The sequence below is a fragment of the Rubrivivax gelatinosus genome (assembly GCF_016583785.1).
GTDB lineage: Bacteria > Pseudomonadota > Gammaproteobacteria > Burkholderiales > Burkholderiaceae_C > Rubrivivax > Rubrivivax gelatinosus_B.
The window spans coordinates 1-55,673 of the sequence record NZ_NRRU01000017.1 but is presented as its reverse complement, the minus strand read 5'-3'; the positions used below and the strand labels follow the sequence as shown (position 1 = coordinate 55,673).

The following is a 55,673-nucleotide window of genomic DNA, read 5'->3' as shown; positions in this document are numbered from 1 at the left end:
CCTGCTGACCAGCGACGAAGAAGGCCCGTCGGTCGACGGCACCGTGCGCCTGGTGGAACTGCTGCAGCAGCGCGGCCAGCGCCTGGACGCCTGCATCGTCGGCGAGCCGACCTCCGTCTCGCGCCTGGGCGACACGATCAAGAACGGGCGTCGCGGCTCCTTGTCGGCGCGCCTGGTCGTGCACGGCGTGCAGGGCCACATCGCCTACCCGCAACTGGCGAAAAACCCGATCCACGCCTTCGCGCCGGCGCTGGCCGAACTGGCGGCGATCCGCTGGGACGAAGGCAACAGCTTCTTCCCGCCGACCAGCTGGCAGGTCAGCAACATCCACGCCGGCACCGGCGCCGGCAACGTGATCCCGGGCGAACTGGTCGTCGACTTCAACTTCCGCTTCAGCACCGAATCGACGCCCGAGTCGCTGCAGGCGCGTGTCGCCGACCTGCTGCAGCGCCACGGCGTCGACCACAGCGTCAGCTGGACGCTGTCGGGCCGCCCCTTTCTGACGACGCCGGGGCCGCTGATCGGCGCGCTCTCGGCGGCCATCGCCGCCGAATGCGGCGTCGAGCCCGAACTCAGCACCACCGGCGGCACCTCCGACGGCCGCTTCATCGCCGCGATCTGCCCGCAGGTCGTCGAGTTCGGCCCGGTCAACGCCACCATTCACCAGATCGACGAACACATCGAAGCGGCCTCGGTCCAGACGCTGAAGAACGTCTACCGCGCCACGCTCGAAACCTATTTCCGATGACCCTGATCGAACTGATCGAATCCTCCAGCGCCCGCCTCGCCGAGGCGGGCGTTTCATTTGGGCACGGCACCCGCAACGCCTTCGACGAAGCCGCCTGGCTGGTGCTGTGGAAGCTGGGGCTGCCGCTGGACGCGCTGGACGAAAACGCCGGGCGTGACCTGGCCGATGCCGAGATCGCCGCCTGCGAAACCCTCGTCGCCGAACGCATCGCGACGCGCAAACCCGCTGCCTACCTGACCGGCGAGGCCTGGCTGCAGGGCGTGCCGTTCACGGTCGACGAACGGGTCATCGTGCCGCGTTCGCTGATCGCCGAGGTGCTGGCCGAAGGCAGCGTCGACGCCTGGCTGAGCGAAGACACCCGGCGTGTGCTCGACCTGTGCACCGGCAACGGCAGCCTGGCGGTGCTGGCGGCGCTGGCCTGGCCCGAGGTCGAAGTCGACGCCGCCGACATCGACACCGACGCGCTGGCGGTGGCGGCGCTCAACGTGCAGCGCCACGGCCTGGGCGCGCGCATCCGCCTGCTGCAGGGCGACGGCCTGGCGGCAGCCGACGGCCGCTACGACCTCGTGCTCTGCAACCCGCCCTACGTCAACCGCGAGTCGATGGCGGCGCTGCCGCCCGAGTACCGCGCCGAGCCGGCGCTGGCGCTGGACGGCGGCGACGACGGCATGGACTTCGTCCGCCGCCTGCTGGCCGCACTGCCCGACAAGCTGTCGCCGCACGGCGTGCTGGTGCTGGAGATCGGCCACGAACGTGCGCATTTCGAAGCCGCCTTCCCGCGCCTGGAAGCCGTCTGGCTGGAGACCAGCGCCGGCGAGGACCAGGTGCTGCTGCTGAGCGCCGACGCGCTGGGGGTGCGGGCATGATCACGCTGCGCAACATCACGCTGCGCCGCGGCGTCAAGGTCGTGCTGCAGAACGCCAGCGTCGTGCTGCAGCCGGGCGAGAAGGTCGGCCTGATCGGGCGCAACGGCGCCGGCAAGTCCAGCCTGTTCGCGCTGCTGACCAACCGGCTGCAGGCCGACAACGGCGACGTCGAGATCCCGCCGCGCTGGCGCGTCGGCGAGGTCGCGCAGAACATGCCCGAGACCGAGGACGGCGCGACCGACTTCGTGCTCCAGGGCGACACGCCGCTGATGGCGGCGCATGCGGCGCTGGCCGCGGCCGAAGCCAGCGGCGACGGCCATGCGATCGCCGACGCCCACCTGATGCTCGACGAAGCCGGCGGCTTCGACGCCCGTTCGCGCGCCCAGGCGCTGCTGCTGGGGCTGGGCTTTCGCAACGAACAGCTGGACGCCCCGGTCAACAGCTTCTCCGGCGGCTGGCGCATGCGGCTGCAGCTGGCGCGGGCGCTGATGTGCCCGGCCGAGCTGCTGCTGCTCGACGAGCCGACCAACCACCTGGACCTGGACGCGCTCGTCTGGCTGGAGTCCTGGCTCAAACGTTTCGACGGCCTGATGGTCGTCATCAGCCACGACCGCGAGTTCCTGGACGCGATCACGCGTGTCACCGTGCACCTGGACGAGTGCACGCTGACGCGTTACGGCGGCAACTACAGCGCCTTCGAGGAGATGCGCGCCGAACGCATGTCGCTGCAGCAGGCGGCCTACTCCAAGCAGCAGGACCGCATCGCCCACCTGCAGCGTTTCATCGACCGCTTCAAGGCCAAGGCGAGCAAGGCGCGCCAGGCGCAGAGCCGCGTCAAGGCGCTGGCGCGCATGGAAAAGCTCGCGCCGGTGCTGACCGCCAGCGACTTCGAGTTCGAGTTCCGCGAACCCGCCAGCCTGCCGAACCCGATGCTGACGCTGGACGGCCTGGTCTGCGGCTACGGCAGCACGGCCATCGTGCAGGGTGTCAGCCGCTCGGTGCTGGCCGGCCAGCGCATCGGCATCCTGGGCGCCAACGGCCAGGGCAAGTCGACGCTGGTGAAGACGATCGCACATTCGCTGGCGCCGCTGTCGGGCCAGATGACCGAGGGCAAGGGCCTGGTCATCGGCTACTTCGCGCAGCAGGAACTCGACGTGCTGCAGCTCGACGACGGCCCGCTGATGCACATGGTGCGGCTGGCGCGCGACGTCGGCCCGGCGGCACGCGAGCAGGAGCTGCGCGACTTCCTCGGCCGCTTCCGCTTCACCGGCGACATGGTGACGCAGGCGGTCGGCTCGCTGTCGGGCGGCGAGAAGGCGCGCCTGGTGCTGGCGATGCTGGTCTGGCAGCGCCCCAACCTGCTGCTGCTGGACGAACCGACCAACCACCTGGACCTGACGACACGCGAGGCGCTGTCGATCGCGCTCAACGAGTTCGAAGGCACGGTGATGCTGGTCAGCCACGACCGCGCGCTGCTGCGCGAGACCTGCGACGAGTTCTGGCTCGTCAGCCGTGGCGGCGTCGAGCCTTTCGACGGCGACCTCGACGACTACCAGCGCTGGCTGCTCGACGTCTCGCGCGCCGCCGCCCGCGGCACCGAGCCGCCGCCCGTGCCCAAGGCCGTGGTCGCGGCACCGGCCACGGTGGCCGTCGCCGCGACACCGAAACCCGCGGCCAAGGCCGCCTCGGGTGACCGGCGCGACGACCGCAAGCAGTCCGCCCAGGCACGCCAGGCGGTCGCCAACCGCACCCGGCCGCTGCGCAACGAACTGGCGCAGATCGACGCCCGGCTCGAGAAGCTGGGCGCCGAACGCGCCGCACTCGAGGCGCGGCTGGCGGCCGGCACGATGTCGGGCGCCGACATCGCCGAAGCCGGCCGGCAACTGAACCACGCCGCCGCCGAAGTCGCGATGCTCGAGGAACGCTGGCTCGATCTGCAGACCCGGATCGAGGCGATCCAGACCGAAGGCTGAGCGCGGCGCCGCGGGCGCCGCCGGAGACCCTGCCGGGCTCCGGCGTATTAAGTTGTACGCAATCGACTTGCGTGCAACTCGCATACAGTGCGCCCATGCCTGCCGCCACCGCCCCCGCCCTGCTGCCGCTGGAACGCCAGCTGTGCTTCGCGCTGTACGCGGGTTCGCTGGCGATGACGCGGCTGTACCGGCCGCTGCTCGAGCCGCTGAAGCTGACCTATCCGCAGTACCTGGTGATGCTGGTGCTGTGGCACGAAGGCCGCCAGACCGTCTCCGGTGTCGGCGAGCGCCTGGGCCTGGACTCGGGCACGCTGACGCCGCTGCTGCGCCGGCTCGAACGTGCCGGCCTCGTCGTGCGCGAACGCGACGAGCAGGACCAGCGCCGCGTGCACGTCGAAACCACCGCCGACGGCCGGGCGCTGCAGGCCCGCGCCGCCGAATTGCAGCGTTCGCTGCTGGCCGGCATCGACTGCGACGCCGCCGAACTCGAAGCCCTGACCGCACGCGTGCAGGCGCTGCGCCGACAGATCAACGACAGCGTTTCCCGAGCGGGTTGACCCGCCACCTTCCCAGCCACCCGACGAAAGGACCCCCCATGGCCATCGAAAAAGCCCTCTACACCGCCCGCGCCACCGCCACCGGCGGCCGCACCGGCAGCGCCAAGGCCGACGACGGCCGGCTCGACATCCAGCTGTCCACGCCCAAGGCGCTGGGTGGCGACGACGGCGCCGGCACCAACCCCGAGCAGCTTTTCGCCGCCGGTTATGCCGCGTGTTTCATCGGCGCGCTGAAGGCCGTCGGCGCGCGCGAGAAGAAGGCGATTCCCGCCGACGTCTCCATCCACGCCGAAGTCTCGATCGGCCCGCACGCCGGCAAGCCGGGTGCGTTCGGCATCGCGGTCGCGCTGACCGTGAAGCTGCCGGGTTTCGAGCGCAGCGAAGCCGAGGCGCTGATCGCCGCGGCGCACGAGGTCTGCCCGTATTCGAACGCGACGCGCGGCAACGTCGACGTCGCGCTGGCGCTGGCCTGACAGCGGCTCAGCGGCGACGAGCCATCAGGTCCAGCATCAGCTCGATGCGGGCCTGGGCCGGCGTCGCCGTGCCGTGCTGCGGCAGGCTGCCTTCGGCACGGCCGACCACGCCGCCGGCCAGGCAGCGCGACGCGCGCACGACGGCAACCCCTGCCGCCTGCGCCCGCGCTGCCGCATCACGCAGCGTGTGATGCAGCGTGCCATTGCCGGTGCCGGCGATGACGAGGCCGTGCACACCGTCGGCGACGAGCGCGTCGACGATGCGCCCGCTGGCGCCGGCATGGCTGGTGACGATCTCGACCCGCGGCCAGGCCGCGGGTGCGACATCGCCCACCGGCGCCGCATGCAGCGCCAGCGCCGGCCAGTCGCGAAAACGCCGCAGCCCACCGTCCTCGAACACCGCCACCGGCCCGGCATCCCCGGCCGAGAAGGCGTCGACACGCCAGCCGTGCAGCTTGCGCAGGTCGGCGCCGGCGAAGACCTGGCCGCCGAACGCGACCAGCACACCGCGCGCGCCGGGTTCACGCGCCAGACGCACGGCGTCGAGCAGGTTCTGCGGACCGTCGGGCGAAGGCGCGCTCGCCGGGCGCATCGCCGCGGTCAGCACCACCGGTTTGGCGGCGTCCAGCGTGCGCTGCAGGAACCAGGAGGTCTCCTCGAGCGTGTCGGTGCCGTGGGTGACGACGACGCCAGCGACATCAGGCCGCGCCAGCCGCGCCTGCAGCTCGCGCCGCAGCAGCGCCCAGGTCGCGTGGTCCATGTCGCAGCTGTCCAGGCGCGCCAGCGTCCAGGTCTCCAGCGCCTGCCCGGCCAGCGCCGGCAGCGCCGCGATCAGCTGTTCGGCCGAGAGCGCGCCGGCGTCGTAGCCGACCAGGTCATCCGCCCGCGCGGCGGTGCCGGCGATGGTGCCGCCGGTGGCGATCAGCGCGACGACGCGCGATTCGCTTTGCATTCCATGGTCCTCTGGATGAAAATACAGTGATCTGGATGAATCTCCAGGTCTTACCGGACACGCGATGGACGACAGCCCCAAGCTCACGCCGCGACAGCAGCAGATCCTCGACCTCGTGCAAAGCGCGATCGAGCGCACCGGCGCCCCGCCCACCCGGGCCGAGATCGCCGCCGAACTGGGTTTTCGTTCCGCCAACGCGGCCGAGGAGCACCTGCAGGCGCTCGCGCGCAAAGGTGTCATCGAGCTCGTCGGCAACACCTCGCGCGGCATCCGGCTGAAGTCTGACACATTGCGTGCGCTGGCCGAGGCGCGGCTGTCGCAGCATGGCAAGCAGTTCAGCCTGCCCTTGCCCAGCCTGGCGCAGCTGACGCTGCCGCTGGTCGGGCGTGTCGCGGCCGGCAGCCCGATCCTGGCGCAAGAGCACATCGACCAGAGCTACGTCGTCGAGTCCTCGCTGTTCCAGCGCCGGCCCGACTACCTGCTGAAGGTGCGCGGCATGAGCATGCGCGACGCCGGCATCATGGACGGCGACCTGCTCGCGGTGCAGAAGGCCCACGACGCCAAGAACGGCCAGATCGTCGTCGCACGCCTGGGCGACGACGTCACCGTCAAGCGCCTGCGGCGCACCAAGACCACGATCGAGCTGATCCCCGAGAACCCCGAGTTCCAGACCATCGTCGTGCCGCTGGAAGGCAGCGACATGGGTTTCGAGCTCGAAGGCATCGCCGTCGGGCTGATCCGCAACACGATGCTGATGTGACGGCGATGGACGCCCCGTACGCACGCCGCACGCTGCCGTCCACACCGCCGGCACGCACGACGACCAGCCCGCCGCCGCTGCCGCCGAAGGCGCCGCGGCCGCTGAAGGCACGCCGCGCCGACGAATGCGAGCAGCTCGAGCAGTTGCCCAACATCGGCCCGTCGATCGCCGGCGACCTGCGCCAGCTCGGCATCGTGCACCCGCGCGAACTGGCCGAGCGCGACGCCTTCGTGCTCTACCGCCAGCTCTGCGAAGCCACCGGCAAGCGCCAGGACCCTTGCGTGCTCGACACCTTCCTGGCGGCCATCGCCTTCATGCGCGGCGCCGAGGCGCGCCCCTGGTGGACCTATACCGCCGAGCGCAAGGCGGTCTACGGCGTCGTCTGACGCCGGGGGCCGAGCGCCCCTCCCCGCACTTCCAACACACCGCATCAGGTGTGACAGCCGACGAACTGGCGGGTTTTGCCGCCGCTTCTCGGCCCCTATCGCGTCGCCGGGCTGACCACAATGGACTTAAGCATCGCCAATCGTGGCCGATATCACGTTCATGAGCAGCTCGCGCATGTTGCAACAGAATGTCTCCCGCCCCGCCGACAGCATCGGTCTCGGCCGCACGCCGGTGCCGCCGCCCTCGCTGCGCACCGCGCCGGCAGCACGCTGGGACCGCTTCGTCTTCTGGCTCACCGCGCCCGCATCGCTGGACGCGGCGCCGCCGCTCAGCCGCCTGCCGGCGGCGCGCGACGACTTCCGCGAGACGCTGCTCGACCTGCAGGGCCACGAGGTGAACGCGCTGTCCGAGCGCATCGGCCAGGCGCGCACGCTGCGTGAACTCTGGCATCTGCGCGCCGAGGTCTACCGCGTCGTCGCGCTGCATCACAGCCAGTCCGAAGCCGAGCGCCGCGTCGCGCAGCTGAGCCGCCACTTCCCCACCCGTGGCGCACGTTCGCGCTTCGCGCCGCTATGAGTTCCGGGCTGCACGTCGTCGGGCGCCAACCGCTCACCTTGCGCGCCGTCGTCGGCGCGGTCGGACTGGCCGGCCCGCGCCTGGCGCGGCTGACCGCACGCCGCGCCTTCGTGCGCACCAAACACGATTTCCTGGTCGCCGTCGACGACCTGCCCGGTGCCCGCGGCGATTGGGTGCTGCGTCAGGTGCGCGCGGCCGAACAGCCGTCAGACCTGTGGCTGCTGCGGGGTGCCGTCTTCGATGCGCTCGCCGAGGCCGGCAAGCCCGAACTGGAGCCGCTGCTGCGATCCAGCCTCGACACGCTCTTCCCTTACGGCATGCCGGCGACCGACTTCCTGTGCACCTCGGCGCTGGCGCGCTGAGCCCGGCTCAGGCGCGCACCCGGGCGCGGAAGGTGCGCCTGAACTTCTCCACCTTGGGCGCGACGACGGCAGCGCAGTAACCCTGGCCCGGGTGATTCGCGAAGTAGTGCTGGTGATAGGCCTCGGCCGGCCAATAGTTGTCTTCACGCCCGACCTGGGTCACGACACGGCCGCCGTGTTCGCGGTTGGCCTCGGCCAGCACTTCGCGCACCACCGCCTCCTGCTCCGGCTGCTGCCAGTAGATCGCCGAGCGGTACTGCGGCCCGACGTCGTTGCCCTGGCGGTCAGGCGTGGTCGGGTCGTGCACGACGAAGAAGATCTCCAGGATCTCGCGCAGCGTGATGCGTTCGTCGTCGAAGCTGACGCGCACCACTTCCGCGTGGCCGGTATTGCCCTCGCAGACCTGGGCGTAGCTCGGCTGGCGGACATGGCCGTTGCTGTAGCCCGACTCGACCGCGAGCACGCCGTCGACCAGTTCGTACACCGCCTCGACGCACCAGAAGCAGCCGCCGCCCAGCGTGATGGTTTCGCGCGCCATGTCCGTCCTCTTGTTGTCGCCGTGGAGACCGGCCGCGGCGGCCGGATCCTTACACTCGGGGGCGATTATCCGAACGACGAGGATCCATGCAGCGCTTCCAGTGGGATGACCCTTTTCTGCTCGAACAGCAACTCGGCGAGGACGAACGTGCAGTGCGCGACGCCGCCCAGGCCTACTGCCAGGAGAAGCTGCAGCCGCGCGTGCTGATGGCCGCGCGCCACGAGCACTTCGACCGCGAGATCCTGTCCGAGATGGGCGCGCTCGGCCTGCTCGGCTGCACCATCGAGGGCTACGGCTGCGCCGGCCTCAACCACGTCAGCTACGGCCTGGTGGCGCGTGAAGTCGAGCGTGTCGACTCCGGCTACCGCAGCGCGATGAGCGTGCAGAGCTCTCTCGTCATGCACCCGATCCACGCCTACGGCAGCGAGCAGCAGCGCCAGAAGTACCTGCCCAAACTCGCGACCGGCGAATGGGTCGGCTGCTTCGGCCTGACCGAGCCCGACCACGGCAGCGACCCGGCGAGCATGGCCACGCGTGCGCGCCCGGTCGACGGCGGCTACGTGCTCACCGGCGCGAAGATGTGGATCACGAACAGCCCGATCGCCGACGTCTTCGTCGTCTGGGCCAAGGAGACCGACGCCGACGGTCACGCCGGCGGCCAGGAGGCGATCCGCGGCTACATCCTCGACAAGGGCATGAAGGGCCTGTCGGCGCCCAAGATCGAAGGCAAGATGAGCCTGCGCGCCTCGATCACCGGCGAGATCGTGATGGACGAGGTCTTCGTGCCGGCCGAGAACAAGCTGCCCGGCGTCGCGGGTCTCAAGGGCCCGTTCGGCTGCCTGAACAAGGCGCGCTACGGCATCGCCTGGGGCGCGCTGGGCGCGGCCGAGTTCTGCTGGCACGCCGCGCGCCGCTACACGCTGGAGCGCAAGCAGTTCGGCCGGCCGCTGGCGCAGAACCAGCTGATCCAGAAGAAGCTGGCCGACATGCAGACCGAGATCACGCTGGGCCTGCAGGGCTGCCTGCGTGTTGGCCGATTGATCGACGAGGGCCAGGCGGCGCCGGAGATGATCAGCCTGATCAAGCGCAACAGCTGCGGCAAGGCGCTGGACGTCGCCCGCATGGCGCGCGACATGCATGGCGGCAACGGCATCCACGACGAGTTCCACGTCATCCGCCACATGATCAACCTCGAGACGGTGAACACCTACGAGGGCACGCACGACGTGCATGCGCTGATCCTGGGCCGCGCGCAGACGGGGCTGCAGGCCTTCTTCTGAGTCAGCGGCGGACGTGGATGCCCAGGCCCGACTCGCCCGGCGCGAGTTCGGGCCGCAGTTCCAGCTCGGGGATGCGGTAGTCGCCGAAGTTCTGGCGCCGGAAGGCGATCGGCTCCGTCGTCCACAGCGCATCCAGGCGTTCGCCCAGCGCCTGGCTGGCGCGCGCGAAGCCGGCCTCGTCGATGCGGCCGCTGCGGTAGATGACGTGCGGCGGCAGCACCTCGAAGCCGGGGTAGAAGAGGATGCCGTGCTGGATCGGGAACAGGATGTCGTCGATCGGCCCGTTGATGCCACGCGGCGCGTAGTGCGAGGCCCAGCCGCCGGTCGTCACGACCAGCATCGCGCGTTTGCCGGCGAGCAGGCCTTCGCCATAGCGGTCGCCCCAGTGCGTGTCCGAGTGCTCGCCGACGCCGTAGGCAAAACCGCAGGCGTAGACCCGGTCGACCCAGCCCTTGAGGATCGCCGGCATCGAGAACCACCACAGCGGGAACTGCAGGATCAGCGCGTCGGCCCAGCGCAGCTTGGCTTGCTCGGCCGCGATGTCGGCGCTCTGGGTGCCGGTCTCGAAAGCACGTTTGGAGTTGGCCGAGGCGTCGAAACGTGCGCCGGGCGGGTGGGCGCGGTCGTCGTCGGCGTCGAGCGCCGCTTTCCAGTGCATCGTGTACAGGTCGGAGACCTGCACCTCGTGGCCGGCGCGCTCCAGGCGCTGCACGGCGAAATCCTTCAGCGCGCCGTTCAGCGAACGCGGCTCGGGGTGGGCGTAGACGATCAGGACTTTCATGCGTCGCTTTCCATCGGGAGATGCGACGCACGATAGGCAGGCTGGGCGTATATTGGAAATGAATTGCACTGACGCCTGGTATAGCCGTGGAAGATAGCCTGAGGCGCCTGGACCTGAACCTGCTGGTCACGCTCGACGCCCTGCTCGCCGAGCAGAACGTGACGCGCGCCGCCGCCCGCCTGCACCTGTCGCAGCCGGCGGTCAGCGTTCAGCTCGCCAGGCTGCGCGAGGCCTTCGCCGACCCGCTGCTGCTGCCCGGCCCGCGCGGCATGCGGCCGACGGCACGCGCGCTGGAGTTGCGCCAGCCGCTGCACGAGGCGCTGGCCGCGCTCGGCCAGGCGATCGCGCCGTCGGCGGCCTTCGACCCGGCGCGCGCGACCCACACCTGGCGCGTCGCGGCCACCGACTACGGCGCCTCGACGATCCTGCTGCCGGCGCTGGCCCGGCTGCGCGCCGCGGCGCCGGGCACGCGGCTCGCGGTGCTGGAACTGAAGCCGCCGGTGCTCGCCCGCCAGCTGGAACAAGGCGAACTCGAGCTCGCCTTCCACGCCGCGGAGCTGGCGCCGGCGGACCTGCGCCGCCGGCCGCTGTTCCGTGAGCGTTACGTGCTCGTCGCCCGTGCCGGCCACCCGAGCTTGAAGCGGCAGCCGACGCTGGCCGAGTTCTGCACGCTGGAACACGCGATCGTCTCGCCCGACGGCGGCGGCTTCCTGGGCGCGACCGACCAGGTGCTGGCGGCGCAAGGCCTGGCGCGGCGCGTCGTGCTGTCGGTACCGCACTTCCTGTTTCTGGAGGCGGCGCTGGCGGCCAGCGATCTGGTGGCGATGCTGCCGGCGCGCCAGCTGCGCCCGGGCAGCGCGTTGCAGGTCGTGGCGCCGCCGCTGGAGCTGCCCGGCTTCGAGATGCTGATGCTCTGGCACGAGCGCCTGCACCGCGACCCGGCGCACCAGTGGCTTCGCGAGCAGGTCGCGTCGGCGGTGGCGGCTTAAGGCATCTCCAGCGACAGCTCGACCCTCGGCGTCCAGCCGGCCTGCCCGTCGGCGGCGTCGAGCCTGGGCGCGGCGAGGAACAGGCGCTCGGCCGGCAGGCCGCGCGCCACCAGCGCCGCGCGCACCGCGACGCCGCGGCGCAGCGCCAGGTCTCGCGCGACGTCGGCGTCGACCGACACCGCGGCCTTCAGCAGCGCCTCCATCTCCGCCGGCGCAATGTCTTTGGCCAGGCCGATCAGGTTTCGCGGCTTGTTCGGCAGCCGCGTATCGGCGTAGACGCGGCGCAGCGTGCGTTCGCGCTCCTCGGTGGCCGGAACCGCGGCGCCGGGGCCGACCCCGCGCGCACGGGCACGCTCCCGCGCCTGTTCGCTGCGCAGCCGCTCTTCCAGCGTCGCGGCCTGGATCGCGTCGTGCTCGGCCGTCGCGTCGGCGGCCCCGGCCACCGTGGTCTGCAGCGCCGGGCGATCCTTCAGCGCCTGGGCGACGCGGTCCAGCGCAGCTTCGGCCGACGGCGCCAGCGCCGCCGTGCCGGGCAGGAACTCGACCGTGCCGGTCTCGTCGCCACCACCGCCGGACAGCAGCGCGAACGGCGAGGTCACGGCCTTGACCAGCAGGTTGCCGATGACCTTCAACACCAGGCCGAAGACGCTGAACTCGGGGTCGTTGATCGAGCCGCTGATCGGCAGGTCGACGTCGATGACGCCGTTGCGGTCGGCCAGCAGCGCCAGCGCCAGCCGTACCGGCAGCTGGGTCGCCAGGGGGCTGTCGACCGGGTCGCCGAAGCTCAGCTGGTTCAGCACGATGCGGTTGCGGGCTTCCAGCCGGCCGTCGGCGTCGACGCGGTAGGCGACGTCCATGCTGAGCTTGCCGCGTTCGATCGCATAGCCGGCGTACTTGCCGGCGTAAGGCGACAGCGGCGCCAGCTCCAGGCCGCTGGCCTTGGCGGCGATGTCCAGCGCCAGCGGGTCGGCGGTCGGGTTCAGCGCGCCGCGCACCTCCAGCGTCGCGGTGTCGGCGGCGCGGCCGCTGATCTCCAGCGTCGCCATCTCGCGCGTGCCCGAACGCAGCCGGCCGAGCTTGCCGCTCAGCTCGCTCAGCGAAGCCGAATAGTTGGGCTTGATGAAACGGTCGCGGAAGTCCACACGCCCGTCGACGAACTCGACGCCGGCGATGTCGAGTTCCAGTGGCGCGGAGGGTGATGACGGCGCGGCGGCCGGCGCGGGCGCATCGCCGCCGCGCACGTCGCGCAGGTTCAGCCGGCCTTCGGGCGTGACGACCAGGCGCGAGAAGAAACGCGACAGCCGCACCGGGCCGGTGGCCAGACGCGTCGGCTGGCCCGGGGCCATAGCCGCCGCCAGCGACTCGATGCGCAGCGACTGCCAGGCCAGCAGTTCGTCGCCGGCTTCGTCGTCGTCGCCACGCGCCAGCACGCGCAGGTCGGCGAGCATCGCGTTGCCGCGCAGGCTGATCGTCGGTCCGGCGGCAGCGAGCTGGAACGCGGTGTCGCCGCGCCAGCCCAGTTCGGCACGGCGCAGCAGCACCGGCAGACGGTCGCGCAGATAGGGTTCACCGACCTGCAGCGGCAGCCGGGCCGCGCTGACGCGCCCGCGCCAGGCCAGCGGCTGCAGCGCCAGCGTGCCCTGGGCTTCGAGGCGCCCGGCGACAGGGGCCGGTGCGCCGGGCAGCGCGTCGGGCACGAGCTGCAGCGCGAGTTCCAGCGGCGCCGGCTGCGGGCCGGCGGGCCAGCGCAGGTCCTGCGCACGCAGCCGCAGCCCGCGCAGCGCAAAAGCCACCGGTGCCGGCGCGGCCGCGTCGGCCAGGTGCACCGCGCCGTCGGCCAGCACCAGGCTCTTGAGCAGCGCCTGCCAGCCCGGTCCAGCCGCTGGCGCGGCAGCCGCCTGCGCCTCGGTCGGCACCAGCATCTCCAGCAGGTTCCAGCGGCCCTGGGCGTCGCGCGCCAGGTCGATCTGCGGCCGCTCGAGCTGCAGCCGGCCGACCTCGACCCGCTTGGCCCTCAGGTCGGCCTGCAGTTCGCCCAACTCGACGGCGGCCAGCCGCTGCGCACCCCAGCGCAAGTCCTGCAGCCGCGCCGCCGGCACCGCCAGCGCCAGCCGCCCGGGCTCGCCCGCGGCCCAGTCCAGCTCGGCGCGGCCGGACAAGCGGCCGCTGGGCGTCACACGCAGCAGCGACCGCAGATAGGGGCCGGCCGCGCCCAGTTCCACGGCCTCCAGCTCGGCAGCCAGCCGCGCCTGGCGTGCCGACACCTGCCCGTCCAGGCTCAGCCGGCCCAGGCCGTGGCCGCCCGCGTCGTGCAGGTCGACGCTGCCCGACAGCGCCGTCGGCTTGGCGTCGTCCGGGCCGGCGAGCCGGCCCGCGCGCAGGTTCAGCCCGGCATCCAGCACCAGGCCCGGGCGCAGCGAGGCGTCGTCCCAGCGCAGCGTCGTTGCCGCGAGCTCCGTGCTGCCGACGCTCCAGCGCCACGCGTCCGCCGGCGGCTGCGCCGGCGTCGCCGCGGCGGCGGCCCAGCGCGCCGGCTCGAGCTGGCCGTCGGCACCGCGGCGCAGGTGCAGCATCGCGCCCTCCAGGCGCAGGCTGCGCAGCGCGAGTTGCCGCTGCAACGGGCGCAGGTCCTCCAGTTCGAGCGCCAGCGTCTTCCAGGCCGCCAGCGGCGCGCCGTCGGGGCGCTTCAGCGCGATGCTGGACAGGCTCAGGCCGCCGCCGATCGAGAGCTGCGGCGCGCTGCCCGGCGGCTGCTTGAAGCGCAGGTCCAGCTTGCCGGCGAGCACGCCGCCCTGGCCGCGCAGCGGCAGCGTGCGCGGCAGATAAGGCCACAGCGGGTCGAGCGCCAGCGCGGGCAGCTCCAGCGTCAGCGTGCTCTCGCGGTCGGCGGCGAAGGGCCGCGTCTGCCCGTGCAGCAGCAGCGGGCTGCCGTCCAGGCGCAGCGCCAGCCGCGGCTGCACGTGCACGTCCAGCCGCTCGGGCAGGTTGGAGACGAAGGGCACGTCCAGCTCGACCGCCGTCAGCTCGTGCCGGCGGCCGTTGGGCCGGTCCTCGAACCGCAGCTCGCCGCCTTGCAGCCGCAGGTTGTAAAGCGCGAACCGCGCCGGAGCGTCGCCGGCATCGCCCGGCGCCGAGAAACGCTGCAGCAGGTCGTCGACGTCGTAGCGGCCGTCGCCGGTGCGGGCCAGGCGCAGCCGGGGCGCGTCGACCTGCACCGCCTCGACCACCGGCGCGCCGGCCAGCAGCGTGCGCAGCGACAGGTTCAGCACGAGGCGGCCGATGGTGGCCTGCGGCGAACGGTCGCCGTCGCCGGGTGCCGGCCCGAGCACGAGGTCGTGAAGTTCGACCGTCAGCGTCAGCGGCGAGAAGTCCAGCTCGCCGACCTGCACCGGCCGCCCGAGCAGCGCACTGCCGCGCTCCTCGATCTGCGTGCGCAGCACACGCGGCACCAGGATCCAGCTCGCCACCACCAACAGCGCGGCCATCGCGGCCAGCGCCGCCGCCACGCGCGGCCAGCGTCTCTTCTTCTGCTTCGTCACCGCCATGGGGCGATGATGCCGCAGCGGCGCACGGCGACAATCGCGCGCCCTCCTCCGATCCGTCCCGCATGAACGAGTTATTCGTGACGCTCGGCATCGAGTCGTGGAAGCCGATGCTGACGACGCTCGTGCTGCCCCCGGTGCCGATGCTGCTGCTGATCCTGGCCGGCGCGGCGCTGCTGCGCCGGCGCGCGCTCGGCTGGCTGCCCCTGCTGCTCGGCGTCGCCGGCCTGTGGGCGGTGAGCACGTTCGCCTGCGCCTACGCGCTGGTGGCCTGGCTGACCGTGCCACCGCCGGCGCTGACCCAGCAGCAGGTGATGGCGCTGCGGGGCGCGCCGAAGACGGCCATCGTCGTGCTCGGTGCCGGGCGTTACCCGCTGGCACCGGAGTACGGCGCGCCCGCGCTGAAACCGCTTTCGGTCGAGCGCCTGCGCTACGGCCTGTGGCTGGCGCGCCAGACCGGGCTGCCGCTGGGCTTCAGCGGCGGCCGGGGGCACGGCGCCGAAGACGGCCCGAGCGAAGCCGAGGTCGCGATGTCGATGGCGAACCGCGAGTACCGGCAGCCGCTGCGCTGGGCCGAGGGCCGCTCGCGCGACACCAATGAAAACGCGATCTACACCGTCGCCATGCTGCGCCGCGACGGCATCGAACGCATCGTGCTCGTCACCCACGACTTCCACATGCGGCGCGCGCAGGTGGCCTTCGAACGCGCCATTGCCCGCGAAGGCCCCGCCATCGCCGTGCTGCCCGCGCCGACCGGCATGCGCCAGCCGCGCCCGCCGACGGTCGTCGACCTGATGCCCGGCGGCGACGGTTTTCGCCTGAGCTGGCTCGCGCTGCACGAGTGGCTGGGCCGGCTGGCTGGCGCCTGAGCGCCCTGTCCGCGCTCAGACCAGCCAGGCGACGATGAAGACGCCGACCATCGCGAACGCGATCGCGATCTTGGCGACCATGCCCAGCAGCAGGCCGACGCCGGTGGCCAGGCCGACGTGCAGCGCACGCTGCTCGTCGCGGCGCGCGAGGTATTCGCCGAGGGCGGCGCCGACGAAGGGCATGAAGAGCACGCCGACAAAACCCGCCAGCAGCCCGGCGACGGTGCCGATGGCGGCGCCCACCAGCGCCTGCGGGCTGGCGCCAGCGCGGCTGGCGCCCATCAGCCCGGCCAGATAGTCCAGCGCCCAGGCCAGCAGCGCCATCACGCCGAGCACGACGACGGTGTAGACGCCGACACGCTCGTAGCCGTCTATCCAGGCGCCGAGCCAGGCGCCGGCGAAGACGAGCGCGGTGCCGGGCAGCAGCGGCAGCACGGTGCCGGCTATGCCGCCGGCCATCAGCAGCACGGCCAGGCTCCAGAGCAGCGGCGTGGACATGGAATCGATCCGACGGGTTGCGACCGGCGTCACATGGGGACGCCGGCCGGCGCTTCAAGCGCCGCCTACAGGATCTGGGGGATTGACGATCGGGCTTGGGCCGGAGCCCGCCATCGCGGACACTTGGCGTCCCGATCTGTTTTATCCAAGGACACACTCCGATGAAATCCGGCTGGCTCGTCGCGCTTGCAGCGTCGCTGGCGCTCACGCTGGCTCCCGACTTCAGCGAGGCCAAGCGCATGGGTGGAGGCAAGTCCTCCGGCATGCAGCGCAGCATGCCTGAACGCACCGCACCGGCGCCGACGCCGGCCAAGCCGGCGCAGGCGGCCCCCAATCAGGCGGGTGCACCCGCTGCCGCCGGCGCCGCCGCGGCGGCCGGCAAACGTTCGTGGCTGGGCCCGATCGCCGGCCTCGCCGCCGGCCTGGGCATCGCCGCGCTGATGAGCCACCTCGGCATGGGCGCCGGTTTCGCCAACTTCCTGACGCTGCTGCTGATTGGCGTGGTCGCGTTCTTCGCGATCCGCTTCCTGCTGCGCCGCTTCGGCCCGCGCCCGGCGACGCCGGTGCCGGCGGCTGCCGGTGTCGGCGCGCTGCGCAGTGCCAACAGCGACTGGACCCCGCCGCCGGCTCCGGCCAGCACCGGCTCGTCCTACACGCCGGCCGCCAGCGTCGAGCCGATCGCGCCGCAGCGTCCGGCCGTGGCACCGGCCTTCGTGCCGGCAGCTTTCGACAGCGAGTCGTTCGCACGCACCGCGAAGACGATCTTCGTGCGCCTGCAGGCGGCCAACGACAGCGCCGACCTCGACGACCTGCGCCGCTTCACGACGCCGGAGATGTTCGCCGAGCTGAAGATGGACATCCAGGAACGTGCCGGCGCGGCGCAGACAACCGACGTGCTGCACGTCGATGCCGACGTCGTCGACGTCGCCGAGGACGACGGCCGCCAGATCGTCAGCGTGCGCTACCGCGGCCAGGTGCGCGAGGAAGCCGGCGCCGCCCCGGTGCAGATCGACGAGGTCTGGCACCTGGTCAAGCCGCTGGCCGACGACGGCCGCGGCTGGGCCATCGCCGGCATCGAGCAGATGCCCGCCAAGGCCTGAGCTCGCTGCCAGCAGCCTGAACCGGCGCCTTCGGGCGCCGGTTTTGTTTTCAGCTCCGACACCAGCCCTGCGGCGTCGCCTCCAGCCGCTCGTGCAACGCGAGCGCAGCGAGAAACGCCTCGTCGTGCGAGACGACGACGAGCGCGCCGCGCCAGCCGCGCAGCATCGCCTCCAGCGCCTGCAGTGTCGCCAGGTCGAGGTGGTTGCCGGGTTCGTCCAGCAGCAGCAGGCGCGCCGGCTCGTCGGCCAGCAGCGCGCGGGCCAGCGCGAGCTTCAGCCGTTCGCCACCGCTGAGCGCGCCGCAGACGCTGCCGAGCGTCGCCGCAGCCAGGCCGAGCTGGGCCAGCCGGGTGTGCAGCTCGGCTTCGGGTCGCTGGCGGCAGGCGGCGCGCAGCCACTCGATCGCCGGTTGCGACGGCTCCAGGTCGGCCAGGCGCTGGTCCAGCCAGGCGCATGCGACGCGGCGTTCGCAGCGCCCGGCGGCCGGCGCCAGGCGCCCGGCGAGCACACGCAGCAGCGTCGACTTGCCGCAGCCGTTGGGGCCCGTCACCGCCAGCCGGGTCGCGCCCTGCAGCACGAGCGACAGCCGCGCCAGCGGCGGGGCAACGAAGGGCAGCTCGCCGTCGAACACCAGCACCTCGTTCGGCAGCACCGCCGGCGGCAGCGGCGGCACGACGATGGCCGTGTCCTCGACCACACGCGCGGCAGCGGCGCGCACCTGGGCCTCGAGTTCGGCCCGGCGTGTGTCGTGGCGGCGCTGCAGGCGCCCGGTGGTGGCTTCGCTGCGCTCCTGGCGCGCGTCGAGCACGAGCTTGGGCTGGCTGCCGTCGGCGCGCTCGCGCCGGCCGCGTGCCTGGCGCTGCTGCTGGCGCTCGTGTTCGCGCTGCAGCGCCGCGGTTTCGCGCCGGCGCTCCAGCTGGCGCCGCGCCAGCTCGTCGGCGGCGTCGCAGCGCTGCTGCGCCTGCTGTTCGGCATGGAAACTCCAGCCGCCGCCATAGCGCCGCAGGCCCAGCGGGGAGAGTTCGACGATGGCCTGCATCGTCTCCAGCAGCTCGCGGTCATGGCTGATGACGAGCAGCCCGCCCTGCCAGCGGGCCAGCTGCGCCAGCAAGGCCTGGCGCCCGGCGCGGTCGAGGTGGTTGCTGGGTTCGTCCAGGATCAGAAAGTCGGCGTCGGCCAGCCAGGCGCCGGCGAGTGCGACCCGCATCGCCTGGCCGCCGCTCAGCCGCGCCGCCGGCGTCTCGGGCGCCAGCGGCGGCAGCCCGGCACGCTGCAGCTCGGCCTGCAGCCGCGCGCGCAGGTCCCAGCGCTCGGCCAGGATCTCGAAATCGTGTTCGCCGCCGGCGCCGGCTTCGATGCGGTCCAGCGCCTGCAAAGCCTCGTGCACGCCGGCCAGCTGCGCCAGCGTCGTGCCCTCGGGCGCGAGCTGCTGCGCCAGGCGGTACACCCGCCCCTGGCGCAGCACGCGGCCGGCCGAAGGCGCCAGCTCGCCGGCCAGCAGCCGGCCGAGCACGGTCTTGCCGATGCCGTTGCGGCCGACCAGGCCGGTGCGGCGGCGGTCGAAGGTTTCGCTGAGGCCGGCGAACAGCGGCCGGCCGTCGGCAAGGGAGAAAGCGACGCCGTCCAGCGTCAGCAGAGTTTGTGTCATTGCATGCGTCTCGATGCCCCAGGTCCTCCGAGCGGTAGGAGGGACGAAGGCCGTCACGGGGACGGCGGCATCAATGGCGCATGGGCAGAAACTCCGGACTAGGGCCGGCGCGAGCCGGCGGTGGCGTGCAGTGCAGAAGCGTGGTCGGGCCCGGCGCGGCGGCCGGGCCCGGGGGGCGTCAGCCCAGCGAACGACGCGCGTTGCGGAACATGCGCATCCAGGGGCTGAAGGCGCTCTTGTCGCCCGAAGTCCAGCTCATCTGGATGTTGCGGAACACCCGCTCCGGGTGCGGCATCAGCGCGGTGAAGCGGCCGTCGGCGGTGGTCACCGAGGTGAGCCCGTCGGGGCTGCCGTTCGGGTTCGCCGGGTAGGCTTCGGTCGGCCGGCCGTGGTGGTCGACGAAACGCATCGCGCGCAGCACCTGGGCCGCGTCGCCACGCTGCGAGAAGTCGGCAAAACCTTCGCCGTGCGCAACCGCGATCGGGATGCGGCTGCCAGCCATGCCCTCGAAGAACACGCTGGGGCTGGCCAGCACCTCGACCAGCGACAGCCGGGCCTCGAACTGCTCGCTCCTGTTGCGCGTGAAGGTCGGCCAGTGCTCGGCGCCCGGGATCATCGGCGACAGCGCCGCCAGCATCTGGCAGCCGTTGCAGACGCCCAGGGCGATCGTGTCGGGCCGGGCGAAGAAGGCGGCGAACTGCTGCTCCAGCACCGGGTTGAAGCGGATCGAACGCGCCCAGCCTTCGCCGGCGCCCAGCGTGTCGCCGTAGCTGAAACCGCCGCAGGCGACGAAGGCCTGGAAGGCGTCCAGGCGCGCGCGCCCGGCCTGCAGGTCGCTCATGTGCACGTCGTAGGTGTCGAAGCCCGCCTGGTGCATCGCGTAGCTCATCTCGACATGCGAGTTGACGCCCTGCTCGCGCAGGATCGCGACCTTGGGCCGCGCGACATGCACGTAGGGCGCGGCCACGTCCTCGGCCGGGTCGAAGCTCAGGTGCAGATGCAGGCCCGGGTCGTCGGCAAGGCCGGCGGCGGCATGTTCGCCGTCGGCACTCTCGGGGTTGTCGCGTTCGCGCGCGATGCGCCAGCTGACTTCGTCCCACTGCTGGTGCAGCTCGCGCAGCGGGGCGCCGAACTGCAGCTGGGTGTCGCGCCAGACCTCGACCGCGCCGCGTTCGTTGGTCTTGCCGACGACGTGGGTGTGCGCCGACAGCCCGTGCGTGCGCAGCACCGCGATCGCGGCGTCGCGCTGCGCGCGCGGCACCTGCAGCACCACGCCCAGTTCCTCGGTGAACAAGGCCTTGAGCGTCAGCTCCTTGCGGCGCTCGGCGACCTGGGTCGCCCAGTTCTTCGAGTCGCCGAAGTCGGCGCGGCTGTCGGCGATGCCGTCGCCTTCGGTGACGAGAATGTCGACGTTCAGGCTGACGCCGACGTGGCCGGCGAAGGCCATCTCGCAGACCGTCGCCCAGAGGCCGCCGTCGCTGCGGTCGTGGTAGGCCAGCAGCGTGCCGGCGGCGCGCAGTTCGTTGACGGCGGCGACCAGCGCCTTCAGGCGCTGCGGGTCGTCCAGGTCCGGCACCTCGTCGCCGAAGCCGCCCAGCACCTGGGCCAGCATCGAGCCGCCCATGCGGTTGCGGCCGGCGCCCAGGTCGACCAGCAGCAGCGCCGTGTCGCCGGGCTGCAACTGCGGCGTCAGCGTGCCGCGCACGTCGGCCAGCGTGGCAAAGGCGGTGGCGATCAGCGACACCGGCGCAGTGACCTGGCGCGTTTCGCCGCCTTCGCTCCAGCGCGTCTTCATCGACAAGGAGTCCTTGCCGACCGGGATGCCGACGCCCAGCGCCGGGCACAGCTCCAGGCCGACGGCCTTGACGGTGTCGTACAGCGCCGCGTCTTCGCCCGGCTCGCCGCAGGCGGCCATCCAGTTGGCGCTGAGCTTGACACGCGGCAGCTCGATCGGAGCGGCCAGCAGGTTCAGGATGGCTTCGGCCACCGCCATGCGGCCCGAGGCCGGCGCGTTCAGCGAGGCCAGCGGGGTGCGTTCGCCCATGGCAAAAGCCTCGCCGCGGAAACCGGCGTAGTCGGCCAGCGTCACCGCGCAGTCGGCCACCGGCACCTGCCAGGGGCCGACCATCGGGTCGCGGTGGTTCAGTCCGCCGACCGTGCGGTCGCCGATCGTGATCAGGAAACGTTTGCTCGCCACCGTCGGGTGGCGCAGCACGTCGAGTGCCACCTGCTCCAGCTTCACGCCGGTCAGGTCCAGGGGCGCCTCGGTGCGTTCGATGCGGGCGACGTCGCGGTGCATCTTGGGCGGCTTGCCCAGCAGCACGTCCATCGGCATGTCGATCACGGCTTGCTCGCCGTCCTCGACGACGAGCTCACGGTCGGAGGTGGCGACGCCGACAACGGCGTAGGGGCAGCGCTCGCGCGCGCACATCGCCTCGAAGGCCGCCAGGCCTTCGGGCGCGATCGCCAGCACGTAGCGCTCCTGGCTCTCGTTGCACCAGATTTCCTTCGGTGCCAGGCCGGTCTCTTCCAGCGGCACCTTGCGCAGGTCGAAACGGGCGCCCTGCCCGGCGCCATCGACCAGCTCCGGGAAGGCGTTGCTGATGCCGCCGGCGCCGACGTCGTGGATCGCGACGACGGGGTTGGCCTCTCCCAATGCCCAGCAGTGGTTGATGACCTCCTGCGCGCGGCGCTGGATCTCGGGGTTGCCGCGCTGTACCGAGTCGAAGTCCAGGGCCGCGGCATTGGTGCCGGCGGCCATCGAGCTGGCGGCGCCGCCGCCCATGCCGATGCGCATGCCCGGGCCGCCCAGCTGCACCAGCAGCGTGCCGGCGCCGAAAGGCAGCTTGTGCGTCTGGCTGTCGCTGATCGAGCCGATGCCGCCGGCGATCATGATCGGCTTGTGGTAGCCGCGGCGCACGCCGGCGACCGTCTGCTCGTAGACACGGAAGTAGCCGCCCAGGTTGGGCCGGCCGAACTCGTTGTTGAAGGCTGCGCCGCCGAGCGGGCCCTCGGTCATGATCTGCAGGGCGCTGGCGATGTGGCCGGGGCGGCCGATGTCGTCGCGCTCCCAGGGCTCGTTCGTTCCCGGCAGGTGCAGGTTGCCGACCGAGAAGCCGGTCAGGCCCGCCTTGGGCTTGGCGCCGCGGCCGGTCGCGCCTTCGTCGCGGATCTCGCCGCCGGCACCGGTGGCCGCACCCGGGAAGGGCGAGATCGCCGTCGGGTGGTTGTGCGTCTCGACCTTCATCAGCACGTGCGCGGTCTCGGCGCGCGCGCCGTAGATCGGCGCGTCGGTCCAGCCCTGCGGCAGCCAGCGCTCGAGCGGGCCGCCTTCCATCACTGCGGCGTTGTCGCTGTAGGCGACGATGCTGTGCTGGGGCGAGGTCTTCTCGGTGTGGCGGATCATGCCGAACATCGACAGCGGCTGCTTCTGGCCGTCGATCGTGAACTCGGCGTTGAAGATCTTGTGCCGGCAGTGCTCGCTGTTGGCCTGCGCGAACATCATCAGCTCGACGTCGCTGGGGTTGCGGCCGAGCTTGCCGAAGGCCTCGACGAGGTAGTCGATCTCGTCGCCCGACAGCGCCAGGCCGAACTCGACGTTGGCCTGCACCAGCGCCTCGCGGCCGTGGCCCAGCACGTCGACGTGGGCCAGCGGCTCGGCCGCCTGGGCGTCGAACAGGTGGGCTGCCGAGCCGCGTTCGAAGGCCACGCTCTCGGTCATGCGGTCGTGCAGCACGGCGGCGAGCGCGGCGCGCTCGTCGGCGGCCAGCGCCTTGGCGCCGCCGAACAGCCCCGTCTTCAACGTCAGCCGGTACTCGGTGACACGCTCGACGCGGTGCAGCTTCAGGCCGCAGTTGTGCGCGATGTCGGTGGCCTTGCTCGCCCACGGGCTGACGGTGCCCAGGCGCGGCATGACGACGAAGAGTTCACCGTCGCCCGGGCCGGCATACGGATCGCCGACCTCGAGCAGCGCCGCCAGGCGCTCACGCGTGGCGGCGTCGGGCGCGGCGTCGAAGGCCGCCCAGTGCACGTGGCGGGCGGCGACGGCGGCGACGCGGGGACAGGCCGACTGCAGCCGCGCGAGCAGCGAGCGGGTGCGGAAGGGGGAGAGCGCGTTGCCGCCCTCGTAGTGCAGTAGTTGCGGGGCGGAAGAAGCCATGCGCCGGGATTTTACGGGGCCCGATGGGATAATCCCGGGATGACGATTGCGATCAAGAACGCCGAGGAGATCGAGGCGATGCGCCTCGCGTGCCGCCTGGCGTCGGAAGTGCTGGACATGCTGACCCCGTACGTGCGTGCGGGCGTCACGACCAAAGAGATCGACCGCCTGGCGCACGAGCACATGGTCGAAGTCCAGGGGGGCGTTCCGGCGACGCTGAACTACCAGCCGCCGGGCTACCCGCCCTACCCGGCTTCGCTGTGCACCTCGCTCAACGACGTCGTCTGCCACGGCATCCCGGACGAGCGCCCGCTGAAGAACGGCGACATCCTGAACATCGACGTCACGATCATCAAGGACGGCTTCCACGGCGACAACAGCCGCATGTTCGTCGTCGGCGAAGGCTCGATCGCCGCGCGCCGGCTGTGCCAGATCACCTATGAAGCGATGTGGAAGGGCATCGTCAAGGTGCGCCCGGGCGCGCGCCTGGGCGACATCGGCCACGCGATCCAGACCTTCGCCGAGAACGCCGGCTTCTCGATCGTGCGCGAGTTCTGCGGCCATGGCGTCGGCCGCCGCTTCCACGAGGAACCGCAGGTGCTGCACTACGGCCGCCCGGGCACGCTCGAGGAGCTGGTGCCGGGCATGATCTTCACGATCGAGCCGATGATCAACGCCGGCCGGCGCGAGATCAAGGAAGACCGCAAGGGCAACCGCCCCTACGACGGCTGGACCATCGTCACGCGCGACCGCTCGCTGTCGGCGCAGTGGGAGCACACGGTGCTCGTCACCGACACCGGCTACGAGGTGCTGACGCTGTCGGCCGGCAGCCCGCCGCCGCCGGCCTTCGTCGGCAGCGCCGCCGTCGCCGCTTCCTGAGCCATGTCGGCGCTGCTGGAGGCCGCCCACCGGGCACCGGGCAGCGTCGCGGCGCTGCGCTCGCGTTTCCGCGACGGCAAGGCCGCGATCGTCGGCCATTTCCGCTCGGCGCGGTCGACCACGACGCTGGCCAAGCAGATGCTCAGGGCGCTGGCGCGCCACGTCGACGCGACGCTGGCCGACCTGTGGACACATGCCGGCATGCCGCCGGGGGCGGCGCTGGTGGCCGTCGGCGGCTACGGCCGCGGTGAACTCTTCCCCTACTCCGACGTCGACGTGCTGGTGCTGCTGCCGGCCGACGTCGACGGCGGCGACGCGCTGCGCGCCTCGGTCGAGGGCTTCATCACCGCCTGCTGGGACATCGGTCTGGAGATCGGCTCGTCGGTGCGCACGCTCGACGAATGCCAGCTGGAGGCGGCGCGCGACATCACGGTGCAGACGGCGCTGCTCGAGTCGCGGCTGATCTGCGGCGCGCGCAAGCTCTACGCCACCTTCCGCGACACGACGATGCAGGCGGTCGACCCGGCCGCCTTCCTGCGCGCCAAGACGCTGGAGATGCAGCAGCGCCACGTCAAGTACGAGGGCACGCCGTATTCGCTCGAGCCCAACTGCAAGGAAAGCCCGGGTGGCCTGCGCGACCTGCAGGTCGTCATCTGGGTGGCACGCGCCGCCGGCCTGGGCCGCACCTGGAGCGAGCTCGCCGCCAAGGGGCTGGTGACGCCGTTCGAAGCCGGCCAGCTGGCGCGCCACGAAGGCACCTTGAAGCTGATCCGCGCCCGGCTGCACGTGGTCGCCGGACGGCGCGAGGACCGCCTCGTCTTCGACCTGCAGACCGCCGTCGCCGAGAGCTTCGGCTACCACCCGACCAAGGGCCAGCGCAGCTCCGAGGTGCTGATGCACCGCTACTACTGGGCGGCCAAGGCGGTGGCGCAGTTGAACCAGATCCTGATGATGAACATCGAGGAGCGCGTCAACGGGTCGGAGGCCGCGCCGGCGCGCCCGATCAGCGAGCGTTTCCTCGACCGCGCCGGCATGCTCGAGGTCGCCAGCGACGACCTCTACCTGCAGCACCCCGACGCCATCCTCGAGACCTTCCTCGTCTTCGCGCAGGAAACCGGCATCCAGGGCTTGTCGTCGCGCACGCTGCGTGCGCTCTACAACTCGCGCAGCGTGATGGACGGCAAGTTCCGCCGCGATCCGAAGAACCGGACGCTGTTCATGGAGATCCTGCGCCAGCCCACCGGCCTGACGCACGCCTTCCGGCTGCTGAACTCGACCTCGGTGCTGGGGCGCTACCTCTGGGTCTTCCGACGCATCGTCGGGCGCATGCAGCACGACCTGTTCCACGTCTACACCGTGGACCAGCACATCCTGATGGTGCTGCGCAACGTGCGCCGCTTCTTCATCCCCGAGCATGCGCACGAGTACACCTTCTGCAGCCAGCTCGCGGCGCAGTGGGACCACCCCGAGCTGCTCTACATCGCGGCGCTGTTCCACGACGTCGCCAAGGGCCGCGGCGGCGACCACTCCGAACTCGGCGCCGCCGAGGTGCGGCGTTTCTGCCGCGACCACGGCCTGGCGCGTGCCGACAGCCAGTTGGTCGAGTTCCTGGTGCGGCATCACCTGACGATGAGCCGCATCGCGCAGAAGGAGGACCTGTCGGACACCGAGGTCATCGCCGATTTCGCGCGCCTGGTCGGCGACGAGCGCCGGCTGATCGGCCTGTACCTGCTGACGGTGGCCGACATCCGCGGCACCAGCCCACGCGTCTGGAACGCCTGGAAGGGCAAGCTGCTGGAAGACCTGTTCCGGCTGACGCTGCGTGCGCTCGGCGGTTCGCACCCCAACGTCGACGCCGAGATCGAGGCGCGCAAACACGACGCGCGCCAGATCCTGGCGCTGCACACCGCCCTGCCCGGCACCGAGCTGCCGCTGTGGAAGACGCTGGAAGTCAGCTACTTCGCGCGCCACGAAGCCGCCGACATCGCCTGGCACGCACGTTCGCTATGGCGCCACATCGAGAGCGCGGTGCCGGTGGTGCGGGCGCGGCCGTCCTCGGTCGGCGACGGGCTGCAGGTGCTGGTCTATTCGCCCGACCGGCCCGACCTGTTCGCACGCATCTGCGGCTACTTCGACGGCGCCGGCTTCAGCATCCTGGACGCCAAGATCCACACCACGCGTGCCGGCTACGCCCTGGACACCTTCCAGGTCATCAGCACCCGGCTTGCCGACACCAGCCCGGCGGCCTACCGCGACCTGATCGCGCTGGTCGAGAACCAGGCGGCGGCGGCGCTGGCCTCGTCGGGGCCGCTGCCGCAGCCCAGCCAGGGCCGGGTTTCGCGCCGGGTGCGCTCGTTCCCGGTGGTGCCGCGCGTGACGCTGGCGCCCGACGAACGCGCCCAGCGCTGGCTGCTGACGGTGACCGCCAGCGACCGCTCGGGCCTGCTGTACGCGATCGCCCGCGTGCTCGCGCGCCACCGCATCAACCTGCAGCTGGCCAAGGTCACGACGCTGGGCGAGCGTGTCGAGGACACCTTCCTCGTCGACGGCCCGGCGCTGCAGCAGCCGCGCGCGCAGTTGCAGGTCGAGAGCGAACTGCTCGACGCCGTCGCGGCTCCGAAATGAGCGCCCGGGACTCGTACCGGGCGGCTGGGCCGGCCGCAGGCCCCGGGATGCGCCGATGAGCCTGCGCCGCATCAGCGCCGCCGACGCCATCGCCCGCCTGGGCGAGTTCAGCGCCGTCATCGACGCACGCAGCGAAAGCGAGTTCGCCGAGGACCGCCTGCCCGGAGCCGTCAACTGGCCCTCGCTGAACGACGCCGAACGCGCCAGCATCGGCACCGAGTACAAGCAGGTCTCGCCGTTCGCGGCCCGCAAACGCGGCGCGATCCTGGTCGCACGCAACATCGCGAGCCATGTCGAGCGCGAGCTGCTGACGCTGGAGCGCGACTGGCGCCCGCTGATCTACTGCTGGCGTGGTGGCCACCGCTCGGGCGCGCTGTCGCTGGTGCTGGACCAGATCGGCTTCTCGGTGCAGGTGCTCGACGGCGGCTACCGCGAGTTCCGGCGTGCCGTCGTCGCCGAGCTGGAAACCCTGCCCGACGCGCTGGACCTGCACGTGGTCTGCGGTGCCACCGGCAGCGGCAAGAGCCGGCTGCTGGGCGCACTCGCGGCCGCCGGAGCCCAGGTGCTGGACCTCGAAGGCCTGGCCTGCCACCGCGGCTCGGTGCTGGGGCCGGTGCCGGGCATGCCGCAGCCTTCGCAAAAAGGTTTCGAGACCCGGCTCTGGCAGGTGCTGCGCGGTTTCGACGCCACGCGCCCGGTCTTCGTCGAAGGCGAAAGCCGCACCATCGGCCGGCTGCGTGTGCCCGAACACCTGGTCGATCGCCTGCGTGACGCCCCCTGCCTGGCGGTGGAGATGCCGCTGGACGCGCGCGTGGCGCTGCTGATCGAGGACTACGCGCACCTGGTCGCCGACGCCGAGGCGCTGTGTGCGCTGCTGGCGCGGCTGCGCGAACTGCGCGGCGCCGCCACCGTCGAGCGCTGGCAGCAGCTGGCGCGCGGCGGCGACTTCCCGACACTGGTGCGGGAGCTGCTGGCCGAGCACTACGACCCGATCTACGCGCGCTCGACGGCGCGCCACTACCAGCGCTTCGGCCAGGCGCAGCAGCTCACGCTGGCCGACGGTGGCGCCGCGACGCTGGCCGCGGCGGCGCAGGTGCTCGCCGGCGCGCCGGCGGCGCCAGGGGACGACCGGTGAATCGGCCGACGGCAATTCCCCGCTTGTCTGGGGTCAAGGGAGACCGCTATACCGGGGAGCATCGCCACCCCACTCCCCTCCGCCATGCGCCACTCCACCGCTCTCGAGGAATCGCGCCGTTTCGGCGTGCGGCACATCCCGCTGCTGCGGCCGCTGGGCTGGCTGGCCCGCGGCTGGGCCGACCTGATGCGCAATCCGGCCCCCGGGCTCGTTCACGGGCTGGCCACGGCCGCTTTCGGCGCGCTGCTGCTGGCGCTGGTCGAGCAGCGCTTCTGGCTCATCGCCGGCGCCTTCAGCGGTTTCCTGCTCGTGGCGCCCATCGTCGCGACCGGGCTGTACGCGGTCAGCCGAGAGTTGCAGCGCGGCCGGCGCCTGAGCGTCGCCGAGTCGCTGGCGGTGTGGAGGCCACGCGACGGCCGGTTGGTGCTGTTCGGCGTGCTGCTGGCCTTCGCCGGCACCGGCTGGGTGCTGACCTCGGGCTCGCTGATCGCCGGTTTCGCGCCGCATCCGATCGCCGGGCCGATGGACTTCGTGCAGTCGGTCGTGCTGGCGCCGGACTCGTGGCTGTTCGAGAGCTGGCTGCTGCTCGGCGGCGTGCTGGCGGCGCCGCTGTTCGCGTCGACCGTGGTCGCGGTGCCGCTGCTGCTGGACCGCGAGGTCGGCGTGCTGGCGGCAGTGCTGACCAGCTGGCGCAGCGTGATGGAAGACCCGCTGCCGCTGGCGCTGTGGGCCGCGCTGATCCTCGTGTTGACGCTGCTCGGCATGGCTCTCGCGCTGCTGGGCCTCGTCGTCGTCGTCCCCTGGCTCGCGCATGCGAGCTGGCACGCCTATCGTGACCTGGTGGATACCAGCGGTTTGTCGGAGCGTCCCTGAATGTTCGGTTTCACGGAAGACCAGATCGCGCAGTTCGGCCTGACCTTCGGGGTCAGCGCCTTCATGCTGTACATGGTCTTCATCATCTTCCAGCTCGCACGCGAGTCCAAGGCCGGCAAGTTCGGCGCCTTCGTGCTGTTCCTGGCGCTGGGTTTCGGCCTCGTCGGTTTTGCCGCCAAGGGCCTCATCAAGTACTTCATGAGCGGGATCAGCGAATGAACACGACGGCAACGGCGCTGCCGCTGCAGCAGCACACCGTCTTCGAGGACGTTCAGGGGGTCGTGACCGGCGCGCTCTTCGTCGCGCTGGCGCTGGTGATGTTCCGCCACGCCGGCATGCTGACCGGCGGCACCGCCGGCATGGCCTTCGTGCTGCACTACGCGACCCACGTGCCCTTCGGCGCAGCCTTCTTCGTGCTCAACCTGCCCTTCTACTGGCTGGCCTGGAAGCGCATGGGGGCACGCTTCACGATCAAGACCTTCTGTGCCGTCGCGCTGCTGTCGGTGCTGTCGGAAGTGCTGCCGCACTGGGTGGTGCTGCAGTCGGTCGAGCCGCTGTTCGCCGCGGTCGGTGGCGGGCTGCTGATGGGCGCCGGCTTCCTGATCCTGTTCCGCCACAAGGCCAGCCTGGGCGGTATCAACGTGCTGGTGCTGTGGCTGCAGGAAAAACGCGGCTGGCGCGCCGGCAAGATCCAGATGGCGCTGGACGTGACCATCCTGCTCGCCGCGATCCCCTGGGTCGGCTGGTGGCAGCTGCTGCTGTCGGTGATCGGCGCCGTCGCGCTGAACTTCTCGCTCGCCGTCAACCACCGCCCCGGCCGCTACGCGGCGGTCTGACGACCGCCCTGAATATCCACGACCTGACTGGAGCCCCCTCCCGGAGGGGGGCCCGGGGAAGCCATCGAACAAACGGGAGCCCCTTCTCGGAGGGTGCTCGGGGAGCCCACGGAAATGCCTCCCCGGACGGAGCGGCCTGGCCGCGCCGTCCGGGGAGAGCGGCTGCGCCGCTCAGCCCATGTGGAGACCGCCGTTGCAGGAGAAATCCGCCCCGGTCGTGAACCCGGAATCCGGCCCCGCCAGCCAGGCCACGACCGAGCCGATCTCCTCGGGCGTGCCCAGGCGCCTGACGGGAATCGTCGCGACGATCTTCTCCAGCACGTCGGGCTTGATCGCACGCACCATCTCGGTCCCGATGTAGCCCGGGCTGACGGTGTTGACCGTCACGCCCTTGGCCGCCATCTCCTGCGCCAGCGCCATCGTGAAGCCGTGCATGCCGGCCTTGGCCGCCGAGTAGTTGGTCTGGCCGGCCTGGCCCTTCTCGCCGTTGACCGAGCTGATCTGGATGATGCGGCCCCAGCCGCGCTCGACCATGTCCGGCACCACCTGCTTGGTGACGTTGAACATGCTGTTCAGGTTGGTGTCGATGACGGCGTGCCAGTCGTCCGGCGTCATCTTCAGGAACATGCGGTCGCGCGTGATGCCGGCGTTGTTGACCAGCACGTCGATGGCCCCGTGTTCTCTGCGGGCCTTGCTGAAAGCCTCCACCGTCGAGTCCCAGTCGGCGACGTTGCCGACCGAGTAGTGGAACTCGTAGCCCTGCTCCTTCTGCTCGTCTATCCAGCGCCGGAAGTCGCGGTTCGGCCCGCAGCCGGCGATGACCTTGAAACCTTCACGCACCAGCCGCTGGCAGATCGCCGTGCCGATGCCGCCCATGCCACCCGTGACGTAAGCAACTTTCTGTGCCATCTGCTGTCTCCTTGGTGTGACCGACTCCATCGTGGACGCAGCGCAGCCTGCGCACCATCGGCAACGACACTACGTCGTCCCCCATACGCAGGAGCCGCGGCGACCGGTGGTCTAGCGTTCGACGGTCAGCGCGACGCCCATGCCGCCGCCGATGCACAGCGAGGCGATGCCGCGCCGGGCGTTGCGGCGCCGCATCTCGTGCAGCAGCGTGACCAGGATGCGGCAGCCCGAAGCGCCGATCGGGTGTCCGATCGCGATCGCGCCGCCGTTGACGTTGACCTTGTCGGTGTCCCAGCCCATCTGCTGGTGCACCGCGCAGGCCTGGGCAGCGAAGGCCTCGTTGATCTCGAGCAAGTCGAGCTCGGCCGCCTTCCAGCCGGCGCGCTCCAGCGCCTTGCGCGAAGCCGGCACCGGGCCCATGCCCATCGTCGCCGGGTCCAGCCCGGCCGAGGCATAACTGGCGATGCGCGCCAGCGGCTCGAGCTTCAGCTGCTCGGCACGCGCCGCGCTCATCAGCAGCACCGCGGCGGCACCGTCGTTCAGCCCCGAGGCGTTGCCGGCGGTCACCGAGCCGGCTTTGTCGAAGGCCGGGCGCAGGCCGGCCAGCGCCTCGGCGCTGGTCTTGCGGTTGATGTACTCGTCGGCGTCGAAGACCAGCGGATCGCCCTTCTTCTGCGGCAGCAGGATCGGCACGATCTCGTCCTTGAAGCGCCCGGCGTCCTGCGCCGCGGCGGCCTTTTGCTGCGAAGCCAGCGCCAGCGCGTCCTGCGCTTCGCGCGTGATGCCGTAGTGGCGTGCCACGTTCTCGGCCGTGATGCCCATGTGGTACTGGTTGTAGGCGTCCCACAGGCCGTCGACGACCATCGAGTCGACCAGCTTCCAGTCGCCCATGCGCTGGCCGTCGCGCGAGCCGTTGAGCACATGCGGCGACAGGCTCATGTTCTCCTGCCCGCCGGCAATGACGATCTCGGCGTCGCCGTCGCGCAGCGCCTGCACGCCCAGCATCACCGCCTTCAGGCCCGAGCCGCAGACCTTGTTGATCGCGAAGGCCGGCACCACGTTCGGCAGCCCGGCCTTGATCACCGCCTGGCGCGCCGGGTTCTGGCCGCAGCCGGCCTGCAGCACCTGGCCGAGGATGACCTCGCTGACCTGCCCGCCCTCCAGCCCGCTGCGCTGCAGCAGCGCGCGGATGACGGCGGCGCCCAGGTCCGCGGCCGGCGTCTTGGCGAGCGCGCCGCCGAACTTGCCGACCGCGGTACGGGCGGCGGCGACGATGACGATGTCGGTACTCATGCTTTTTTGTCTCCTGCTGACGGGCAGTTCGTGGTTTCAGGCCTTGGCCTTGACGTAACGGCCGGGTGCCGGCTCGATCGCTTTGTACTGGCGGCTTCCCGGCGTCTTCGGCGCGGCGACGAGCTTGCCGCCATGGGCTTTGAGCCAATCGGTCCACACCGGCCACCAGCTGCCGGCGTGTTCGGTGGCGCCGGCCAGCCACGCGTCGGCATCGGCCGGCGCTGCGGTGTTGGTCCAGTGGCAGCGTTTGCCCTTGGCCGGCGGGTTGATGACGCCGGCGATGTGGCCCGAGGCGCCGAGCACGAAGGTGCGCGGGCTCTTCAGCAGCGGGATCGACGCGTAGGCGCCGGCCCAGGGCACGATGTGGTCCTCGCGCGAGCCGTAGACGAAGACCGGCGCACGGATGCGGCCCAGGTCGACCTTCTCGCCGCAGACCGTCAGCGCGCCCGGCTGCTTCAGCTCGTTGAGCAGGTACATGTGGCGCAGATACCAGCAGTACATCGGCCCTGGCAGGTTGGTTGAGTCGCTGTTCCAGTACAGCAGGTCGAAGGCCGGCGGCGTCTCACCCTTCAGGTAGTTGCCGACGACGTAGTTCCAGACCAGGTCGTTCGGGCGCAGGAAGCTGAAGGTCGTCGCCAGCTCCTGGCCCTTCAGCAGGCCGGGGCCCGAGGGCGCCTCGGCGCCTATCGTCATCTCGCGCCACTGCACGCCGGCTTCGTCGACGAAGAGGTCGAGCACGCCGGTGTCGCTGAAGTCCAGCAGCGTCGTCAGCAGCGTCATCGATTGCGCCGGCTCGTCGCCGCGCGCCGCCAGCACCGCCAGCGCCGTCGCCAGAATGGTGCCGCCGACGCAGAAGCCCAGCGTGTTGATGCGCTCGCTGCCTGTGATCGCCTGCACCGTGCGGATCGCGGCGATCGGGCCGCGCTCGATGTAGTCGTCCCAGCCGAGCTGGCGCATCGAGGCGTCGGGGTTGCGCCAGCTCATCACGAAGGTGCGGTGGCCCTGCTCGACGGTGTAGCGGATGACCGAGTTCTCGGGCTGCAGGTCGAGGATGTAGAACTTGTTGATGCACGGCGGCACGAACAGCATCGGGCGTTCGTGCACCTTGGGCGTCAGCGGCCGGTACTCGATCAGCTGGAACAGGTCGTTCTCGAAGACGACGCTGCCGGCGGTCGTCGCGACGTTGCGGCCGACCTCGAACAGCGTCTCGTCGGTCTGCGAGACGTGGCCCTTGGACAGGTCCTCGACGAGGTGGCGTACGCCGGCGGCGATGCTCTGACCCTGGGTTTCGAGCGCCTTGCGCAGCGCCTCGGGGTTGAAGGCGAGGAAGTTGCTCGGGCTCGCCGCCTCGACCCACTGCTGGACCGCGAAACGCACGCGCGCCCGCGCCTTGTCCTCGCCCTGCACCGCTTCGGCCAGCCGCTGCAGCATGCGCGCGTTCAGCAGGTACATCTGCGCGGTGTAGGCGGCGGCCGGGTTCTTGGCCCACTCCTCGGCGCCGAAGCGCCGGTCGGCCAGCGGCGGCCCGGCAGCCGCCTCGGCCGACGCGCGCTGCAGCGCCTCGTTCCAGATGTCGGAGGCCGCCGTCAGGTATTCGCCCTGCAGCGTGGTCAGCGTCTCCTGCGGCACGCGCAGGCCGACCATCGACTTCAGCATGTCGCCCACGGCGGCGCCGAAGGCCGCGGCTTGTTCGCCGCCGGCCGCCGGCAAGCTGTGCTTGCTCGTCATGTTGTCTCCTCTGGCTGCGGTGGCCCGGCAAACCGTGACCCCGCGACTCGGCACGGTTGTAGGCGCGGTGGCTTACCTCGCCTTGACGCCAGCGCCGATACTGGCGCCCGGACACACCCTAACCCAGATGTACATCGTCGCCATTGCCTGGATATACGTCGTGCTGATGATGGCGCTGGCCGAAGCGATCTCGCCGCAAGGCAGCGTGCTCGGCGCACTCGTCACCTTCACGATGTACGGCGTGCTGCCGCTCGCCATCGTGCTTTACATCATGGGCGCGCCGATGCGCCGGCGCGCACGCCGCGCCGCCGAGGCGGCGGGCTCAGCCGCGGCGCCAGACGGCAGCGGCCATGCGGCCGGTGATGCGGTCGCGCCGGAACGAAAAGAACCGTGAGCCGTCCTCGACGGTGCACCACGAGCCGCCGCTGACCTGCACGACACCGAAGGCCGCCAGGCGCGCGCGCGCCAGCGCCGTCAGGTCGGCGAGCCAGCGGCGCTGGCCGTCGGCGCGCAGCCGCGGCCTGAACAGTGCCGGCGCGTCGGCATCCGGCTCGGCCGCCGGGTCGCCACCGAAGGCTTCGACGACGTCCTGGCCGACCTCGAAAGAACGCGGGCCGATGCAGGGCCCGAGCCAGGCGAGCAGTTCGCCCGGGGCGGCACCGGTGGCTTCGCACAGCGCCGTCGCGCAGGCCTCGACGACACCGCCGGCCAGGCCGCGCCAGCCGGCGTGGGCGGCGCCGACGCCGCGGCCGTCGGCCGTGCACAGCAGCACCGGCAGGCAGTCGGCGACGAGCACGGTGCAGGCGACGCCAACGGCGGTGCTGACGCTGGCGTCGGCACGCGCGAAGACGTGTTCGGGTTCGTCGCCGCGCAGGCGCACGACCTCGGCGCCGTGCACCTGATCGAGGTAGACCGGGCGCGCACCGAGCGCGGCGGCGAAACGCCGCTGGTTCTCGAACACCGCCTCGGGCGCATCGAGCGCGTCGCCGCGCAGGCCCGGCGGACGCAGGTTGAAGCTGTCGTAGGGCGCAGCGCTGACGCCGCCGCGGCGGGTGCTGAACGCCGCACCGACGCCAGCCGGCGCCGGCCACGACGGGCGCAGCAGTTCGGGGGCCTCGGCGCTCACGGCTCGGCGTCCGGGCAGCGCTCGGGATGGGTGTCGGCGAAGGCCGGCAGCCGCATGCAGGTCTCGAACACACGCATCACCTGAGGCACGTGGTCGAGCCGGCAGTCGAAGCGGCGCGCGTTGAGGATCTGCGGCACCAGCACGCAGTCGGCCAGCGTCGGCGTCTCGCCATGGCAGAAAACCGCCGGGCGCGCGGCCAGCTGGCGCTCGACCGTTTCCAGCCCGGTCTCGATCCAGTGCCGCGCCCAGCGGTTCTTGTCCTCGTCGGCGAGCTTCAGGTCGTGCACCAGGAAACGCAGCACGCGCAGGTTGTTCAGCGGGTGGATCTCGCAGGCGATGTCCAGCGCCAGCGCCCGCACGCGGGCGCGGCCGGCGGCGTCGGCCGGCAGCAGCGGCGGCTCGGGGTGGGTCTCGTCGAGGTACTCGATGATCGCCAGCGACTGCGTCACGACGGCGTCGCCGTCGCGCAGCAGCGGCACCAGGCGCGCCGCCGAGACCGCGGCGTAGGACTCCTGGAACTGCTCGTTGCGCCGCAGATGCACGGCGCGGTAGTCGTAATCCAGGCCCTTGAGCGCGAGCGCGATGCGCACACGATACGAAGCCGACGAGCGGTAGTAGTTGAAGAGTTCCATCACGATTGCCCTCTCGCCGCTGGCCGGGCGCCTGCTTCAGCTGCGGATGGCGACACGCAGCGTGCCGAGGCCGGCGACGGCCCCTTCCATCACGTCGCCGCGCACGACCGCGCCGACGCCGGCCGGCGTGCCGGTGAAGATCAGGTCGCCGGGCTCCAGCCGCCAGGCGCGGCTCAGCTGTTCGATGGTCTCGGGAATGCTCCAGATCAGGTCCGACAGGTCGCCCTTCTGGCGCGGCTGGCCGTTGACCGCGAGCGTGATCGCGCCGCGCTCGAGCGTGCCGCAGCGCGCACGCGGCACGACCGGGCCGATCGGCGCCGACTGCTCGAAAGCCTTGCCGATCTCCCAGGACCGGCCCTGCTTCTTCATCTCGTTCTGCAGGTCGCGCCGGGTCATGTCCAGGCCGACGGCGTAGCCCCAGATGTGCTCGACGGCTTCGGACGCCGGGATGTCGCTGCCGCCGCGGCCGATGGCGACGACGAGTTCGATCTCGTGGTGCAGGTTGGACGTCAGCGACGGGTAGTCGATCTGCCCGGTCTCGCCCTCGGCCACCGCCACCAGTGCATCGGCCGGCTTCATGAAGAAGAACGGCGCTTCGCGCCCGCTGTGCCCCATCTCCTGCGCATGTTCGGCGTAGTTGCGGCCGACGCAGTAGATGCGGCGCACCGGAAAGGCGCCGCCGCCGGCGACCGGCAGCGTGACGGGAGCGGGGGCGGGAAAGACGAGTTGCATGGCCTGGATCAAGTCGCACGAAGGTGAAACGATGATGCCATGGCCGGCCGCTACACTGCAGCGCATGTTCGAGCCCCGCCGCATCCGACACTGCCGGCTGTGCGGCAGCCCGGTCCGCTACGCCGTCCCGCCCGACGACAACCGCGAACGTGCGATCTGCACCGCCTGCGGCGAGATCCACTACGAGAACCCGATCAACGTCGTCGGCACGGTGCCGTTCTGGGGCGACCAGGTGCTGCTGTGCCGGCGCAACATCGAGCCGCGCCGCGGCTTGTGGACGCTGCCGGCGGGTTTTCTCGAACTCGGCGAGAGCACCTCGGAAGGCGCTCTGCGCGAGACCGACGAAGAAGCCGGCGCCCGGGTCGAACTGGGCGCGCTGTTCACGGTGCTGAACGTCGTTGCTGCCGGCCAGGTGCACTTCTTCTACCTCGCACGGCTGCAGGACACCCGCTTCGCGCCCGGCCCCGAAACCATCGAGGCGCGGCTCTTCCGCGAGCACGAGCTGCCCTGGGACGAACTCGCCTTCCGCACCGTGCGCGAGACGCTGCAGCGCTACTTCGCCGACCGCGCACGCGGCGCTTTCGGCATGCACGCCGCCGACATCCGCTGAGCGCCGCTTGAGGCGGCGCAAGGCCGCCGCAGGCTCATCGGACGAGACTGGCATGGCACGAACGTGCACGGTGCCCCGCGCACCAGACACCCGCAGCCAGCCAGCCTTGCGCCAGCCAGCCACCGCCATTTGCTGCGCCACCCGGCGCCAAGATGCCACGCGTGGATTGATGACATCGTTCGAGGAACTGCGACCGCTGCTGCGCTCGGTGCGCATCGCCCACCACCTGCCCGGCCGCATCCGCCTGAAGCTCGACGACCGTGCGCTGGCCCGTCTGCCGCGCCTGGAGCGGCCGCTGCCGCCGCTGCACCGGATCGTCGAACGCCTGCCGGGCGTGCACTCGGTGGAGCTGAATGCGCTCGCGCTCAGCTGCACCGTGTTCTACGACCCGGCACGCGTGCCGCCGCAGGGCTGGAGCGCGCTGATCGAGGGTCGCGACGACGCCGATGCGCGGGCGCTCGAAGCGCTGCTGCGCCAGGCGCTGGCCCTGTTCGAGGACACCGTCCCGCCCGCCGCGCCGGCGTGTTCCGGCGCTCACGCCTGAGGAGATAGCAGATGCTGCATCTGGTCCCGTTCGCCGCCGGCATCGCCGTCGGCGCCGTCGCGCTGCGCTGGCTGCAGCGCCGCGCCGATACCGCGCCGCCGGCCGCGGCCAACCCGCCCGCGGCGGCCGAAGCGCCCGCAGCGGCTGAACCGGAGGCCGCGCCGGCACCGCCACCCCGGGCACGCCGCGCACCGCGCAAGACGGCGCGCAAGCCCGCGCCATGAGCAAACGCCGCAAAGCCCTGGCCGCCGTGGCCGACGGCAGCTTCACGCGCGGCTGCGTCGCCGCCGGCTGTCTGTCGGCTTTCCAGGACCGCGCCCGGCCGTCGCCGCGCCGGGTCCTGCGCCATGCGCTGCAGGGCGGCGCCGCGCTGACCGCCGGCACCCAGGCCGCGGCTTCGCTGCGCAACGGCCGCATCGTCGGCGCGCTGGCGGCGGTGGCCGCCGGCGCCGCGGCCGTCTACCTGATCGAGAACCTGCTGGGCGAAACGTCCGGCACCGAGGAGAACCGCGCCCATGGGCAAGAAAGCTAAGAAGTTGCGCAAGGCCTGCCGCGCCTGGAGCGAAGGCGGTGGCGCCGGCGCGCCGCCGTGGATGGCGGCCGGCGGCCCGCCGGCGGGCTGGAACGCCGCCGGCAACGGCGCCGCGTCCGGTCTGATGCCGGCCTGGCTGCGCGGCATGAGCGCGCAGCAGCAGTTCCTGGTCGGCCTGGCGATCGGCGCCGGCGGCGCCTGGCTGCTGGGCGACGACGAACGCCGCGCCGCGCTCGTCAAGGCCGGCATGAAGCTCTACACCGGGCTGGCAGGCGGTTTCGAGGAGCTGAAGGAACAGGTCGCCGACATCCGGGCCGAGATGGACGCGGAGCAGCACGGCGCGCCGTGACACCCGCGCCCTGGCTGCTGGCGCTGGAGCCGGTGCACGCCTGCGCCGGCCGGGTGCGCTGGCGCTACCGCTGCGCGCCCGGCAGCTCGCGTGACCCGCGTTCGCTGCAACGCGGCGCCGAAGCGCTGCGCGGCGTGCGCAGCGTGCGCATCAACGCCGCGGCGCGTTCGCTCGCCATCGCCTACGACGCCGCACTCACCGACGCCGCGACGCTGGCCGCCGAACTGCGTGCCCTGCCCCCACCAACCGCGGCAGCGGGGGCCGCGGCCGAGGGCGCGCCCAGCCTAGTCGGCGTCGCCGCCGCCGGCGCGACGCTGCTGGCCGGCAGCACGCTGCCGCTGGCCCTGCGCAGCCCGGTCTCGGCCGCCAACGCGCTGCCGCTCTTCGGTGCCGCGCTCGAGGACTTCCTGCGCACCGGCATCACCTCGCACGTGCTGGAAGCGACCGCGGTCGCGATCTCGATCGGCCGCGGCGACCACCTCGCCGCCAACACCACCGCCTTCCTGCTGGCGCTGGGCGAGTACCTCGAACACTCGATCGAGCGCCGCTCCGACGCGCTGCTGCGCCAGCTGCTGCGCCCGGCCGACGACCAGGTCTGGGTCGAACGCGAGGGCCAGGAGCAGCGCATCGCCGCCGACGCCGTCGAGGTCGGCGACACCGTCATCGTCGCCACCGGCAGCGTGGTGCCGGTGGACGGCACCGTGCTCGGCGGCGAAGCCCTGGTCAACGAGGCGACGATGACCGGCGAGAGCGTGCCGGTGGCGCGCCGGCGCGGCGACCGTGTGCTCTCGGGCACGCTGCTCGAGGAAGGCCGGCTGCGCGTCTATGCCGAACGCGTCGGGCGCCAGGCGGCGGCGGCCCGCATCGCCGACTTCGTCGCCCAATCGCTGCAGGCCAAGGGCCAGACCCAGCTCGAGGCTGCGCGCCTGGCCGACCGGCTGGTGCCGATGGTGCTGGGGCTGGCCGGCGGCACCTGGGCGCTGTCGGGCGACTGGCGCCGCGTCGCCGCGGTGCTGCAGGCCGACTACTCCTGCGCGCTGAAGCTGGCGACCCCGGTCGCGTTCAAGTCCTCGATGGCCGCGGCCGGGCGCGCCGGCATGCTGGTCAAGGGCGCCCGCGCGCTCGAACGCCTGGCGGCGGCCGACACCTTCGTCTTCGACAAGACCGGCACGCTGACCGAGGGCTCGCTGCTGGTGACGGACTCGGTCGCGCTCGACCCGGCCTTCACCGCCGAGGACCTGCTGAACCTGGCGGCCTCGGTCGAGGAGCACTATTTCCATCCGATGGCGCTGGCGGTGGTCGCGGCGGCGCAGCGGCTGGCGGCGCCGCGCCACTTCGAACACGCCGAGGTCGAGTTCATCGTCGCCCACGGTGTCGCCAGCGTCGTGCAGGGCAAACGTGTCGTCGTCGGCTCGCGCCATTTCGTCGAGGACGACGAAGGCATCACGCTCGGCCCGCACGAGGACCGCATCGCCGGCCTGCAGGCGGCCGGCAAGACGCTGCTCTACATCGGCTGGGGCGGGCGCCTGGTCGGCGTGCTGGCGCTGCGCGACCGCCTGCGCGCGGACAGCGCCGCGACCGTCGCCCGGCTGCGCACTCTGGGCGTGCGCCGCATCGTCATGCTGACCGGCGACACCCCCGAACGCGCCCGCGCGATGGCCGATGAACTGGGGCTGGATGCCTTCCACGCCGGCCTGCTGCCCGAGGACAAAGCCGCGGTGCTGCACGAACTGGCGGCCGACGGCAGCCGCATCGCCTTTGTCGGCGACGGCGTCAACGACGCACCGGCGCTCAGCGGCGCCCACGTCGGCATCGCGATGCACCGCGGAGCCGACGTCGCGCGCCTGGCCGCCGACGTCGTGCTGCTGGAAGACAACATCGCGCGCGTCGCCGATGCCAAGGCGCTGGCGCTGGCGACAAGGCAGCTGATCGACTCGAACTTCCGCCTGACGATGGTGCTGAACACCAGCATCCTCGGCGCCGCGGCGCTCGGTGTGCTGAGCCCCGTCAGCGCCTCGCTGCTGCACAACGGCAGCACGATCGCGATCCTGCTGCGTGCGCTGGCCGGCGGCGGGCTGCCGCGCCCCGCCCGGCGGCGCAAGGCCGGCTGATCAGCGCAGCAGCGTGCGCCGGTAGCCGACCACGTGCACGCCGAGGAAGCCGAGGAAGGCGGCCCCGGTGAGCACGTGCACGCCGCGGGCGCCGGCAGCGGCGGCGGCGAGCGAGCTGCCCAGCGTGGCCATCATCCCGTACTTGGCCCAGCGGTTGACGCGGCGTTTGCGTGAAAGCGGGCGGCGCGTCGGCGTCGCCACGGCCGCAGGCGCCGCGGCGGCAGCACCGAACCACGGCGCCACGGCGTCGAGCACCGCGCGACGCATCGCTGCCTCGTCGCAGAGACTGGCGTCGTAGTCGAGCACCAGGCTCGCCGCGCCCGGATTGGTGCGCAGCGAGCGGCAGCCCGGCAAGGTCTGCAGCGTGGCGCCGACGGCGTCGGCCACCGCGGCGCTGCGCAGCCGGGCGTCGCGCAGCCGCATGCGACCGGGGACCGACGCGACGATGGGTGGCGAAAGGCGGCAGGCTCGTGCGTTCATGGGCATTTGTAGCGCGTCCTGCGGGCCGGCGGCCGGCGCTGGATCAAGCGGCGATGCGCAGCGCCGGGCCGGTGGCGGCGTCGAAACCGATCGCGAACAGGGTCTCGGCATCGCCTTCGTCGTCCACCCCCTCGGCGACCAGCTGCAGCTTCATGCCGTGCACCAGCTCGACCAGCCCGACGGCAAAGGCGTGCACACGCGGCTCGGCCGCGACACCGCGCACGAAACGCGCCTCGACCCGCACGTGGTCCAGGCCGACGCCGGCCAGCCGCGACAAGGCATGCATGGACGCGCCGGCATGTTCGACCCCCAGGCGCACGCCGTGGCGGCGCCAGGCCAGGCCGGCTTCCTTCAGCCGTGGCAGCGCACGGTCCAGCCAGGCACCCTCGCTGACGTCGATCAGCAGCCGCGCCGCGGCCTCGGGCTGGGACGCCAGGCGCTGGCGCACCTCGCCGACGAAACCCGGCGTCAGCAGCGACAGCGCACCGACGTGCACGCAGCGCTCACGCCCGTCGCGCACGATGGCGAGCAGCGCCAGTTCCAGCGCCAGCAGGTCCACACGCGGCAGCAGGCGCGAACGCGTCGCCATCGCCAGCCAGCGCTGGGCTTCGCAGTACGGCCCGCCGACCTCGAGCTGCAGGCGCAGCGGGCACTCCAGATGGCGCAGGCGCCGGTCGGGGCCGACGACGGCGAACTCGCCGAGCCGGGCGCGGCCGTCCTGCAGCGCCTCGGCGATGCGGGTGCGCCAGGCCTGCTCGCCGAACGCGGCTTCGCCGGGAGCGTGGATCTCGATGCAGAACGGCCCGCCGGCCTCGGCGCGCGCCAGCGCCTGGTCGGCCGCCGCGAGCGCCTCGCCGGGCGAATCGCCCTGCAGGCCGTCGACGCCGCCGACGACGATCTCGATGCCGCCCGGCCCGGCCGCCGGCGTCGCGCGCAAGGCCTCCAGCAGCGTCGCCGCGGTCTCGGCGGCGATGCCGACGGCGGGCAGGCACAAGGCGAAGTCGCTGTCGTTGAGGCGCCCGGCGAAAGCCCCGGGCACGTGCTGCGGATATGCGTCCAGCGCCTCGCCGATCAGCGCCAGGCGGCGCTCGACGGCGTCCTCGCCGATCTGCAGCCGCTGCGCCTGCAGATTGAGGGCGCGCAGCAGCAGCAGCGAACGCTCGGGTGCCGCGCCCTGGCCGAGCATGCTGCCGAGCCGGCCGAGGAAGTGACGCCGGTTGGGCAGGCCCGAGACCGGGTCGCTGTGCGCCTCGCGGCGCAGCGCTTCGACACGGTCTGCCTGGCGCCTGACCTCGTCGAGGCGGCGCGCGAGCGGCTCCTGCGCCGGTGCCCGCAACGGCGGCGGCAGCGCGGGCGGCTTGGCGGCAGGCTCGCGCCCGCCGGGACGTCGGGCGGCGTACCAGGCGCGGAGCCGTCGGCGCAGCGCCTCAGGAAGGAAGTCGGGCAGTGGCGGCAAGAGGATCCCGGAAAACGGCGCGACGGCATCGGCCGACAGCACCATGGCAGCGAGCATGCCAGCACCATCGTCCACGCGCCCGCCCGACTTGAGCGGGACGACACCAACGCGTCCATTGCAATTCATATGCAATTGCGAACTATTCGTATTCGCGTGAGTTGGCGGCATTTGACGCCCATTCGCGACGCAAAGACGTTCTGGACACGATCTAAGTCAGCCGAATGGCCTCCTGTTGCGTTAACGTCATGGTGTTAGCCCAGACGCGCGTCGACGCGACGGGCGACCCGCATTGACTTTCCTTTCGGAGACCCGCGAATGACCTCTCGTCGTGAATTCATCCAGATCGTCCCGTTGGCCGGCGCCGCGCTGTTCACTGGCCGCAGTGCCATGGCCGCCCCGGTTGACGAGAAGGATCCGCAAGCCGTCGCCCTGGGCTACGTCGCTGACGCTGCCAAGGCCGACAAGGCGAAGTACAAGCAGTTCGTCGCCGGCTCGCATTGCGGCAACTGCGCCCTGTTCCAGGGCAAGCCGACGGACGCCGTCGGCAACTGCCCGCTGTTCGCCGGCAAGCAAGTGGCGAACAAGGGCTGGTGCAGCGCCTGGGCCAAGAAGGCCTGAGGAAACCCTGAGGTCCGCGCCACCGACGCGGACCGGGTTTTCAAAACCGAGAGGGCTCCCGCGGGAGCCCTCTTTCTATTTGGCCGCGAGCGCGCCTTCAGCGCCGCGGCGGCGGCAGGTCGGTGCAGCTGCCGTGCGCCGCTTCGGCCGCCAGGCCGATCGACTCGCCCAGCGTCGGATGCGGGTGGATCGTGCGGCCGATGTCGACCTCGTCGGCCCCCATCTCGATGGCCAGCGCGATCTCGCCGATCATGTCGCCGGCATGCGTGCCGACGATGCCGCCGCCCAGGATGCGGTGCGTCTGGGCGTCGAACAGCAGCTTGGTGAAGCCTTCGTCGCGGCCGTTGGCGATCGCGCGGCCCGAGGCCGACCACGGGAACAGGCCCTTCTTGACCGCGACGCCGCGCGCCTTGGCGTCGTCCTCGGTCAGGCCGACCCAGGCGACCTCGGGGTCGGTGTAGGCGACACCCGGGATCACACGGGCGTCGAAACGCGCCTTGTCGTCGCCAGCGGCAACCTCGGCCGCGACGTGGCCCTCGTGCACCGCCTTGTGCGCCAGCATCGGCTGGCCGACCAGGTCGCCGATGGCGAAGATGTGCGGCACGTTGCTGCGCATCTGCACGTCCACCGGGATGAAACCGCGTTCGTCGACCGTGACGCCAGCGTGTTCGGCACCGATCGCACGCCCGTTCGGACGCCGGCCGACCGCCTGCAGCACGAGGTCGTAGACGCCGTCGCTGCGCGTGCCGTCGGCCGCCTCGAACTGCACGCGGATGCCGTCGGCGGTGGCTTCGGCGCCCACTGTCCTGGTCTTCAGCATCAGGCGGTCGAAACGCGGCGCGTTCATCTTCTGCCAGACCTTGACCAGGTCGCGGTCGGCGCCGGCCATCAGGCCGTCGAGCATCTCGACCACGTCCAGGCGTGCGCCCAGCGTCGAGTACACCGTGCCCATCTCCAGGCCGATGATGCCGCCGCCGATGACCAGCATCTTCTGTGGCCGCTGGCGCAGCTGCAGCGCGCCGGTGGAGGTGACGATGCGCTCGTCGTCGGGCAGGAAGGGCAGCTTCACCGCTTCGGAGCCGGCGGCGATGACCGCCTGGGCGAAGCGGATCGTCTGCGCGCCGCCGTCGCCCTGAACCGCCAGCTCGTGCGGGCCGGCAAAGCGGCCGACGCCCTGCACCACCGTGACCTTGCGCATGCGCGCCATCGCGGCCAGGCCGCCGGTCAGCTTGGAGACGACCTTTTCCTTGTGTGCGCGCAAGCGGTCCAGGTCGACCTGGGGTGCGCCGAAGCTGACGCCGGCCGCCGCCAGATGCGCGGCTTCGTCGATGACGGCGGCGACGTGCAGCAGCGCCTTGCTCGGGATGCAGCCGACGTTCAGGCAGACACCGCCCAGCGTCGGGTAGCGCTCCACGAGCACGACCTTGAGCCCCAGGTCGGCGGCGCGGAACGCGGCCGAATAGCCGCCCGGGCCGCCGCCCAGCACCAGCAGGTCGCAGTCGTAGCCAGCGCCGGACGCGGCCGCCGGCTTGGCGGCTGCGGCCGGTGCCGCGGGTGCGGGTGCCGCGGGTGTAGCGGGTGTAGCAGGTGTCGCCGCCGGCGCGGGCGCCGCTGCGGCCGGCGGCGGCGCCGCGGCCTCGGCGGTTTCGATGCTGGCCAGCACCGAACCCTGGCGCACCTTGTCGCCGACCTGGACGGCGATGCTGCGCACGACGCCGGCGTGCGGCGACGGGATCTCCATCGACGCCTTGTCGCTCTCGACGGTGATCAGGCTCTGCTCGGCCTTGATCGTGTCGCCGACGGCGACCAGCACTTCGATGACGCCGACTTCGGGGAAGTCGCCGATGTCGGGAACCTGGATCTCGATGACAGCCATCGTGTTCCCCCGCTCAGAGCAGCACGCGGCGGAAGTCCGCCAGCACCGCCGCCAGGAAGGCGTTGAAACGCGCGGCTGCGGCACCGTCGATGACGCGGTGGTCCCAGCTCAGCGACAGCGGCAGCACCAGGCGCGGCACGAACTTCTCGCCGTCCCACAGCGGCCGCGTCGTGCTGCGGCACACGCCCAGGATCGCGACCTCGGGCGCGTTGATGATCGGCGTGAAGTAGGTGCCGCCGATGCCGCCCAGCGAGCTGATCGAGAAGCAGCCGCCGGACATCTCGGCCGGCGTCAGCTTGCCGTCGCGCGCCTTCTTCGCCAGCTCGGCCATCTCGCGGCTGAGCTGCAGGATGCCCTTGGTGTCGGCGTCGCGGATCACCGGCACGACCAGGCCGTTGGGCGTGTCGGCAGCAAAACCGATGTGCACGTACTGCTTGAACACCAGCTCGTCGCCGTCGAGCGAAGCGTTGAACTCGGGGAACTGCCTGAGCGCCGCGGCGCAGGCCTTGATCAGGAAGGCGAGCATCGTCACCTTGACGCCGGCCTTCTCGTTCTCCTTGTTCAGCTGGACGCGCAAGGCCTCCAGCTCGGTGATGTCGGCATCTTCGTGGTTGGTGACGTGCGGGATCAGCACCCAGTTGCGATGCAGGTTGGCGCCGCTGATCTTCTTGATGCGCGACAGGCTCTTGCGCTCGACCGGGCCGAACTTGGCGAAGTCGACCTGCGGCCAGGGCAGCAGCCCGGGCAGCGTGCTGCCGCCGGCAGCCGGCGCGGCCGGCGCCTTGGCCTTCTGCGCCGCGGTCTGCGTCTGGCCGGCCATCACGCCCTTGACGAAGCCCTGCAGGTCTTCCTGGGTGATGCGGCCCTTGGGGCCGCTGCCCTTGACCTCGTCCAGCGGCACGCCGAGTTCACGCGCCAGGCGCCGGATCGACGGCGAGGCGTGCGGCAGCGACGCCGAGACCGGGGCCGTCGGGTCGTGTGCCGGGAGCGTGGCGGGTGCGGGTGCAGCCACACCCGCCGGAGCCGGGACGGCCGGCGCAGGCACGGGCGCCACGGGCGCGGCGGGTGCCGCCGCAGCGGCCGGTGCGGCACCGACGGCAGCATCGAGCAGCGCGATCAGCGAACCGCGCGCGACCTTGTCGCCCAGCTTGACCTTCAGCTCGCGCACGACACCGGCGTGCGAGGACGGGATCTCCATCGACGCCTTGTCGCTCTCGACCGTGATCAGGCTCTGCTCGGCCTTGACCGTGTCGCCGGGCTTGACGAAGACCTCGATCACCGTCACTTCGGCGAAGTCACCGATGTCGGGCACCAGCACCTCGACCGGGCCGGCGGCCGACGCCGGAGCCGGAGCCGCTGGCGCGGCAGCAGCCGGAGCCGGCGCGGGCGCCGCTGGCGCAGGCGCCGTCGCGGGCGCGGGCGTCGCGTCCGCTTCAGCCACCTCGATCAGCGCGATGACGCTGCCCTGGGCGACCTTGTCGCCCAGCTGCACCTTCAGCTCACGCAGCACGCCGGCACGTTCGGCCGGGATCTCCATCGAGGCCTTGTCCGACTCGACCGTCAGCAGCGACTGGTCGAGCGCGACCGTGTCGCCCGCCTTGACCAGCAGCTCGATGACCTCCACATCCTTGAAGTCGCCGATGTCCGGGACCTTCAGTTCCACCACCGCCATGGGTTATCTCCGTCGTTGTCAGGTCTTCAGGCGTACAGCGGGTTCGCCTTGGCCGGGTCGATACCGTACTTCGTGATCGCCTCGGCGACCTTGACCGCCGGGATGCTGCCCTCCTCGGCCAGCGCCTTCAGTGCCGCGACCACGATGTAGTGGCGGTCGACCTCGAAGTGCGCGCGCAGGCTGCTGCGGAAGTCGCTGCGGCCGAAGCCGTCGGTGCCCAGCACCTTGTAGACGCGGCCCTTGGGCAGGAAGGGGCGGATCTGCTCGGCGTAGTTCTTCATGTAGTCGGTCGAGGCCACCACCGGCCCGGCGTGCGCGCCCAGTTGCTGCGCGACGTAGGGCACACGCGCCTCGGCCGTCGGGTTCAGCAGGTTCCAGCGCTCGCAGTCCTGGCCGTCGCGCGTCAGCTCGTTGAAGCTGGGCGCGCTCCAGACGTTGGCCGACACGCCCCAGTCGGCGGCCAGCAGGTCGCGCGCGGCCTGGGCCTCGCGCAGGATGGTGCCGCTGCCCAGCAGGTTGACCTTGGGCGCGTGCTCGGGGCCCGGCTCCAGCAGGTACAGGCCCTTGATGATCTGCTCCTCGGTGCCGGCCTTGAGCCCCGGCATCGGGTAGTTCTCGTTGAGCAGCGTGACGTAGAAGAACACGTTCTCCTGGCGCTCGACCATGCGCTTCAGGCCATGGTGCAGGATGACGCCGACCTCGTGCGCGAACGTGGGGTCGTAGCTGACGCAGTTCGGGATCGTGCCGGCCAGGATGTGGCTGTGGCCGTCCTCGTGCTGCAGGCCCTCGCCGTTGAGCGTCGTGCGCCCGGAGGTGCCGCCGAGCAGGAAGCCGCGCGCCTGCATGTCGCCAGCGGCCCAGGCCAGGTCGCCGATGCGCTGGAAGCCGAACATCGAGTAGTAGACGTAGAACGGCACCATGATGCGATTGTTCGTCGCATAGGACGTCGCCGCGGCGATCCAGCTCGCCATGCCGCCGGGTTCGTTGATGCCTTCCTGCAGGATCTGCCCGGCCTTGTCCTCGCGGTAGTACATGACCTGGTCGCGGTCGACCGGCGTGTACTTCTGGCCTTCGGGGTTGTAGATGCCGATCTGGCGGAACAGGCCTTCCATGCCGAAGGTGCGCGCCTCGTCGACGAGGATGGGCACGACACGCGGGCCCAGCGCCTGGTCGCGCAGCAGCTGCGTCAGGAAGCGCACATAGGCCTGGGTGGTGCTGATCTCGCGGCCTTCGGCGGTGGCTTCGAGCACCGCCTTGAAGGTCTCGATAGGCGGCACCGTGAACTGCTCGTCGGCCTTGGGCCGGCGCTGCGGCAGGTAGCCGCCCAGCTTCTCGCGGCGTTCGTGCAGGTAGCGCATCTCCGGCGTGTCGTCGGCCGGCTTGTAGAACGGGATCTGCGCCAGCTCGCTGTCGGGGATCGGCACGTTGAAGCGGTCGCGGAAGTAGCGGATGTCCTCGTCGCTCAGCTTCTTGGCCTGGTGCGCGGTGTTCTTGCCTTCGCCGGCCTTGCCCATGCCGTAGCCCTTGACGGTCTTGACGAGCACGACGGTGGGCTGGCCGGTGTGCGAGTTGGCGCGGTGGAAGGCGGCGTAGACCTTGTTCGCGTCGTGGCCGCCGCGGCGCAGCTGCCAGATGTCGCTGTCGCTCATCTTGGACACCATCTCCAGCGTGCGCGGGTCGCGGCCGAAGAAGTGCTTGCGCACGAAGGCGCCGTCGTTGGCCTTGAAGGCCTGGTAGTCGCCGTCCAGCGTGTCCATCATGATGCGGCGCAGCGCCCCATCCTTGTCGCGCGCCAGCAGCGGGTCCCAGTTGCTGCCCCAGATCAGCTTGATGACGTTCCAGCCCGAGCCGCGGAACTCGCCCTCGAGCTCCTGGATGATCTTGCCGTTGCCGCGCACCGGGCCGTCCAGGCGCTGCAGATTGCAGTTGACGACGAAGACCAGGTTGTCGAGCTTCTCGCGCGCGGCCAGGCCGATGGCGCCGGTGCTCTCGGGCTCGTCCATCTCGCCGTCGCCGCAGAAGACCCAGACCTTGCGCTGGGAGGTGTCGGCGATGCCGCGCGCGTGCAGGTACTTTAGGAAACGCGCCTGGTAGATCGCCATCAGCGGGCCCAGGCCCATGCTGACGGTCGGGAACTGCCAGAACTCGGGCATCAGCTTGGGATGCGGGTAGCTCGACAGGCCCTTGCCGCCGACTTCCTGGCGGAAGTTCAGCAGCTGCTCCTCAGAGAGCCGGCCTTCGAGGAAGGCGCGGGCGTAGATGCCGGGCGCGCTGTGGCCCTGGATGTAGAGCAGGTCGCCGCCGTGGTCTTCGGTGGCGGCATGCCAGAAGTGGTTGAAGCCGGCGGCGAACATGTGCGCCACCGACGCGAACGAGCTGATGTGGCCGCCCAGGTCACCGCCGTCCTCGGGGTGCAGGCGGTTGGCCTTGACCACCATCGCCATCGCGTTCCAGCGCATCGCCGCGCGCAGCCGGCCTTCGAGCTCGAGGTTGCCCGGGCTGCGCTCTTCCTCGTGCGGCGGGATCGTGTTGACGTAGGCGGTGTTGGCCGAGAACGGCATGCCGACGCCGGCGCGGCGCGCTTCGTCGATCAGTTGGTCGAGCAGGTAGTGCGCGCGCTCGGGTCCTTCGTTCGCGATGACCGCGGACAGAGCCTGCAGCCATTCGCGCGTTTCCTGCGCGTCTTGGTCCCGTGGGTCGCCCGGCAGGGCATCCGGCTGTGCGGACATGCTTGTCTCCTTCAGGGGGTCGTTCTGAAACGGGCGCGAGTTTGGCATAACTCGTTCAAATTCCGAATAGTGCGGCCTCTTCTCACATAGAGAAATTCATAAAAATCACGCGGGGTGCTCCGGGCTTGCGCCGGGTCGCAAGCCGGCGGGTGCTCGGGATAATGGCTGATGGCTCCGACGTCTTCTCCGCTGCCCGGCAATGCGCCGCCATCACCGGCGCGCCGGCGCCCGTTCTCCGGTTGGTGGCGTGGCCTGTCGCCAGCGCGCCAGGATCGCCTCGCGACACTCGGCCCGCTGCTGTCGGTGCTGCTGTTCCTGGCGGCGATCATTTCGGCCTTCTGGTATCTGCGCAACGAGGAAATCCTGCGTGAGACCGAGTCGATCAAACGCGACGCCGAACTCACCCAGCAGCAACTCGGACTGCGCCTGATCCAGAACCAGGAGCAGTTGACGCCGCTGGCACGCGACCTCGGGACACAGGGCGCCGCGGCCGAGCGTTTCCTCGAACAGGCGGCGAGCTTCTCCAAGGACCGCCCCGAGGTCATCCAGGTGAGCTGGGTCGGGGCAGACCGCATGCCCAGGGCGATCCACCGCGCCAGCCTGTATGCGCCCGACCCGGCGCTGCGCGAGGGCCGGCCGGGCACGCAGGCGCCGCTGGCGCCGCTGACCGCCCGCAACGGTGCCGCCGCCCTCGCCTTCGACAGCGCGCGCACGACGCGCCTGCCGACCTACTCGGGGGCCTTCGTCGACGAGGTCGGCACCGCCTACTTCCAGCTGCAGATGCCGCTGATCGACCGCGGCCGCTTCACCGGCGCGCTCGTCGTCGAGTACTCGGTGGACACGCTGCTGCGCAACTTCGTGCCGGTGGACGTCGCGCGCCGGCACATGATCTCGGTCGTCGACCAGTACGGCAGCGTGCTCGCCAGCACCGTCACCCGGCTGCCAGACGCCGCAGGCGAGCGCGAACCGCTGGCCAGCGACGCGCCGCTGACGCCGGCGCTCAACGGCCTGATGCTGCGCGGCCAGGGTTTCCCCAGCTCGGCCGGCCTGGTCAGCAACACGCTGTTCTGGATGGTGGTCGCGCTGTCGGGCCTCACGGTGTGGATGCTGCTGGGCACCTGGCGCCACGTGCGCCACCGCGCGCGCATCCAGAGCGCGCTGGTGCAGGAGACCAACTTCCGCCGCGCGATGGAGAACTCCATGCCCACCGGCATGCGCGCGATGGACCTGGAAGGCCGCATGACCTACGTGAACGCGGCCTTCTGCCAGATGACGGGCTTCACCGACCACGAACTCATAGGCCGGCTGCCGCCCTTCCCCTACTGGCCGCCCGACCGCATCGAGGAGAACGGGCGTTTCCTGCAGCTCGAACTGCAGGGCCGCAGCCCGTCCGGCGGCATCGAGGTCAAGGTGATGCGCAAGGACGGGCTGGTGTTCGACGCCCGCATGTACGTCTCGCCGCTGATCGACCCCAAGGGCCAGCAGACCGGCTGGATGACCTCGATGACCAACATCACCGAGGCCAAGCGCATCCGCGACCAGCTCTCGGCCTCGCACGAACGTTTCACCACCGTGCTCGAAGGGCTGGACGCCTCGGTCTCGGTGCTGTCGGTGCAGCAGGGCGAGCTGCTGTTCACCAACCGCTCCTACCGGCTGTGGTTCGGCGGCGACGCGCGCGGCCACGCGCTGCTGACCGGCGGCGCCGCGCCGGCCGAGTTCCTGGCCGCGGTCGACGACGACGTCGACCAGCTCTCGGGCCTGCCGACGCAGGAGCTGACCGAGGCCGGCACCAGCCCGCGCGAAGTCTTCGTCGAGTCGCTGCAGAAGTGGTTCGACGTGCGCTCGCGCTACCTGCAGTGGACCGACGGCCGGCTGGCGCAGATGCTGATCGCCACCGACATCAGCGCCCGCCGCCGCGCCGAGGAGCAGGCGGCGATGCAGGCCGAGAAGGCGCAGGTGACGAGCCGGCTGGTGACGATGGGCGAGATGGCGTCCTCGGTCGCGCACGAACTGAACCAGCCGCTGACCGCGATCACCAACTACTGCAACGGCATGGTCTCGCGCGTGAAGGCCGGCACCATCGTCCAGGACGACCTGATCGCTGCGCTGCAGAAGACCGCGCGCCAGGCGGAGCGAGCCGGGCAGATCATCCACCGCATCCGCTCGTTCGTGAAACGCAGCGAGCCGCAGCGCCAGCCGTCCGAGGCGCTGCAGATCGTCGAGGACGCGGTCGACCTCGCCGGCATCGAACTGCGCCGGCGCCAGGTGGCGATCCACACCTACGTCGCCCAGCGCCTGCCGACGCTGTCCTGCGACCCCATCCTCGTCGAGCAGGTGCTGCTGAACCTGCTGAAGAACGCGGCCGAGGCGATAGACGGCGCCGGGCTGGCGCCGGCGCGGCGCCACATCGAGCTGTCGGTGGTGCCGCGTTTCGCGCAGGAAGAAGGCGACGTCATCGAGTTCAGCGTCACCGACATGGGCCCCGGAATCAAGGAAGAAGTGCTGGGCCGCCTGTACGAAGCCTTCTTCTCGACCAAGGCCGAAGGCCTGGGCATCGGGCTGTCCCTTTGCCGATCGATCATCGAGTCGCACCGGGGTCGGATGAGGGCGCAGAACCTCTACAATGGAAACCACATCGTCGGCTGCCGTTTCGCGTTCACCTTGCCCGTCGACATCGCGGCGCGCCACGAGGCGGCAGGTGCCGGGGACGAGGCCGGTACGGCGGTTTCCTCCACTCCCACCGTCACCTCCACATGAGCCTGATCCCCAAGAAGGGCACCGTCTACGTCGTCGATGACGACGAGGCCGTGCGCGATTCGCTGCAGTGGTTGCTGGAAGGCAAGGACTACCGGGTCAAGTGTTTCGACTCGGCCGAGTCCTTCCTCGCGCGTTTCGATCCGCGCGAAGTGGCCTGCCTCATCGCCGACATCCGCATGGACGGCATGAGCGGCCTCGAGTTGCAGGACCGCCTGCTCGAACGCAGAAGCCCGCTGCCCATCGTCTTCATCACCGGCCACGGCGACGTGCCGATGGCGGTGACGACGATGAAGAAGGGCGCGATGGACTTCATCGAGAAGCCCTTCAAGGAAGAGGAACTCGTGTCGCTGGTCGAGCGCATGCTCGACCAGGCGCGTCAGGCCTTCAGCCAGCACCAGGAGCAGGCCAGCCGCGACGCGCTGCTGGCGCGTCTGACGACGCGCGAATCGCAGGTGCTCGAACGCATCGTCGCCGGCCGCCTGAACAAGCAGATCGCCGACGACCTGGGCATCAGCATCAAGACGGTGGAGGCGCACCGCGCCAACATCATGGAAAAGCTGAACGCCAACACCGTGGCCGACCTGCTGAAGATCGCGCTCGGCGCGCACGGCAAGGCCTGATACCGGACGACTGACCCTGTCCCGCGGGGCCGCTCACGAGGCGGCCCTTCTCGTTTGTGGAGCCCTGAAGAAGAATGACCGCCCAGCTGATCGACGGCATCGCGCTGTCCAAGACCCTGCGTGCCGACGTCGCCGCACGTGCCGCCGCCCTGCCCCGCCGCCCGGGCCTGGCGGTGATCCTCGTCGGCGAAGACCCGGCCAGCGCCGTCTACGTGCGCAACAAGGTCAAGGCCTGTGCCGAAAGCGGCCTGCACTCGGTGTTCGAGAAGTACGACGCCGACTTCGCCGAAGCCGCGCTGTTGGCGCGCATCGCCGCGCTCAACACCGACCCGGCGATCGACGGCATCCTGGTGCAGATGCCGCTGCCCAGACACATCGACGCGCAGAAGGTCATCGCCGCGATCTCGCCCGACAAGGACGTCGACGGCTTCTCGGTGCAGTCGGCCGGAGAACTCGCCAGCGGCCTGCCGGGCCTGCGCCCCTGCACGCCTTTCGGCTGCATGAAGCTGATCGAAAGCACCGGCCAGAACCTCAAGGGCAAACACGCCGTCGTCATCGGCCGCAGCAACACCGTCGGCAAGCCGATGGCGCTGCTGCTGCTGCAGGCCAACGCCACCGTCACCGTCTGCCACAGCGCCACCGCCGACCTCGCCGGGCACGTGCGCCAGGCCGACGTCGTCGTCGCCGCGGTCGGCCGGCGCAACACGGTCACCGCCGAGATGGTCAAACCCGGCGCGATCGTCATCGACGTCGGCATGAACCGCAACGACGAAGGCAAGCTCTGCGGCGACGTCGACTTTGCCGGCGTGCGCGAAGTCGCCGGCTGGATCACGCCGGTGCCCGGCGGCGTCGGCCCGATGACGATCACGATGCTGCTCGTCAACACGCTGCAAGCGGCCGAAAAGGCCCAGGGGCTGGCGCGTTGAACCCGCTGCTCGACTTCGCCGGCCTGCCGCGTTTCGCCGAGATCCGGGCCGAACACGTCGTCCCCGCGGTCGACACGCTGCTGGCCCAGGCCGACGCCGCGCTCGAGGCCGCGGTGTCGGACGCGGTGCCGGCCGATTACGAGGCGCTGTCGCGGGCGCTGGACGTGCCGGTCGAACGCCTGCGCCGCGCCTGGAGCGCCGTCGGCCACCTGCAGGCCGTCGCCGACACGCCCGCGCTGCGTGCCGCGTATGGCGAGGCACTGCCGCGTGTCACCGACTTCCTGACCCGGCTCGGCGCCGACGCCCGCCTGTACGCCAAGTACAAGGCCGTCGCCGCGAGCCCGACGGCCGCCGCCCTGGCGCCGGCGCGCCGTAAAGCGCTGGCCGACGCGCTGCGCGATTTCGTGCTCGGCGGCGCCGAGCTCGAAGGCGCGGCACGCGCGCGTTTCGCCACGATCCAGGCGCGCCTGGCCGAGCTTTCGCAGGCCTTCGGCGAACACGTGCTCGACGCCACCGACGGCTTCGCGCTCTACGTGTCCGAGGCCGAGCTCGACGGCGTGCCGGCCGACGTGCGCGAAGCCACGCGCACCGCCGCTGCCGCCGAAGGCCGCGACGGCCACAAGCTGACGCTGCACCATCCGGTGCTGCACCCGGTGCTGCAGTACGCGACGAACCGCGCCGTGCGCGAGCAGCTGTTTCGCGCCGACGCCACGCGCGCCAGCGAGTTCGGCCCGGCCGAACTCGACAACGGCCCGCTGATCGCCGAACTCGTCGCGCTGCGCCAGGAAGAAGCCGAGCTGCTGGGTCTGGCCAGCCACGCCGAGGTCTCGCTGGTGCCCAAGATGGCCGAGACGCCGGCGCAGGTGTCCGAGTTCGTGCGCGACCTGGCGCGCCGCGCGCGCCCGTTCGCGCTCACCGACAAGGCCGAACTCGAGGACTACGCCGCGCGCGAACTGGGCCTGGTGCCGCTGGAGGCCTGGGACCGGCGCTTCGCCAGCGAACGCCTGAAGCAGTCGCGCTTCGCCTTCTCCAACGCCGAGGTCCGTCAGTACTTCACCGAGCCGCGTGTGCTCGACGGCCTGTTCCGGCTGGTCGAGTCGCTGTTCGAGGTCGAGATCGTCGCCGTCGAGGCGCCGGCCTGGCACCCCGACGCGCGTTTTCACGAACTGCGCCGCGGCGGCCGCACGATCGCCGGCTTCTATCTCGACCTGCACGCGCGCTCCGGCAAGCAGTCGGGCGCCTGGATGGACGACGCGCGCGGCCGCTGGGCGCGGCCCGATGGCGCCGGCCTGCAGTGGCCGCTGGCGCACCTGGTCTGCAACTTCGCGCCGCCGGTCGGTGGCAAGCCGGCGCTGCTGTCGCACGACGACGTCGTCACGCTGTTCCACGAGTTCGGCCACGGCCTGCACCACATGCTGACCCAGGTCGACGAACTGGCGGTCGCCGGCATCAGCGGCGTCGAGTGGGACGCGGTCGAACTGCCGAGCCAGTTCCTGGAGAACTTCGCCTGGGAGTGGGAGGTACTGGCCAAGCTGTCGGCCCACGTCGACACCGGTGAGCCGCTGCCGCGCGCGCTGTACGAGCGCATGGTCGCGGCGAAGAACTTCCAGAGCGGACTGGGCATGCTGCGCCACGCCGAGTTCGGCCTGTTCGACATGCGGCTGCACGCCGAGCCCGGCGCCCAGGCGCGTGTGCTCGAGCTGCTGGACGAGGTGCGACGCGAGATCAGCGTCTGGGACCAGCCGCCGTGGCACCGCTTCCCGCACAGCTTCACCCATCTGTTCGACGGCGCCTATTCCGCCGGCTACTACAGCTACGCCTGGGCCGAGGTGCTGTCAGCCGACGCCTTCAGCGCCTTCGAGGAAGCGGGCGTGTTCGACGCTGCCACCGGGCGGCGCTTTCGCGAGTGCATCCTCGAAGCTGGCGGCAGCCGCCCGGCGATCGAGAGCTTCGTCGCCTTCCGCGGCCGCGAGCCCAGCCTGGACGCGCTGTTGCGCCACCAGGGCATGGCCTGAGGGCGCGCTGCGTTAGATTGGCTGCCACCATGTCCCGCCCGCACCGGATCGCACTCGTCGCCGCGCTGCTCGCCGCAGCCGCGCCGGCCTGGGCGCTGTACAAGGTGATAGGCCCCGACGGCAGCGTCACCTACACCGACCGGCCGCCGGCGGCGCCGAACGCGCGCATCACCAGCATCGGCCGCAACGGCGAGAGCACGCCGCTGGGCGACGCCTCGCTGCCGCTGGAACTGCGCCAGGCGAGTGCGCGTTTTCCGGTGCAGCTCTACACCGCGTCCGACTGCGCGCCCTGCGATGCCGCGCGCACGCTGTTGCAGCAGCGCGGCGTGCCTTATCGCGAGCGCCGCGTCGGCGGCGACGACGACACGCTGGCGCTGGAGCGCCTGACCGGTGCGCGCACCGTGCCGGCGCTGACGATCGGCCAGCAGGTGCTGCGCGGCCTGTCGCCGGCCGACTGGAATTCGTATCTGGACGCCGCTGGCTACCCGCGCGAGTCGAAGCTGCCGCGCAGCTGGCAGCCGCCGGCGCCGACTCGACCAGCGGCGTCACCGC

The 55,673-nt window shown here is 71.4% G+C and carries 50 protein-coding genes (1 of these 50 running past the window's edge); 32 read left to right on the top strand and 18 right to left on the bottom strand.

The features are described 5' to 3' along the window. From dapE to CKO43_RS06530, 5 genes are all read left to right on the top strand, one after another. Positions 1–748, top strand: the 3' portion of a protein-coding gene (gene dapE / locus CKO43_RS06550; RefSeq protein WP_200378201.1) for a succinyl-diaminopimelate desuccinylase. 398 nt of this gene lie to the left of the window's left edge; 748 of the gene's 1,146 nt are visible here — the last part of the coding sequence; the start codon falls outside the window, past its left edge; it ends in the stop codon at positions 746–748. Continuing rightward, entirely contained in the window at positions 745–1,614 is an 870-nt protein-coding gene (prmB, locus tag CKO43_RS06545) for a 50S ribosomal protein L3 N(5)-glutamine methyltransferase (protein ID WP_200378200.1), read from the top strand. Before dapE ends, prmB begins: the two co-directional genes overlap by 4 nt. Continuing rightward, complete coding sequence (locus tag CKO43_RS06540; RefSeq protein WP_200225424.1) at positions 1,611–3,587, top strand: ABC-F family ATP-binding cassette domain-containing protein; 1,977 nt, start codon at positions 1,611–1,613, stop codon at positions 3,585–3,587. The genes prmB and CKO43_RS06540 overlap by 4 nt, the downstream gene beginning before the upstream one ends. A 95-nt stretch (positions 3,588–3,682) precedes the next feature. Next, positions 3,683–4,144 carry a MarR family winged helix-turn-helix transcriptional regulator gene (locus tag CKO43_RS06535; RefSeq protein ID WP_200378199.1) on the top strand — a complete coding sequence of 154 codons (462 nt, stop codon included), beginning with the start codon at positions 3,683–3,685 and terminating at the stop codon, positions 4,142–4,144. 38 nt (positions 4,145–4,182) lie between these two features. Beyond that, positions 4,183–4,617, top strand: a complete 435-nt coding sequence (locus CKO43_RS06530; protein ID WP_200225422.1) for an organic hydroperoxide resistance protein — start codon at positions 4,183–4,185, stop codon at positions 4,615–4,617. Positions 4,618–4,624: 7 nt separating this feature from the next. On the opposite strand, the gene CKO43_RS06525 is transcribed toward CKO43_RS06530, so the two are convergent. Next, entirely contained in the window at positions 4,625–5,569 is a 945-nt protein-coding gene (locus tag CKO43_RS06525) for an asparaginase (protein ID WP_200378198.1), read from the bottom strand. A gap of 64 nt (positions 5,570–5,633) precedes the next feature. On the opposite strand from CKO43_RS06525, the gene lexA reads away from it, so the two are divergent. The 4 genes from lexA (at position 5,634) to CKO43_RS06505 (ending at position 7,654) form a co-directional block, all read left to right on the top strand. Continuing rightward, positions 5,634–6,329: a transcriptional repressor LexA gene (gene lexA, locus CKO43_RS06520; protein WP_200225420.1), complete on the top strand. Its 696-nt coding sequence runs from the start codon at positions 5,634–5,636 to the stop codon at positions 6,327–6,329. Between the two features lie 5 nt (positions 6,330–6,334). Continuing rightward, positions 6,335–6,715, top strand: coding sequence for a helix-hairpin-helix domain-containing protein (locus CKO43_RS06515; protein WP_207184906.1), 381 nt, complete (start codon positions 6,335–6,337; stop codon positions 6,713–6,715). A gap of 175 nt (positions 6,716–6,890) precedes the next feature. Beyond that, positions 6,891–7,292 carry a hypothetical protein gene (locus CKO43_RS06510; protein WP_200225417.1) on the top strand — a complete coding sequence of 134 codons (402 nt, stop codon included), beginning with the start codon at positions 6,891–6,893 and terminating at the stop codon, positions 7,290–7,292. Continuing rightward, positions 7,289–7,654, top strand: coding sequence for a hypothetical protein (locus CKO43_RS06505; RefSeq protein WP_200225416.1), 366 nt, complete (start codon positions 7,289–7,291; stop codon positions 7,652–7,654). Before CKO43_RS06510 ends, CKO43_RS06505 begins: the two co-directional genes overlap by 4 nt. A gap of 7 nt (positions 7,655–7,661) precedes the next feature. On the opposite strand, the gene msrA is transcribed toward CKO43_RS06505, so the two are convergent. After that, positions 7,662–8,192 carry a peptide-methionine (S)-S-oxide reductase MsrA gene (gene msrA, locus CKO43_RS06500; RefSeq protein ID WP_200225415.1) on the bottom strand — a complete coding sequence of 177 codons (531 nt, stop codon included), beginning with the start codon at positions 8,190–8,192 and terminating at the stop codon, positions 7,662–7,664. 86 nt (positions 8,193–8,278) lie between these two features. Here msrA and CKO43_RS06495 point away from each other — a divergent pair, with 86 nt between their 5' ends. Continuing rightward, complete coding sequence (locus CKO43_RS06495) at positions 8,279–9,472, top strand: acyl-CoA dehydrogenase (RefSeq protein WP_200378197.1); 1,194 nt, start codon at positions 8,279–8,281, stop codon at positions 9,470–9,472. Between the two features lies 1 nt (position 9,473). On the opposite strand, the gene CKO43_RS06490 is transcribed toward CKO43_RS06495, so the two are convergent. Continuing rightward, a complete protein-coding gene (locus CKO43_RS06490) occupies positions 9,474–10,253 on the bottom strand; it encodes an NAD(P)H-dependent oxidoreductase (RefSeq protein WP_200378196.1) in 780 nt (259 codons plus the stop codon). Between the two features lie 86 nt (positions 10,254–10,339). Between CKO43_RS06490 and CKO43_RS06485 the strand changes: the two genes are divergently transcribed. After that, positions 10,340–11,242, top strand: a complete 903-nt coding sequence (locus tag CKO43_RS06485) for a LysR substrate-binding domain-containing protein (protein ID WP_200378195.1) — start codon at positions 10,340–10,342, stop codon at positions 11,240–11,242. Here the strand turns inward: CKO43_RS06485 and CKO43_RS06480 are convergent. Continuing rightward, positions 11,239–14,787: a DUF748 domain-containing protein gene (locus tag CKO43_RS06480; RefSeq protein ID WP_200378194.1), complete on the bottom strand. Its 3,549-nt coding sequence runs from the start codon at positions 14,785–14,787 to the stop codon at positions 11,239–11,241. The two genes, CKO43_RS06485 and CKO43_RS06480, sit on opposite strands and share 4 nt — an antisense overlap. Before the next feature lie 62 nt (positions 14,788–14,849). On the opposite strand from CKO43_RS06480, the gene CKO43_RS06475 reads away from it, so the two are divergent. After that, entirely contained in the window at positions 14,850–15,653 is an 804-nt protein-coding gene (locus CKO43_RS06475; RefSeq protein ID WP_200378193.1) for a YdcF family protein, read from the top strand. 15 nt (positions 15,654–15,668) lie between these two features. On the opposite strand, the gene CKO43_RS06470 is transcribed toward CKO43_RS06475, so the two are convergent. Then, positions 15,669–16,151, bottom strand: a complete 483-nt coding sequence (locus CKO43_RS06470; RefSeq protein ID WP_200378192.1) for a DUF456 domain-containing protein — start codon at positions 16,149–16,151, stop codon at positions 15,669–15,671. 161 nt (positions 16,152–16,312) lie between these two features. Between CKO43_RS06470 and CKO43_RS06465 the strand changes: the two genes are divergently transcribed. Beyond that, complete coding sequence (locus tag CKO43_RS06465) at positions 16,313–17,251, top strand: Tim44 domain-containing protein (RefSeq protein ID WP_200378191.1); 939 nt, start codon at positions 16,313–16,315, stop codon at positions 17,249–17,251. A gap of 49 nt (positions 17,252–17,300) precedes the next feature. Here the strand turns inward: CKO43_RS06465 and CKO43_RS06460 are convergent, their stop codons facing one another. Further along, positions 17,301–18,899 (bottom strand): ATP-binding cassette domain-containing protein, encoded by a 1,599-nt coding sequence (locus CKO43_RS06460; RefSeq protein WP_200378190.1) that lies wholly within the window; start codon positions 18,897–18,899, stop codon positions 17,301–17,303. Between the two features lie 178 nt (positions 18,900–19,077). Further along, complete coding sequence (gene purL / locus CKO43_RS06455; RefSeq protein ID WP_200378189.1) at positions 19,078–23,058, bottom strand: phosphoribosylformylglycinamidine synthase; 3,981 nt, start codon at positions 23,056–23,058, stop codon at positions 19,078–19,080. 39 nt (positions 23,059–23,097) lie between these two features. Between purL and map the strand changes: the two genes are divergently transcribed. From map to CKO43_RS06425, 6 genes are all read left to right on the top strand, one after another. After that, on the top strand, positions 23,098–23,937 hold the full coding sequence (gene map / locus CKO43_RS06450) for a type I methionyl aminopeptidase (RefSeq protein ID WP_200225403.1): 840 nt from the start codon (positions 23,098–23,100) through the stop codon (positions 23,935–23,937). Between the two features lie 3 nt (positions 23,938–23,940). Further along, positions 23,941–26,562, top strand: coding sequence for a [protein-PII] uridylyltransferase (locus tag CKO43_RS06445; RefSeq protein ID WP_200378188.1), 2,622 nt, complete (start codon positions 23,941–23,943; stop codon positions 26,560–26,562). A gap of 55 nt (positions 26,563–26,617) precedes the next feature. Further along, on the top strand, positions 26,618–27,697 hold the full coding sequence (mnmH, locus tag CKO43_RS06440; RefSeq protein WP_200378187.1) for a tRNA 2-selenouridine(34) synthase MnmH: 1,080 nt from the start codon (positions 26,618–26,620) through the stop codon (positions 27,695–27,697). Between the two features lie 84 nt (positions 27,698–27,781). Beyond that, a complete protein-coding gene (locus CKO43_RS06435; protein ID WP_200225399.1) occupies positions 27,782–28,570 on the top strand; it encodes a DUF2189 domain-containing protein in 789 nt (262 codons plus the stop codon). After that, positions 28,571–28,789 carry a DUF2788 domain-containing protein gene (locus tag CKO43_RS06430; RefSeq protein WP_200225398.1) on the top strand — a complete coding sequence of 73 codons (219 nt, stop codon included), beginning with the start codon at positions 28,571–28,573 and terminating at the stop codon, positions 28,787–28,789. It begins immediately after the preceding gene. Next, positions 28,786–29,406, top strand: coding sequence for a YitT family protein (locus CKO43_RS06425; RefSeq protein ID WP_200225397.1), 621 nt, complete (start codon positions 28,786–28,788; stop codon positions 29,404–29,406). Before CKO43_RS06430 ends, CKO43_RS06425 begins: the two co-directional genes overlap by 4 nt. 171 nt (positions 29,407–29,577) lie before the next feature. Here the strand turns inward: CKO43_RS06425 and phbB are convergent, their stop codons facing one another. From phbB to CKO43_RS06410, 3 genes are all read right to left on the bottom strand, one after another. Then, a complete protein-coding gene (gene phbB / locus CKO43_RS06420; RefSeq protein WP_200225396.1) occupies positions 29,578–30,315 on the bottom strand; it encodes an acetoacetyl-CoA reductase in 738 nt (245 codons plus the stop codon). A 111-nt stretch (positions 30,316–30,426) separates the two neighbouring features. After that, entirely contained in the window at positions 30,427–31,608 is a 1,182-nt protein-coding gene (locus tag CKO43_RS06415) for an acetyl-CoA C-acetyltransferase (RefSeq protein ID WP_200225395.1), read from the bottom strand. Between the two features lie 36 nt (positions 31,609–31,644). Continuing rightward, positions 31,645–33,336, bottom strand: coding sequence for a PHA/PHB synthase family protein (locus CKO43_RS06410; RefSeq protein ID WP_200378186.1), 1,692 nt, complete (start codon positions 33,334–33,336; stop codon positions 31,645–31,647). A gap of 127 nt (positions 33,337–33,463) precedes the next feature. On the opposite strand from CKO43_RS06410, the gene CKO43_RS06405 reads away from it, so the two are divergent. Next, positions 33,464–33,730 carry a hypothetical protein gene (locus CKO43_RS06405; protein ID WP_200225392.1) on the top strand — a complete coding sequence of 89 codons (267 nt, stop codon included), beginning with the start codon at positions 33,464–33,466 and terminating at the stop codon, positions 33,728–33,730. On the opposite strand, the gene pgeF is transcribed toward CKO43_RS06405, so the two are convergent. Genes pgeF through CKO43_RS06390 form a run of 3 tightly spaced genes read right to left on the bottom strand, consistent with a single transcriptional unit; the run spans position 33,659 to position 35,826 of the window. After that, entirely contained in the window at positions 33,659–34,462 is an 804-nt protein-coding gene (gene pgeF, locus CKO43_RS06400; protein WP_200378185.1) for a peptidoglycan editing factor PgeF, read from the bottom strand. The two genes, CKO43_RS06405 and pgeF, sit on opposite strands and share 72 nt — an antisense overlap. Then, on the bottom strand, positions 34,459–35,094 hold the full coding sequence (gene maiA / locus CKO43_RS06395; RefSeq protein ID WP_200378184.1) for a maleylacetoacetate isomerase: 636 nt from the start codon (positions 35,092–35,094) through the stop codon (positions 34,459–34,461). The genes pgeF and maiA overlap by 4 nt, the downstream gene beginning before the upstream one ends. A 36-nt stretch (positions 35,095–35,130) precedes the next feature. Further along, positions 35,131–35,826, bottom strand: coding sequence for a fumarylacetoacetate hydrolase family protein (locus CKO43_RS06390; RefSeq protein WP_200378183.1), 696 nt, complete (start codon positions 35,824–35,826; stop codon positions 35,131–35,133). A 64-nt stretch (positions 35,827–35,890) separates the two neighbouring features. Between CKO43_RS06390 and CKO43_RS06385 the strand changes: the two genes are divergently transcribed. The 6 genes from CKO43_RS06385 (at position 35,891) to CKO43_RS06360 (ending at position 39,972) form a co-directional block, all read left to right on the top strand. Continuing rightward, positions 35,891–36,436, top strand: a complete 546-nt coding sequence (locus CKO43_RS06385; RefSeq protein ID WP_200378206.1) for an NUDIX hydrolase — start codon at positions 35,891–35,893, stop codon at positions 36,434–36,436. Positions 36,437–36,605: 169 nt separating this feature from the next. After that, the gene (locus CKO43_RS06380; RefSeq protein WP_200378182.1) at positions 36,606–36,980 is read left to right on the top strand and encodes a hypothetical protein; all 375 of its coding nucleotides are present in this window, start codon (positions 36,606–36,608) and stop codon (positions 36,978–36,980) included. Positions 36,981–36,991: 11 nt separating this feature from the next. Then, a complete protein-coding gene (locus CKO43_RS06375; RefSeq protein ID WP_200378181.1) occupies positions 36,992–37,204 on the top strand; it encodes a hypothetical protein in 213 nt (70 codons plus the stop codon). Beyond that, a complete protein-coding gene (locus CKO43_RS06370) occupies positions 37,201–37,512 on the top strand; it encodes a hypothetical protein (protein WP_200225384.1) in 312 nt (103 codons plus the stop codon). The genes CKO43_RS06375 and CKO43_RS06370 overlap by 4 nt, the downstream gene beginning before the upstream one ends. Continuing rightward, positions 37,496–37,861, top strand: coding sequence for a hypothetical protein (locus tag CKO43_RS06365; protein WP_200225383.1), 366 nt, complete (start codon positions 37,496–37,498; stop codon positions 37,859–37,861). Before CKO43_RS06370 ends, CKO43_RS06365 begins: the two co-directional genes overlap by 17 nt. After that, positions 37,858–39,972, top strand: a complete 2,115-nt coding sequence (locus CKO43_RS06360; protein WP_200378180.1) for a heavy metal translocating P-type ATPase — start codon at positions 37,858–37,860, stop codon at positions 39,970–39,972. Before CKO43_RS06365 ends, CKO43_RS06360 begins: the two co-directional genes overlap by 4 nt. Here CKO43_RS06360 and CKO43_RS06355 read toward each other — a convergent pair whose 3' ends face one another. Together CKO43_RS06355 and CKO43_RS06350 are read right to left on the bottom strand one after the other, a co-directional pair. Beyond that, positions 39,973–40,452: a hypothetical protein gene (locus CKO43_RS06355; RefSeq protein ID WP_200378179.1), complete on the bottom strand. Its 480-nt coding sequence runs from the start codon at positions 40,450–40,452 to the stop codon at positions 39,973–39,975. A 43-nt stretch (positions 40,453–40,495) separates the two neighbouring features. Beyond that, the gene (locus CKO43_RS06350; RefSeq protein ID WP_200225379.1) at positions 40,496–41,965 is read right to left on the bottom strand and encodes an EAL domain-containing protein; all 1,470 of its coding nucleotides are present in this window, start codon (positions 41,963–41,965) and stop codon (positions 40,496–40,498) included. 258 nt (positions 41,966–42,223) lie between these two features. Here CKO43_RS06350 and CKO43_RS06345 point away from each other — a divergent pair, with 258 nt between their 5' ends. Further along, a complete protein-coding gene (locus CKO43_RS06345) occupies positions 42,224–42,526 on the top strand; it encodes a high-potential iron-sulfur protein (RefSeq protein ID WP_200225378.1) in 303 nt (100 codons plus the stop codon). Between the two features lie 97 nt (positions 42,527–42,623). On the opposite strand, the gene lpdA is transcribed toward CKO43_RS06345, so the two are convergent. Genes lpdA through aceE form a run of 3 tightly spaced genes read right to left on the bottom strand, consistent with a single transcriptional unit; the run spans position 42,624 to position 48,803 of the window. Beyond that, positions 42,624–44,402 carry a dihydrolipoyl dehydrogenase gene (gene lpdA, locus CKO43_RS06340; RefSeq protein WP_200378178.1) on the bottom strand — a complete coding sequence of 593 codons (1,779 nt, stop codon included), beginning with the start codon at positions 44,400–44,402 and terminating at the stop codon, positions 42,624–42,626. A 13-nt stretch (positions 44,403–44,415) separates the two neighbouring features. After that, positions 44,416–46,074 carry a dihydrolipoyllysine-residue acetyltransferase gene (gene aceF / locus CKO43_RS06335; protein WP_200378177.1) on the bottom strand — a complete coding sequence of 553 codons (1,659 nt, stop codon included), beginning with the start codon at positions 46,072–46,074 and terminating at the stop codon, positions 44,416–44,418. A 26-nt stretch (positions 46,075–46,100) separates the two neighbouring features. Next, positions 46,101–48,803 (bottom strand): pyruvate dehydrogenase (acetyl-transferring), homodimeric type, encoded by a 2,703-nt coding sequence (gene aceE, locus CKO43_RS06330; RefSeq protein ID WP_200378176.1) that lies wholly within the window; start codon positions 48,801–48,803, stop codon positions 46,101–46,103. Between the two features lie 168 nt (positions 48,804–48,971). Here aceE and CKO43_RS06325 point away from each other — a divergent pair, with 168 nt between their 5' ends. The 5 genes from CKO43_RS06325 to CKO43_RS06305 form a co-directional block, all read left to right on the top strand. Beyond that, entirely contained in the window at positions 48,972–51,560 is a 2,589-nt protein-coding gene (locus CKO43_RS06325; RefSeq protein WP_200225373.1) for a PAS domain-containing sensor histidine kinase, read from the top strand. Beyond that, on the top strand, positions 51,557–52,180 hold the full coding sequence (locus CKO43_RS06320) for a response regulator transcription factor (RefSeq protein WP_200225372.1): 624 nt from the start codon (positions 51,557–51,559) through the stop codon (positions 52,178–52,180). The genes CKO43_RS06325 and CKO43_RS06320 overlap by 4 nt, the downstream gene beginning before the upstream one ends. Before the next feature lie 74 nt (positions 52,181–52,254). Continuing rightward, entirely contained in the window at positions 52,255–53,106 is an 852-nt protein-coding gene (folD, locus tag CKO43_RS06315) for a bifunctional methylenetetrahydrofolate dehydrogenase/methenyltetrahydrofolate cyclohydrolase FolD (protein WP_200378175.1), read from the top strand. Continuing rightward, positions 53,103–55,121, top strand: a complete 2,019-nt coding sequence (locus CKO43_RS06310; protein WP_200378174.1) for a M3 family metallopeptidase — start codon at positions 53,103–53,105, stop codon at positions 55,119–55,121. The genes folD and CKO43_RS06310 overlap by 4 nt, the downstream gene beginning before the upstream one ends. A gap of 29 nt (positions 55,122–55,150) precedes the next feature. After that, positions 55,151–55,673, top strand: a 523-nt coding sequence (locus tag CKO43_RS06305; protein WP_200378173.1) for a glutaredoxin family protein, incomplete at its 3' end; no start/stop codon positions are given.

What these genes read in the sequence shown, in the direction of transcription:
- prmB (WP_200378200.1), top strand. Translation starts at nt 745, where the DNA reads ATGACCCTGATCGAACTGATCGAATCCTCCAGCGCCCGCCTCGCCGAG.
- CKO43_RS06540 (WP_200225424.1), top strand. Translation starts at nt 1,611, where the DNA reads ATGATCACGCTGCGCAACATCACGCTGCGCCGCGGCGTCAAGGTCGTG.
- CKO43_RS06535 (WP_200378199.1), top strand. Translation starts at nt 3,683, where the DNA reads ATGCCTGCCGCCACCGCCCCCGCCCTGCTGCCGCTGGAACGCCAGCTG.
- CKO43_RS06530 (WP_200225422.1), top strand. Translation starts at nt 4,183, where the DNA reads ATGGCCATCGAAAAAGCCCTCTACACCGCCCGCGCCACCGCCACCGGC.
- CKO43_RS06525 (WP_200378198.1), bottom strand. Translation starts at nt 5,569, where the DNA reads ATGCAAAGCGAATCGCGCGTCGTCGCGCTGATCGCCACCGGCGGCACC.
- lexA (WP_200225420.1), top strand. Translation starts at nt 5,634, where the DNA reads ATGGACGACAGCCCCAAGCTCACGCCGCGACAGCAGCAGATCCTCGAC.
- CKO43_RS06515 (WP_207184906.1), top strand. Translation starts at nt 6,335, where the DNA reads ATGGACGCCCCGTACGCACGCCGCACGCTGCCGTCCACACCGCCGGCA.
- CKO43_RS06510 (WP_200225417.1), top strand. Translation starts at nt 6,891, where the DNA reads ATGTTGCAACAGAATGTCTCCCGCCCCGCCGACAGCATCGGTCTCGGC.
- CKO43_RS06505 (WP_200225416.1), top strand. Translation starts at nt 7,289, where the DNA reads ATGAGTTCCGGGCTGCACGTCGTCGGGCGCCAACCGCTCACCTTGCGC.
- msrA (WP_200225415.1), bottom strand. Translation starts at nt 8,192, where the DNA reads ATGGCGCGCGAAACCATCACGCTGGGCGGCGGCTGCTTCTGGTGCGTC.
- CKO43_RS06495 (WP_200378197.1), top strand. Translation starts at nt 8,279, where the DNA reads ATGCAGCGCTTCCAGTGGGATGACCCTTTTCTGCTCGAACAGCAACTC.
- CKO43_RS06490 (WP_200378196.1), bottom strand. Translation starts at nt 10,253, where the DNA reads ATGAAAGTCCTGATCGTCTACGCCCACCCCGAGCCGCGTTCGCTGAAC.
- CKO43_RS06480 (WP_200378194.1), bottom strand. Translation starts at nt 14,787, where the DNA reads ATGGCGGTGACGAAGCAGAAGAAGAGACGCTGGCCGCGCGTGGCGGCG.
- CKO43_RS06475 (WP_200378193.1), top strand. Translation starts at nt 14,850, where the DNA reads ATGAACGAGTTATTCGTGACGCTCGGCATCGAGTCGTGGAAGCCGATG.
- CKO43_RS06470 (WP_200378192.1), bottom strand. Translation starts at nt 16,151, where the DNA reads ATGTCCACGCCGCTGCTCTGGAGCCTGGCCGTGCTGCTGATGGCCGGC.
- CKO43_RS06465 (WP_200378191.1), top strand. Translation starts at nt 16,313, where the DNA reads ATGAAATCCGGCTGGCTCGTCGCGCTTGCAGCGTCGCTGGCGCTCACG.
- CKO43_RS06460 (WP_200378190.1), bottom strand. Translation starts at nt 18,899, where the DNA reads ATGACACAAACTCTGCTGACGCTGGACGGCGTCGCTTTCTCCCTTGCC.
- purL (WP_200378189.1), bottom strand. Translation starts at nt 23,058, where the DNA reads ATGGCTTCTTCCGCCCCGCAACTACTGCACTACGAGGGCGGCAACGCG.
- map (WP_200225403.1), top strand. Translation starts at nt 23,098, where the DNA reads ATGACGATTGCGATCAAGAACGCCGAGGAGATCGAGGCGATGCGCCTC.
- CKO43_RS06445 (WP_200378188.1), top strand. Translation starts at nt 23,941, where the DNA reads ATGTCGGCGCTGCTGGAGGCCGCCCACCGGGCACCGGGCAGCGTCGCG.
- mnmH (WP_200378187.1), top strand. Translation starts at nt 26,618, where the DNA reads ATGAGCCTGCGCCGCATCAGCGCCGCCGACGCCATCGCCCGCCTGGGC.
- CKO43_RS06435 (WP_200225399.1), top strand. Translation starts at nt 27,782, where the DNA reads ATGCGCCACTCCACCGCTCTCGAGGAATCGCGCCGTTTCGGCGTGCGG.
- CKO43_RS06430 (WP_200225398.1), top strand. Translation starts at nt 28,571, where the DNA reads ATGTTCGGTTTCACGGAAGACCAGATCGCGCAGTTCGGCCTGACCTTC.
- CKO43_RS06425 (WP_200225397.1), top strand. Translation starts at nt 28,786, where the DNA reads ATGAACACGACGGCAACGGCGCTGCCGCTGCAGCAGCACACCGTCTTC.
- phbB (WP_200225396.1), bottom strand. Translation starts at nt 30,315, where the DNA reads ATGGCACAGAAAGTTGCTTACGTCACGGGTGGCATGGGCGGCATCGGC.
- CKO43_RS06415 (WP_200225395.1), bottom strand. Translation starts at nt 31,608, where the DNA reads ATGAGTACCGACATCGTCATCGTCGCCGCCGCCCGTACCGCGGTCGGC.
- CKO43_RS06410 (WP_200378186.1), bottom strand. Translation starts at nt 33,336, where the DNA reads ATGACGAGCAAGCACAGCTTGCCGGCGGCCGGCGGCGAACAAGCCGCG.
- CKO43_RS06405 (WP_200225392.1), top strand. Translation starts at nt 33,464, where the DNA reads ATGTACATCGTCGCCATTGCCTGGATATACGTCGTGCTGATGATGGCG.
- maiA (WP_200378184.1), bottom strand. Translation starts at nt 35,094, where the DNA reads ATGGAACTCTTCAACTACTACCGCTCGTCGGCTTCGTATCGTGTGCGC.
- CKO43_RS06390 (WP_200378183.1), bottom strand. Translation starts at nt 35,826, where the DNA reads ATGCAACTCGTCTTTCCCGCCCCCGCTCCCGTCACGCTGCCGGTCGCC.
- CKO43_RS06385 (WP_200378206.1), top strand. Translation starts at nt 35,891, where the DNA reads ATGTTCGAGCCCCGCCGCATCCGACACTGCCGGCTGTGCGGCAGCCCG.
- CKO43_RS06380 (WP_200378182.1), top strand. Translation starts at nt 36,606, where the DNA reads ATGACATCGTTCGAGGAACTGCGACCGCTGCTGCGCTCGGTGCGCATC.
- CKO43_RS06375 (WP_200378181.1), top strand. Translation starts at nt 36,992, where the DNA reads ATGCTGCATCTGGTCCCGTTCGCCGCCGGCATCGCCGTCGGCGCCGTC.
- CKO43_RS06370 (WP_200225384.1), top strand. Translation starts at nt 37,201, where the DNA reads ATGAGCAAACGCCGCAAAGCCCTGGCCGCCGTGGCCGACGGCAGCTTC.
- CKO43_RS06365 (WP_200225383.1), top strand. Translation starts at nt 37,496, where the DNA reads ATGGGCAAGAAAGCTAAGAAGTTGCGCAAGGCCTGCCGCGCCTGGAGC.
- CKO43_RS06355 (WP_200378179.1), bottom strand. Translation starts at nt 40,452, where the DNA reads ATGAACGCACGAGCCTGCCGCCTTTCGCCACCCATCGTCGCGTCGGTC.
- CKO43_RS06350 (WP_200225379.1), bottom strand. Translation starts at nt 41,965, where the DNA reads ATGCTCGCTGCCATGGTGCTGTCGGCCGATGCCGTCGCGCCGTTTTCC.
- CKO43_RS06345 (WP_200225378.1), top strand. Translation starts at nt 42,224, where the DNA reads ATGACCTCTCGTCGTGAATTCATCCAGATCGTCCCGTTGGCCGGCGCC.
- lpdA (WP_200378178.1), bottom strand. Translation starts at nt 44,402, where the DNA reads ATGGCTGTCATCGAGATCCAGGTTCCCGACATCGGCGACTTCCCCGAA.
- aceF (WP_200378177.1), bottom strand. Translation starts at nt 46,074, where the DNA reads ATGGCGGTGGTGGAACTGAAGGTCCCGGACATCGGCGACTTCAAGGAT.
- aceE (WP_200378176.1), bottom strand. Translation starts at nt 48,803, where the DNA reads ATGTCCGCACAGCCGGATGCCCTGCCGGGCGACCCACGGGACCAAGAC.
- CKO43_RS06325 (WP_200225373.1), top strand. Translation starts at nt 48,972, where the DNA reads ATGGCTCCGACGTCTTCTCCGCTGCCCGGCAATGCGCCGCCATCACCG.
- CKO43_RS06320 (WP_200225372.1), top strand. Translation starts at nt 51,557, where the DNA reads ATGAGCCTGATCCCCAAGAAGGGCACCGTCTACGTCGTCGATGACGAC.
- folD (WP_200378175.1), top strand. Translation starts at nt 52,255, where the DNA reads ATGACCGCCCAGCTGATCGACGGCATCGCGCTGTCCAAGACCCTGCGT.